The sequence below is a fragment of the Algoriphagus sp. SE2 genome, from assembly GCF_039563885.1.
Lineage (GTDB): Bacteria > Bacteroidota > Bacteroidia > Cytophagales > Cyclobacteriaceae > Algoriphagus.
In genome coordinates, this window is record NZ_JBCLWJ010000020.1 from 1 (window position 1) to 57,671 (window position 57,671).

Sequence of the window (57,671 nt, forward strand, 5' to 3'; positions counted from 1 at the left end):
AAGGTTAAGTTTAAATTGAGTTTTATTTTTTTAAGGTGGTTACCATCTAATTAACTTCTTGATGGATAAACTCCTACAATTGCAATTATATAATTCATCGCAAGAGATGGTTGCATATTGGTATGAGCTTGACTACCACCTGTGTTTCCTATACTTGCTTTCATGTTAACATTGGCTGCTCCATTAGAATACCCGTTGACTGGGATCGCAGCAGAACCTCTTTCAACCACTACATTTTCTTTTGCAATTGTACCGTTGGTAGGGTCATTCGTATTTGCTTCTGAGTTACTGCCCATAAGAGGGTGGGTATGAGAAGGAATCTGACTTTCATTCAAAACCACAGATTCTGAACCAACTTTAGCTCCCAAATTATGATTTTGTAGACCTGGTCCACTTCCGTATCCAATTGCACATCTACCCCTAAGATCAGGTAATGCAAAAGTAGTTCTTCCATCACCTCCATAGGTAGTTCCCAACAAAGAGAATAAAGCTGTATTTGTAGAAATGGCTATTAATTGACCTTCACAAAAGGCCCAACCCCTTGGGGCAAAAGTGCCCCCAAACATTGTAATCTGTCCAAGAAATGGCTCCATAATTTAAATTTTTAGGTGTAAAATAATTTAGTGAAACTAATAAATTGTGTTTAAAGCAAAACACATAAAATACTCTTTGCGGATTAGATTAATTTCTAAAAATCATCTGCTCCAAAATTCAATTTTGTTTCTCTTTAAAAAAGATATCATTTAGAAATTTCTGTTTTTAACAGAAATTCTAAACCAGGAACTCTCTAAAAATGATGGGTAACACTATGTCATTTTTTAGAAAATAAATTCAGAAATTCAATCAATAAATGACCTCAAAATTCTTATTCCAAAATCTTTTTGAAAAATATGCTTTTGTCAAAATTATGATTTGAATATAGGTTAAATTCTAGAAAATATTTAAAAATCCATCAGTTAAAAAACAATTAATAATTATGGTATTCTCAAATAATTAATTAATAAATCATAAAAAATTGCAAAAAAGACAAAATAAAGTGATTAAAATGTAAATAAACGTATTTCAATTCATTTTTTCATAAGCCTTTATTCCAAATGCCGCAAGCTTCTGACCAGTGATAATTGTTCCTTCCAATTGCAAAATATTTATCCTTAAATATTTATTATCTGAGCAAAGGACAAAAATCCCATAATTAGAATCAGCATACACAATAGTTCCTGGAGTGAAGGTTCCTGTTACATTAACTTCAGCTGGACTTACTTCTAATATTCTAATTTGATTCTCCCTAAAATTAGTAATCGCACCTCCATAATGAGGGTTTGAAGCATTTACCAAAAACTCTATTTCATCTGCTGTTTGCTTTTTCCAATCTATTGTTAAATCTTTTTCTTTTGGTCTTGGTAAGGCATGATGGTTTGGTTCTATAAGCCACTCCTCATCCAACTCAAGATTTTCTAATGCATGAATTATTTCATTTGCAGCCAATGTCGAAACCCTAGATGAAAGAAGTCCTATAGGCTCGCCTGGAAAAACTGGAACATCTAATTCTGAAACCATCCTTCCAGCATCCCAATTTTCATTTATCTGGTGATAAGTGATGGTCACAAACTTTTCTCCGTTTTTCACAGTCCAGAAAAGTGGGGAAGGCCCTGCATATTTGGGGAGCTTTCCATAGTGAACATTTAAGACTCCAAACTGGAAATTCTCAAAAATTTCCCTTGGTATTTTATATGAAAAGCCAAAACTTAGCCCCCTGTCTGCTTTTCTTTTTTCAAGCCAATTTAAAATTCCCTCTACTTCTTTTCCATCCCAATGATAAATTTCCATATTTAGATTATTGGAAATATTTAAAAGTACTTCTCGATCTGGAACTTCTTTCTTTGGAATAACAATTCCTTCAACTTGTTTATTTTGGACTAGTTTCTGTAAGGATGGCAGGCTCCATAGACTTTGCGTAAAAATGATAATCCGCATTGATCAGTTTAATTTTATGATTTCAAATTGAAAGTAGTTTTATAAATTAAGCAATCAAAATCAGTCCGACTCCTCAACTGGTTTGAAATATAATCTATATACATGTTAAAAAATCACCTTTTCAACTTCTCTTTAACCAAGTTAATTTTTGTGTTTAATGCCATGATGATTACCTCATTTTCTATCAATGCACAAATTTTCAGGACACCTCAAGAATTCACTCATCAGGACACTTTAAGAGGTAGCAATACTCCTGATCGGGCCTGGTGGGATTTAGAACATTATAATCTTAAGGTGAAAGTTGATCCAGAAACCAAAACCATTTCAGGTTCAAATTTAATGACCTATAAGGTAATAGGTGATTCCAAACGAATTCAGATCGAGTTGCAAGAACCCATGAAGCTTATTAAAGTTATTCAGGGCGAGGAAGAATTATCTATGGAAAAAGATGGTTACAGTTACTTTATTTCACCAGCTATCAATCAAGAAATTGGTCAATCTTACCATATGCTGTTGTTTTTTGAAGGATCTCCCGTGATTGCAGTAAGACCTCCTTGGGATGGAGGATTGACATGGAGTCAGGATAGCAATGGATTGCCTTTTATTGCGAATTCAAACCAAGGTATTGGCGCCAGTATCTGGTGGCCAAATAAAGACTATGCAGCCGATGAGCCAGATAAAGGAATTTTGATCTCGGTGGAAGTTCCCGAAAACTTAATTAATGTTTCAAATGGAAGGTTAATTAAAACAGACCACAATAAGGCCGCAAAAACCAAAACATATCATTGGGAAGTAAAAAACCCGATTAACAATTACGGAGTCAATATCAACATAGGTGACTATGTCCATTTTGGCGAGAAATTCGAAGGGGAAAAAGGTATTTTGGACATGGATTATTATGTCCTCCGCGAAAATCTTGAAAAGGCTGAGAAGCAATTTAAAGATGCTCCAAAAATGATGAAAGCTTTCGAATACTGGTTCGGTCCCTACCCTTTTTATGAAGATAGTTATAAATTAGTAGAGGCGCCTTATTTAGGAATGGAACATCAGAGTTCGGTGACTTATGGTAACAATTATGCCAATGGTTATTTGGGAAGAGATCTTAGTGGAACAGGCTGGGGATTAAAATTTGATTTTATCATCATCCACGAATCAGGTCATGAATGGTTTGCCAATAACATTACCTACAAAGATGTGGCAGATATGTGGATTCATGAAAGTTTTACTGCGTATTCAGAAAACCTGTTCCTTGACTACTACTATGGTAAAGAAGCAAGTAGTGAATATGTGATTGGAACACGCAAAAATATTGCAAATGACTCTCCCATCATCGGAACTTACGGAGTTCATCAAGAAGGTTCAGGCGATATGTATTACAAAGGTGCCAATATGCTACATACCGTTAGACAAATAATCAATGATGATGAAAAATGGCGCCAAATCTTAAGAGGTTTAAATAAAGAGTTTTATCATCAAACGGTGACTAGCAAGCAAGTTGAAACCTATATCAGCACCTTTGCTGACATTAATCTTTCCTCTGTCTTTGACCAATATTTAAGAGATATCAGAATCCCTATTTTAAGCTATTATTTGGAGGGGAATAAATTAAATTTCCGTTGGGAAAATTCAGTTCAGACCTTTTCAATGCCTATAAAAATCAAATTAGATAATGGATTAGAAATGTGGCTCCAGCCAACTACAAGATGGGATAGTTTAGAACTGGAAAAAAGCGTGGAAACATTAATAGTAGATCCTAATTTTTATGTGGGCACGCTTAACCTAACTGGGAAATAATAAATATTATCTGAAATAGTATCAAATGTTGAAGTATTTGATATTTGATTTAGATAAAAGGCTGAAATGATGCTTGACTTTTCTTTTGGAGGTTATCTTGATTCCTAAAGTTTCAAATCGATAAAAGCCTTTAGCTATTAATTTCATATTCACCTAATTGAGCTTATATTTCAAATTGAAACAATAAAGATCAACCCTATTTCCTATGCTTCAGCTCATAGAAAACGCAAAGTCAAACCCTCATAAAATTGCAATCGTTGAAATTGATAATTCCTTCACCTATCAGGAATTACTTGATCGAAGTAAAGAGATCGCTACTTTTTTATTAAAAGACAAAAGCGATTTATCGGAAGCTCCAGTTGCTTTTATGGTAACTCCAGGATTTGATTATGTTGCGACGCAATGGGGGATCTGGAGAGCAGGTGGTATCGCGGTTCCACTTTGTATCACCTATCCTCTGCCCTCTCTTCAATACGTCATCAATGATACCGGTGCAAACATAATTCTGGTTGGTGAAGAATACGAAGAAGTTCTTAAAATCTATAAAAGCGACCCATCTAAAACTTTTGCAACGGTAGCTCAAATTCCTAATTCCAAAGAAGTCGAGTTACCTGAAATTGAGAAATCAAGAGGCGCTATGATACTTTATACTTCAGGCACCACTTCTCTTCCTAAAGGTGTTTTGACAACGCATTCTAACATAGAATCCCAAATTTCCACTTTGGTAAAAGCTTGGGAATGGAGTTCCAATGATTATATCTTGGAAATATTGCCACTTCACCACGTTCATGGTATCATCAACGTTTTATGTTGTGCCTTATGGTCAGGTGCTACTGTCGAATTCTTAAATCAATTCAGTGCCAAGGAAGTCTTTAAAATTTTTCTTCAAGGAAAATTGAATGTCTTTATGGCCGTTCCAACCATTTATTTCAAATTAATCGTGGAATGGGAAAAATTGACTAAAGAGGAGCAAAAAGAACTGCATCAAGCCATGTCAAATTTCAGATTGATGATTTCTGGTTCTGCAGCCCTTCCTGTTTCTGTCATGGAAAAATGGAAAGAGATTTCAGGCCATTATTTACTGGAGCGCTATGGAATGACAGAAATCGGGATGGCCGTTAGTAATCCCTATCATGGAGAAAGAAGGGCTGGACATATCGGTCAACCTTTACCTGGAGTGGAGTTGCGAACCGTAGATGACGATGGTGCAGAAGTTAAGGCTGGAGAACCTGGAGAGATTCAAATAAAAAGTTCATCGGTATTTAAAGAGTATTGGGGGAAACCAAAGGCTACCGCCAAAAGCTTTACACTGGATGGATGGTTTAAGACTGGAGACATTGCCGTTTTGGATAATGGTTATTACCGCATCTTTGGAAGAAATTCTATTGACATTATCAAATCCGGAGGATATAAAATTTCAGCTTTGGAAATCGAAGAGGTACTCAGGAAATATCCAGGAATTAAAGACTGCGGAGTAGTGGGAATCCCAAATGAAGAATGGGGAGAATTGGTGGTAGCAGCTTTAGTTGCGGATAAAGAGTTTGATACTGATCAATTGAATACTTGGATGAGAGAGCGAATGCCTGCCTATAAAACCCCCAGGAAATACATTTTCATTCCGGACCTCCCTAGAAATACCATGGGAAAAGTGACTAAAAATGAGTTGAAAAAGCTATTCTTATAGATCATGATAATTTACGGTTTAGCACTTCTTTCATTTTCATACCTCGTGGGTCAGTGGCTTGGCGAAATTTTAGGAAGACTATTGGGCATCAATTCCAATGTAGGTGGAGTTGGTTTCGCAATGTTGATTCTGATGGTTCTAAAAGAGGTTTTTGAGCGGAAAGGTTGGTGGAATACTGAATTGATATTGGGAATTAACTTTTGGAATAAAATGTACATCCCAGTCGTCATCGCAATGGCTGCCAGTTTGGATGTTCAATCAGCTGTTTCCAGTGGCTTATTGGCAGTTTTAGTTGGTTTAATTCCAGTAGCATTGGCCTTTGCTTTCTTCCCTCTTCTTTTAAAATTCTTCAAAGAGGTTTAGTATGGAAGAATTATTAAAAGTCGTAGACAAAAACGGATTGATTGTCGCTTTCTTCTGCATTGGAATTTTGGCATTCGGATCTGAAATTCTTTCAAAAAAATTCTTTCAGGGGAAAGTTCCAGGTTCCGCAATCGCTATTTTCCTTGGCTTAGTTCTAGGATATTTGGGAGGAATATTTACTGGAGGTTCAAAGGGAATTGCAGACATCCCCATTTTTGAAGGTATTGGAACACTTGGTGGATCCATGTTTCGAGATTTTGCCATTGTAGCGACAGCTATGGGAGCAAGTTATTTTTTGGTGAAAAAATCTGGATTATTAGGATTTGCGTCGCTTTTATTTGGGATTGTAATCTTCTTTTTCTCGGGAGTTGCAGTTGCATTGATGTGGGGAATTACCGACCCAATCAGTTTGTGCACTATTGGAGCAGGTGCATGCACTTACATTGTGGGTCCTGTTACCGGAGCTGCTTTGGGGGCAGATTCTGATATTATTGCTTTAAGTATTGCAATAGGAGTGGTAAAAACGATCGCTGTGACCATTTTCACTCCCGTATTTGCGAAAAACATTGGTCTTAAAAGTGCAGGATCAGCAATGGCTTATGGCGGTATTATGGGAACCTCCAGTGGAGTGGCAGCAGGTTTGGCTGCAACAGACCCAAAATTGGTCCCCTATGGTGCAGTCACAGCTACTTTTTATACTGGTCTGGGATGCCTGATTTGTCCTTCACTTTTCTTTTTGATCCTAGAACTAGTCCTTGCTTAATTATTTCGAATCTTTAAATCAACTTACTTTGATTTGATTCTGGGTTCATTTCAGCATTCATTGCACAATTTGTCAAAGGAGACCCATTTTTCACCATTTTGGTGTAGCTGCCGAATTTCCATTGTTGAATTAAAAAAAAAATTGGACAATTTTCACTTTCTGCAAATAGGGCAGGATGCCAATATATATGCTGATGTATTATTTTTGATTTATGGCAATTCCCAAATTACTCTTAAGGGTCTTATTAATTGGATTAACTTTTATTCCGAAACTACTTTTTGCTCAATCCAGTATTTTTGGGGTCATTCATGATTCTGAGAGTCAAGTTCCTCTTGAGTTTGCAAGTGTCGCAATCTATCTAAGTACTGACAGCACCTTAGTTAATGGAGGGATTACAGATCAAGATGGAGCCTTTAATATTTCCAGACTGGATGAAAGTGAATACTTTTTACAAATCACATTTATCGGCTACACTACCAAGGTTCTTCCTAAATTTTCCCTGGGTAAAAAAGAAAATAAAAATTTGGGAGTATTGACGTTATCACCTGATCAGACCCTCTTACAGGGAGTAGAAGTTCAAAGTCAAAAAATATCAACCAATTTTCAACTTGAAAAACAGAGTTATTCTGCTGAAAACTTTCAGGCAGCTCAAGGAGGAAATGCAGCCGATATTCTTAAAAATCTTCCGGGAGTAGCAATCAATGTGGATGGTCAGATTTCTATCAGAGGCACAAGTGGATTTGTGGTGATGATCAATGGCAAGCCTGTTCAATCTGATCCCATGATGATTCTAAGTCAATTGCCTGCCAACAGTATTGAAAAAATAGATTGGATTTCCTCTCCTTCTGCGCAATACGATTCGGAGGGAAAGGCCGGAATGATCAACGTGATTACAAAATCTGGAACTACTGATGGCTTGTACATGCAGTTCAATACCAAGCTGGGAATGCCTCCAAGCGAAAATTATGGAAATGCAGAACGAGCGAAACGATATGGAGCCGATTTTAACCTGAACTACCTTAAAGGCAAATGGGATATTTCCGTTGGAGCCAGTTTTCAAAGAAATGACATCGCAGGAAGAAGAGTTGGGAATGTGATGACCATGTCTGGTGACACAACCACATTTTTTCCTTCTGAAGGAGAAAGAAGCATCGACGAAAAAAACTACTCCGGAAGATTTACCATTGGATATAATCCATCAGAAAGAAGTGCTTTTAGCCTTGGATTCTATGGAGCTGTCAGAGACAAACTACGAACTGCCGACATTCTCTATTATGACAATCACGCCATAGCAAATGGGCAGGAACTTTATAATTTCCAATATTTCAATGCCAATGACCAAAGCCGAAGAGGTGATGTAGTTTTGGGAAGCTTAGACTATTTGCACGTATTCGAAAACGAATCAAAAATCAGCACCTCTTTTCTCTATGAATACAGTATGCTAGGTGGTCCAACCTCCAACCTTAATTTGGGCTATCCCGATCTTAACAAGGTGTATCAGGAAGAATACAACACAAACGATAATCCATTGAATGGTATCCGATACAACCTGGATTATACATTTCAACCTTTTTCTTTCGGCCAGTTATTAGCAGGGTATCAATTCAGAAAACTCGATCATAAAGGTGACTTCCTTTATGAAAGGAAAAACAATGAAACGGGTGAATTTGAATTAGTTCTGGACTTTTCCAGCAATGTGGAATTGAAAAGAAATATCCATTCGGCTTATATCCAACTGGATAAGAAATTGGAAAAGTTGAGTTATGGAATAGGCGTCCGCATGGAAAGTATGGATCGAAGTTTTGACCTAGAGGACAAAGCCGGAATTGTTGATACTGTTTACCAATACGATTTTATTCGCCCATTCTTCAGTGGGAATTTAGGATATCAGGTAAATGAAGGACTACAATTGAAAGCTAATTTCAGTCAACGTGTAGAGCGTACCACCACTTTCAAAATGAACCCATTTCCTGAGAGAGAGCATTCTGAAACGTTGGAGCAGGGAGACCCAAACTTGCTTCCTGAATTTATTAACCTAGCTGAAGTTGGTATGATCAAAACTTGGAATGCTTCCAGCTTTTATGCTACGGCGTATCATTCTAGAGTGAAAAATCTGGTAAACAGAGTAAATACCGTTTACAATGACACGATTTTGAATAGAATTTATTCCAATGTTGGGACAGGAAAATCCACTGGGGTAGACATGGGGCTGGAAATTTTTCCTACCAGTTGGTGGAAAGTATTTGGGGGATTAAATCTCTACCATTATTCTATAAAAGGCAGTTTTGATGATCGCCCTGTTAATACTGAAAGTTGGGTTCATTCGATAAATATCAATACCACTTTCACATTACAGAAAAACTGGAGCATTCAGGGAACCTTAAATTTCCTATCTGAAAGAGTAACGGCTCAAGGGGAAGATTCCCGGTTTTATACACCGAGCATTGTCATCAAAAAAACCTGGTTGGACAGCAGGCTTTCTGCCAATTTAATTTGGCAAAACACCGATATGGGAATCTTAGATACGAATGAACAGCGGATTACCACGTATCGGGATGGTGAGTTTTACACCACCACAAATTACATACAGGAAGTGGATATGATAATTCTGAACCTTTCTTATACGCTCAATCGTTCCAAGAACAAAGCTAAATTCGTGAAGAGTGAATTTGGTGAAAAAGAGTTTTAACCAATTGAAATGAGCGATTCAAAAGAGATCTTAATAAAAAACATGGTTTGTCCACGCTGCATTGAGGCAGTAAAAAAGACAATGAATGAGTTGGACATCTCCTTTCAATCAGTGGAATTGGGTAAAGTTATCCTTCAGAATTCTTTAAATAAGAAGCAAGAAGAGCTACTTTCTTCCAACTTGGAAAATCAAGGATTTGAACTTTTGAAAGGCGAAAAATCAGCAATCATTTCAAAGATCAAATCGCTTTTAATAGATCAAATTCATTATTCAAACGAACCATTGCTTACCACCTATTCTACTTTTCTAGCAAATAAACTACATCAAGAATACTCACATATATCCAGGCTTTTTTCTTCTGTAGAAGGGATTACCATAGAAAAATTTATCACCAGACAGAAAATCGAAAAGATCAAAGAGCTACTCATCTACAATGAGCTGACTTTATCCGAAATCGCATTCAAAATGGATTATTCCAGTGTTTCCTACCTTTCTACCCAGTTCAAAAAAGAGACTGGGATGACACCTTCCGAGTTTAAAAAAGACAAAAAGGTCCTACGCAAGAGCCTTGACAAATTGTAGATTCCCTCGCCGATTTCATTACATTTAAAGATGGTAAAACTACCGGCCTTCCCTTCTCTAATCACTTATTTCCGTGCTATTCAGCCCATTTCTGAAAAGGCGGCCGAAGCGTTGAATTCCATTGCTTTCGAAATCCAAACTCCCAAAAACAAACATGTTCAAGAAATTGGGCAAACTTGTCGCACCTATTATTTTGTCAGTTCGGGACTCGCAAGAATCTATTATTTGAAAGATGGAATTGATATCACCGAATATTTTGCTTTCGAGCATGACATGATTATCCGTGCTGAAAGTTTGTTCACTGGAAAACCCAGTAAAAAGGGCATTCAAGCGATAGAAGACACGGAACTAATTGGAATTCCAGCTTCCAAATTGGAAATCCTTTTTGATTCCTACCCAGAAATTGAAAGGCTATTTAGAAAAATGATGGAGATGTCCTACGTGTCTTATGTCAATCGGATTGAAAGTTTGCAATTTCATAGTGCGGATGAAAGATACCGTCAATTACTAAGCGGTTTCCCTTCACTTTTGGAAAGAATCCCATTGAAACATATCGCCTCCTACCTAGGCATCACCCAAGTAAGCCTCAGTAGAATCAGGTCGGGCATCCGATGATTATTTAACAAATGTAAAAGGATCAATAACGAAGTATAGCAACCTTTGTGTCAAATTCTAAACTCTTGACAAATCCTGTTTTAGGTCTTAAAGCTAACTGGAAGCAATTCCTCATCTTGGTCATTGTCAACGCTTTGGTTGGATCGATGCTGGGAATGGAACGCTCTATTTTCCCCCAGTATGCCTCCGAAATTTTCGGTCTGAGTTCTAATTTTGCTTTTTTATCTTTCATTACAGCTTTTGGTTTCTCAAAAGCCTTCACTAATTATTTGACTGGAAAATTTGCAAATAATTTTGGTCGAAAAAAGCTACTGATCTTAGGTTGGGTATTGGCCACTCCAGTTCCACTTCTTTTGATTTTCGCAAGCAATTGGAATCAGGTAATTCTAGCTAATGTACTCTTGGGTGTGAGCCAAGGCTTGACTTGGGGAAGTACAGTGATCATGAAAATCGACTTGGTCGGTGAAAAAGACAGAGGTTTTGCGATGGGGATGAATGAGTTTGCAGGCTATTTATCCTTGGGGATCAGTGCGTATTTATCCGCATATCTAGCAGATGAATTCGGGATATCCCCTACTCCATTTTACATCGGAATTGTAGTTTCTATTCTTGGATTACTTCTTTCTATTTTCTTGGTCAGAGACACTCATCACTTTGTGAAAAAAGAATCTGAAACAGCAACTTTAGCAAAAGTAGAAGGTGTTTTCCTTCAAACCTCAATCAAAAACAAGACTTTAAGTAGCATTACCCAAGCTGGATTGATAAATAATCTTAATGATGGAATGGTTTGGGGACTTCTGCCGGTCTTGTTGTTATCGAATGGTTTCAGTCTGAATCAGACAGGTATCATTACAGCGACATATCCTTTAATTTGGGGCTTTGGGCAGCTTGGAACAGGGAAAATGGCGGATCGGTTTTCTAAAAAGAAAATGATTTTTATCGGAATGCTCCTTCAAGGTTTCATTCTCTTGCTTATCCCTAACTTGATGAATTACCATCTTCAGATTTTTTTGATGGTACTTTTAGGAATAGGAACGGCTTTGGTTTACCCTACATTTATGGCTGCAATAGCTGATCATGCCCATCCTGTTCAAAGGGCCGAAAGTATTGGCACATTTAGATTATGGAGAGATTTAGGATATGCGTTTGGAGCAATTTTATCTGGAATTCTTGCTGACCAGTGGGGAATCCCAGTCGCTATAATTTCGATTGGAATACTTACAATACTTTCCTCCATCTTCGTAAAATTTAGGATGAAAGAAACTTTGCCAACCAGCAAAATCTTATAAAAGATGCTCAAAATTCTATAACAAATCTTGATGACATAATTACGAAATTTGTAAAGTCATAAGACTACAACACGTCATGTCAACAATAACAAGTGATATTGAATTAGTAAAAAACACCTATCCAGTAACTGGGATGACTTGTGCGGCCTGTGCAAACAGCGTGGAAACTATCCTATCCTACACAGATGGTGTGAAATCTGCTTCGGTAAATTTCGCTTCCAATTCAGTTTTGGTGGAGTATGATACGAAACAAATTCAACCAAAAGGACTAAATGAAGCCTTAACAGCAATCGGTTATGGTTTAGTCATCACTGATGGGAATGCGGAAGAAGCAGGGGAAAAAGCACAGCAGGAATATTACGAACAAGTCAAAAAACGAACTATCGGTGCGGCAATCCTAACCCTTCCGATTTTTATCTTTGGGATGTTTTTTATGGATTGGGAACCGGGAAAATGGATTTCTATGGTTTTAGCTATTCCTGTTCTCTTCTTTTTTGGTAAAAGCTTCTTTGTAAATGCATGGAAGCAAGCCAAGCATGGCAAAGCAAATATGGATACGCTGGTAGCTTTGAGTACCGGAATAGCATTTGTTTTCAGTGTTCTAAACACGTTGTTTCCGGAGTTCTGGACTGAAAGAGGGATCATGCCTCACGTTTATTTTGAAGCGTCTACTGTCATTATCACTTTTATCAGTTTTGGTAAGCTTCTCGAAGAAAAAGCAAAATCCAACACTACGACGGCTTTGAAAAAACTGATGGGGCTCCAGCCAAAATCTTTAAAAGCGATTATCGATGGAGAGGAAAAAGAAATCCCAATTTCAGAAGTCCAGAAAGGCTATGAAATCATCGTCAGACCGGGCGAAAAAATTCCTGTTGACGGTCAAGTGATCTCAGGTAGCTCTTTTGTCGATGAAAGTATGATATCGGGAGAACCAGTCCCTGTTGAGAAAAAGGAGAATGATTCTGTTTTTGCGGGAACTGTCAATCAAAAAGGAAGCTTTCATTTCAAGGCCGAAAAAGTTGGTAGTGAAACCCTCCTTTCTCAAATAATCAAACGAGTTCAGGAAGCTCAGGGCAGCAAAGCTCCAGTACAGAAGTTGGCGGATAAAATCGCTGGGATCTTTGTCCCTACAGTAATTCTTATTTCTATTATAACCTTCGGAGCGTGGATGTTTTTTGGTGGAGAAGAAGCATTTACCCATGCTCTACTGACTTCCGTGACAGTCTTGGTGATTGCATGTCCTTGTGCTTTGGGCCTTGCCACCCCTACCGCTATCATGGTGGGAGTTGGAAAAGGAGCAGAAAACAATATCCTGATCAAGGATGCCGAAAGCTTGGAATTAGCGCACAATGTTAATGCGATTGTCTTAGATAAAACAGGAACCATCACAGCAGGAAAACCAAGTGTAAGCAATGAAAAATGGCTTTCTGAAGAACTAAGAAAAGATTTAAGCCCAATTCTCTTGGCTATTGAATCCAAGTCAGAGCATCCATTAGCGGAGGCAGTTTCAAAGCATTTGGTAGAAAACCAGTTCAAAAAAAGTAATATCCAGAATTTCCAAAGTATCACTGGCAAAGGAGCCAAAGCAGAGGATGAAACAGGAATGGCCTATTTCGTCGGAAATCAAAGATTATTGGAATCAGAAGGAATCTCGATTTCAAAAGAGTTTGAAACAAAGGCCAATCAATGGAAATCAGAGGCCAAAACCGTGATTTACTTTGCCAATAAAAATGAACTTCTAGCAGTTTTATCCATTTCTGATGAGATCAAGCCTAGTTCAAAAAAGGCAATTGAGGAACTAAAAAACCAAAAGATCGATGTCTATATGCTGACTGGAGATAATGAGCAGACTGCGGCAGAAGTAGCAAAGCAAGTTGGACTGACTGATTTCAGATCAGAGGTTTTACCTTCTGACAAATCAGAATTCATCAAGGACCTTCAAAGCCAGGGAAAAGTCGTCGCGATGGTCGGAGATGGGATAAATGATTCCGAAGCTTTGGCACAGGCAGATGTCAGTATCGCGATGGGTCATGGTTCAGACATTGCGATGGATGTGGCTAAAATGACCATTATATCTTCCGATTTAGAGGCAATTCCAAAGGCCTTAAAACTTTCAAAAATGACTGTCCATGGAATTCATCAAAATCTATTTTGGGCATTTATTTACAATCTGATTGGGATTCCGATTGCAGCAGGGTTGCTTTATCCAATTAACGGCTTCTTGTTGGATCCGATGATTGCTGGCGGAGCAATGGCATTCAGTTCAGTCTCGGTAGTTTTGAACAGTCTTAGGTTAAAAGGAAAGAAAATCTAGCATTTTGTACAAAGTACCATGTCCAAAGTACCAAGTAGCTCACATCAACTTTACAAACATTTCAACACTAGTATTGATTTAAATCACAATTTTCCAATACCATTATGAAAACTCAAAAATTCAAAACCAATATCAATTGCGGCAATTGTCTGGCTAAAGTCACTCCATTGTTAAATGCAGAACCTAAAATCCAATCCTGGAATGTGGACCTGGAGAGTGATGATCGCATTTTAACCGTAGAATCTGAGGATATTACTCCCGAAGAAGTCTTTAAAACGGTGATCAAAGCAGGATTTATTGCCAAACCTGAATAAATTGCAATTGAATAGAAATTTTAGGAATGCGAAAAATCTTATTGTTCTTTCTGCTTTTTACCTTAATTGCCAGTGCGAAAGCACAAACAAATTTGGCATTGCCAGTGGTCAAATCAAGTATTAAAGGGATCAATGTCTACGGAAAACCTATAGACAACCAAACCAGATGTCAACATTGGCATTCTGAATTGGACATCATCGCGATCAAATTTAAATGCTGTGATAAGTACTATCCATGCTATTCTTGCCATGAGGAAACTGCAGATCATGAACCTCAGGTTTGGCCAAAATCTGAATTTGATTCGAAAGCAATTCTTTGCGGAGTTTGCGGCACAGAGTTATCAATAACTGATTATCAAAGCAGTAACAACTCCTGCCCAAATTGTAAAGCAGCGTTCAATCCTGGATGTAGCAACCACTATCATTTGTACTTCGAAACGGATAAGAAAAAAGTAGAATAACCTATTTCCTAAAAAAAACGTACTTTTACAGCATTGAAAAAGACCATTTCCATAGCGCTTTCCTTCATCCTGCTTTTTGCAAGCATTGGGATGGCTAAATCCACACACTTCTGTGGAGGGATGGAGATGTTGAGTGAAATGTCTATTAAAGCGTCTCACATCGATTGCGGGATGGAGCAGAAGACTCCTGACTGTGATTCTGAAGAAGACCATCAAACTCATTTTAAGTCCAGTTGCTGTGACAATGAATTTGAGGTAATGAATATGGATGAGGACTTCAGCTTTGCAAAAGCTGGGATCAATCTTCATTTGGATTTCGCGGTCGCATTTGTATATACTTTTATTTTTAACGGAAACATTCAGGAAACTCCAATTGCTGAATATTCCTATTACTCCCCTCCCATTTTGAAACAGGACCATCAAGTTTTGTTTCAAACTTTCCTTATTTAATACTGTGATGCTCTGAGGTGAAGGCCTCAAAACTGTCCAAATCTTGTAAATCAAGGTTGGTCAAGTCCTTTTCTGGTCATTTTATCAGATACATCACATGTTAAATTCTATCATCAAGTACTTTCTTGAAAACAAACTGGTAACAGTTCTCCTTTTGATCGCCATGATCCTTTGGGGAATTATTACCGCTCCATTTGGCTGGGAAGTAGGTTCATTACCTTCTGACCCAGTTCCAGTGGATGCGATTCCGGATATTGGAGATAACCAGCAAATCGTCTTTACGAATTGGCCAGGAAGATCTCCTCAAGATATTGAGGATCAAATTTCCTATCCTTTGACCACCTATCTATTGGGAATCCCCGGGGTAAAATCCATTCGAAGTTCTTCCATTTTTGGCTTTTCCAGCATTTATATCATCTTCAACGAAGAAACTGAGTTCTATTGGTCGAGATCACGAATTCTTGAAAAACTGAATTCCTTGCCTTCGGGATTATTGCCTGAGGGAGTTCAACCTGCTCTCGGCCCCGATGCCACCGCTTTGGGACAGGTTTACTGGTATACCCTTGAAGGTCGAGATTCCAAGGGAAATCCAACCGGAGGCTGGGACCTGCATGAAATCAGATCGGCACAGGATTTCTACGTCAAATACGCTCTCAATGCGGTAGAGGGTGTATCTGAAGTAGCTTCTATCGGAGGTTATGTTCAGGAGTTTCAAATCGATGTAAATCCTGATGCGCTCAAAGCATTCAATATTCCACTGACGAAAGTCATGGAAGCGGTAAAGAAATCCAACCGTGATGTTGGAGCCAAAACCATCGAAATCAATCAAGCTGAGTATTTAGTAAGGGGCTTGGGTTACATCAAAAATCTAGAAGATATCGAAAAGGCAGTGGTTGCTGTACAGGACAATGTCCCTGTTCGAATCAAGGATATAGCTGTTGTTTCTTTGGGCCCTGCCAATAGAAGAGGTGCTCTGGACAAAGATGGAGCAGAAGTCGTTGGTGGTGTCGTTGTAGCAAGATATGGTGCTAATCCACTTGCTGTCATCCAGGATGTCAAAGGGAAAATCTCAGAAATCAGTTCCGGTTTACCTAAGAAAACATTGGTAAATGGCACCGAAAGTCAACTGACCATTGTGCCATTTTATGACCGATCTAAGTTGATTTCCGAAACTTTAGGAACACTGGAAGAAGCCTTGACTTTGGAGCTTTTGATTACCATTCTGGTAGTTATCGTGATGGTTTATAATCTAAGGGCTTCTCTGTTGATTTCCAGCTTATTACCAATATCCATTTTAATGGTATTCATCGCCATGAAGTATTTTGGTGTGGATGCCAACATCGTAGCCTTATCTGGGATTGCTATTGCTATTGGAACAATGGTCGATCTGGGAATTATTCTTTCAGAAAACATCATCAAACACATCGATGAGGCACCTGAGGAACAAAAACTGATTGACACCATTTTCAATGCTTCCTCAGAGGTGGCCACAGCGATACTGACAGCTGTTTCCACTACGATTGTCTCCTTTATTCCGGTATTTACTCTGGAAGCGGCAGAAGGCAAGTTATTTGGACCTTTGGCTTTCACAAAGACATTTGCCTTGGTAGCAGCATTGATTGTCTCCCTTTTGATTTTACCGAGTTTGGCACATTTCTTTTTCGGGATCAATCTGAAAAAATCAAAATTCCAAAAATTTATTCCCATAGCTCTTTTAGTTTTAGGAGTCATCAGCTTGTTTTTCGGATATACCTGGGCAGGTGTTATGCTTATCTTATTCGGAGCATTGAGTTTTGGAAAGTCCTATCTGAAGACTTCAGGCATTCCATTAAGCAAACGAACAAACAGCATTGTAGAAAATGCTGAACTCTATCTGGTGGTGATCGGGGTAGTTTGGTTATTAGCAAAATACTGGCTTCCACTTGGTCCTGCAGAGAGTCTATTGATCAATTTCATCTTCGTAGCACTATTGGTTGGATTGATTTTGGGGGCTTTTGCCATTCTAGAATACAATTACAAAAGCATCTTGAAATGGTGTCTGGACCATAAAACAGCATTTCTGAGTATTCCTGCAATCCAAATTCTACTTGCAGGAAGCATTTGGTTGGGAGTAAATGGCCTATTTGGATTCATCCCGAAAGGATTTGATGCCATAGGGGTCAATATTCGACCAACCAAAGTTTGGTATTCTTTGACCCATACTTTCCCTGGAATTGGAAAAGAGTTTATGCCATCCTTGGATGAAGGAAGCTTTCTGTTAATGCCAACCTCCATGCCCCATTCAGGGATTGAATTCAACGGTGAGGTAGTTTCAATGCTAGATATGATGCTGACAAATATCCCTGAGGTGGAATTGACAGTTGGTAAGTTGGGAAGGGTCGAATCGGCATTGGACCCTGCTCCTATCTCCATGTATGAAAATGTGATCAATTATAAACCTGAATACATTTTGGATGAAGATGGGTATCGCTTAAGGTTCCAAACCGATGACAAGGACCGATTCATTTTGAAATCCGGAGACACATTATCCAATCAGGATGCCATCGCAAAAGGAATTAAAAAATCACAATTGATTCCAGATGAGGATGGCTTGTACTATCGAAATTGGAGAAGCCATGTGAATTCCCCAGATGACATTTGGAATGAAATCATCAAAGTCACCAAAATTCCTGGAGTCACTTCAGCACCAAAATTACAGCCTATAGAAACGCGCTTGATCATGCTTCAAACTGGTATGAGAGCGCCTATGGGAATCAAGGTATATGGACCTGATTTACAAACGATTGAAAATTTTGGATTAAAGTTAGAAAGTATCCTGAAAGAAGTTCCTTCTGTCAAAGCAGAAGCAGCTTTCGCAGATAGAATTGTCGGCAAACCTTACTTGCTTTTGAATATCAAAAGAGATGAAATTGCCCGCTATGGATTAAACATCGAGGATGTACAGCAAACGATAGAAACTGCGATTGGAGGGATGAATATCACCAATACGGTGGAAGGTAGAGAGCGGTTCCCTGTTAGGGTTAGATATCCAAGAGAGCTAAGAGATGATCCCGAATCATTGGGAAAAATCTTGATTTCTACTCCTACCGGCGCTCAGATTCCTTTAGCACAGATTATCGATTTTGAATACCAAAGAGGTCCTCAAGCGATCAAAAGTGAGAATACCTTTTTGGTAGGTTATGTTTTGTTTGATAAAAGAGATGGTTTTTCTGAAGTCACAGTTGTCAATGATGCACAAAGGATGATTCAGAAAAAAATTGATTCCGGTGAATTGGAAGTTCCTGCAGGAATTAACTTTAAGTTTTCTGGAAGTTATGAAAACCAGGTTCGTGCAGAGAAACGTCTCTCGATCATCGTTCCTATAGTTCTGGGACTGGTATTTCTGATTCTTTATTTCCAATTCAAATCCGTGACGACCTCCTTGATGGTATTTACCGGAATTGCGATGGCATTTAGTGGTGGATTTATGATGCTCTGGTTTTACGGACAAGATTGGTTCGCAAATTTCAGTCTCTTCGACACCAATATCAGGGAATTATTCCAGATGAAAACAATCAACTTGAGCGTGGCTGTTTGGGTAGGTTTTATTGCCCTATTTGGGATTGCAACAGATGACGGAGTATTGATGGCGACTTATTTGGATCAAAGTTTTGAACGCAACAAAACAGATAACCTGAAGGGAATTAGAGAAGCAATCATTGAAGCTGGACAAAGACGGATCAAACCCGCAGTTATGACTTCTGCGACCACTATCATTGCCTTATTACCGATTCTCACCTCAACAGGACGGGGTTCGGATATCATGATCCCAATGGCTATCCCTGCATTTGGAGGGATGATCGTTGCGGCCATTACCTATTTCATTGTTCCGGTTCTATACAGTATCAGGGAAGAGTATAAACTCAAAAAAATCAGCAAATGAAAAATCATATAAATAAATGGTTCTTCTCCTTCCTCCTGGTGATTTTCACTAGCATTTCTGCCTATAGCCAATCACTGAATGACTATCTGAAAATTGCGGCGGAGAACAATCCCGGTTTGAAAGGAAGTTATAAGGAATTTGAAGCTGCTTTAGAAAAGGCAGCACAGGTCAGAAGCCTTTCCGACCCTACGATTTCTTTTGGATACTTTATTTCTCCAGTAGAAACACGCGTGGGGCCTCAGCGGGCAAGACTTTCCCTAAACCAGATGTTCCCATGGTTTGGAACTTTGAAATATTATGGAAAAGGTTCTGAAGCTTTGGCGGAAGCCAAATTCCAATCTTTTATCGATGCCAAGAATAAACTTTTTTTCAACGTCAGTTCTGCCTATTATCCACTTTATGAATTAGAACAATTCATCGAAATCGAAAAAGCGAATATAGAGATCCTTCAAAACTATAAAGCATTAGCTACGAATCAGTTTTCGAATGGCAAAGGATCGATGGTTGATGTTTTGAGAGTGGATATTATGCTAAAGGATGCTGAAACGAATCTTAGCATCTTGGAAAAACAAAGAAAACCATTGCTCTCAACTTTCAACAAACTGCTAAATCGAGATGAAAATGAAGTCGTAGAAATTGAAGACTTCCAACATGAAGAAAATATTCCTAATGAGTACAGAAGAGATTCTCTGCTGGAATCCAATCCAATTCTACAGGAATTTGATTTTAAAATTGCCGCAGCAGAATCGAATGAGCGCACAGCTGCCAGCCAATCTATGCCAAAAATCGGAGTGGGTTTGGATTATGTTTTTGTGGGCAAAAGAGAGGATATGATGGTGGATAACAATGGGGAAAATGCCTTTATGCCAATGGTTTCCATGAGCTTGCCAATTTTCTCAGGAAAATATCAAGCTGCAAAAAAAGAAGCTCAGTTGATGCAAGAGGCCTATCGATATCAAAAAGAGGATTTTGAAAACCAATTGATAACCTCCTATGAGAAGTTGGATTTTGGGATTACCAAACAGCAGGAATTGATTGAATTGTATGAAGAACAAATGGAGCAAACTAAGCAATCATTGGAATTGCTGTATACTGCTTATTCCAATTCCGAAAGTTCAATCGAGGATGTGTTGCAAATGCAGCAACAGTTATTGAAATATCAAAAATTAAAAGTGACTGCCGAAACAGCACTAAAAATAAACATTGCGGAAATAGATTATCTCACTGCAAAATCATTTGACCAATGAAAAAGCTACAAAAACATGTTCTGATCATATCTATCGGGATGCTATTCACAGGGCTATTGGTAGGTTATCTTATTTTTGGAAGTTCTACTTCTCAAGATGAACATAATCACGACCTGACCGAAGTTAATGGCGTCTGGACCTGCTCCATGCATCCTCAGATCAAACAAAATGAACCCGGAAGCTGTCCCATTTGTGGAATGGACTTAATCCCTTTAGAAAGTGATGATGAATCTATAGATCCACTTGCCATCAGCATGTCTCCTACCGCCATGCAATTGGCAAATGTTCAGACAGCAATCGTCGGAAATTCCCGTGCCAATAAATCTGTCAAGCTAAGTGGGAAAGTTCAAGCTGATGAACGCCTCAATTACACTCAAACGTCACATATTCCCGGGCGAATCGAGGAATTAAAAGTGAATTTCACTGGTGAGTTTATCAGGAAAGGTCAGGTGATCGCAAGTATCTATTCTCCAGAGTTGACAACAGCTCAAAATGAATTATTGCAGGCAGCAAAAATACAAGGGTCACAACCTGAACTATTCCAAGCTGCCAAAAACAAATTGAAAAACTGGAAAGTCTCGGATGCCCAGATCTCAGAAATCATTAGCAACAATACGGTTTTAAGAAACTTCCCAATCAGAGCCAATGTCTCCGGGTACGTGACTGAGAAATTAGCCAACCTCGGAGATCACCTCATGCAGGGACAAGCGATATATGAAGTGGCAGACCTTTCTCGGGTTTGGGTGTTATTTGATATTTATGAGACTGATCTTTCTTGGATCGAAGTGGGAGATGAAATTGAATATAGTATCCAATCTCTGCCAGGGGAAACATTTACAGGCAAAATCAGCTACATCGACCCTTTGATTGACCCAGCTTCAAGAGTTGCTAAAGCAAGAATTGAAGTTTCAAACCCTAAAGGCAAATTTAAGCCGGAAATGTTTGCTTCGGGCACTTTCAAGGCAGCTTTAAACTCCAATACTGCAACGCTTTCAGTACCCAAATCTGCTGTATTATGGACCGGAAAAAGATCTGTTGTCTATGTAAAAAATACTTCAGAAAATAGCATCAGCTTTAAACTTCGAGAAGTAACCCTTGGTCCATCACTTGGAGATACCTATGTAATTGAAGAGGGTTTACAAGGTGGAGAAGAAATTGCAATTAATGGAACATTTAGTATAGATGCTGCTGCACAATTAGCGGGGAAACCAAGCATGATGAGTCCTAATGGAAATGAAGTTATGAGTGCAAGTCAAAACTCATCGGTTTCTTCAATTTCTATTTCAAAAGAAGCTAAAAATGATCTAAAACCAGTTTATGAGAACTATCTAAAATTAAAAGATGCATTGACCAAAGATGAACTGAATGACTCCAAAGAAGCTGCAAAATCAATGGAGGAGTCCATAAACAAGGTTAGTATGGCTCTTTTTACTGGAGATGCTCATACTCTATGGATGACATTCGAAGGCAATCTCAAAAAGAGTTTGACAGCTGCGAAAACTGCTAAAAATATAGATGAGCTAAGAAAATATTTTCAGAATATATCGAACGAAATGGTCCGGATGACTGAGCAATTTCATGCTTATTCAGGAACTTTGTATGTACAACATTGCCCTATGGCCGATAGCAATAAAGGCGCAGATTGGCTGAGCTTGGATCAGAATATTGTCAATCCTTATTTCGGAAAAGCTATGCTCACTTGTGGAGAAGTCACTAAAACCTTGAATTAACCCCAACCAAATAAACCATTCTTATGCGTAAAAACAATCAATATTATACCCGGAGGATTCATCGTTTCCTTGGCGTGTTTATTGGGATCCAATTCTTCTTTTGGACCCTGAGTGGTTTGTATTTCAGCTGGACCGATATAGATGAAATCCATGGAGATCACTTTCACTCAGAACACATGATGCATCAATCGGTGAATGATTTGATTGAGCCGAGCAAAATGGATTCTACGTTACAGATCTCTACCATGGAGCTCAGATTTGTCAACTATCAGCCTTATTATTGGATTAACTCCGAGCAACTATATAACGCCCAAACTGGTGAGCTCAAACCTGAAATTACTGAGGAAGAAGCCAAGGAAATTGCTAAAATCTATATCAAGGGGGATTTAGGAATCAAATCAGTGGAATATCTGACTGAAACAGGTTCACACCATGAATTCCGAGGTAGCCCTTTACCTGCTTATGCAATCCATTTTGACCAAGCTGAAAATCTTGTTGCATATATCGATGCTAAAAGCGGTGCCTTTCAAAAGGTAAGACATAGAAGCTGGAGATGGTTTGATTTCCTCTGGATGTTCCATACCATGGATTATGCCGGTCGGGATAATTTCAACAATCTGCTTTTGAGAGCATTTTCATTATTCGGTCTGGCAACAATCGCATCAGGCTTTACACTCTTCTTTATGACTATGAAAAAGAAAAGAAAATACTATAAATAAGAAATCAGTTAAACATGAAAATTCTAACGAAAACCCTATTCATTACACTATCTATCAGCTTGGCAATTGCCTGTAAGCAAAACACCCAAAATGAAGAAACAGAGGTAAATCTGGAACACAATGAACAAATGGATCATAGCTCCAAACCTACTGCTGGAGTTTCTTTTGAAAATGAAAATGTCTCTGCTATCGTGAACTCTTATTTAGCTTTAAAAGATGCTTTGGTAGAAACAGATGGAGAAAAAGCAAAAAGTGCAACAAGTGAGTTGGTTTCAATTCTTGCAACTTCCAACCTAGAAGGAATTTCGGAAATGGAAGTTGAAGTGAAGAAAATTACAGAAACAGCAGACCCAGAAGTTCAGAGAACATCATTCGATGTAATTTCTAATCAAATGGTTCAATTGGTTAAAAACTCTGTATTGACTGAAGGCAAACTTTATAAACAATATTGCCCGATGGCAAAAAATAATGAAGGGGCCTTTTGGATTAGTGCATCCAATGAAATCAGAAATCCATACTTTGGAGATAAAATGCTGAAATGTGGATCTGTAGAAGAGGAAATTTAGAAAAAAGCCCGATTAATTTAACGCGATGAGCCTCGAATGTCTTCGAGGCTTTTTTCTTTCAGGTTTCAATTTAAATTAAACCTGACCCCCAGAAACCCTCTGATTCCTTGATTCGGAGCGAAAACATAGGTGGGGTCAAATGTCAATGCATTTGGATTTTCAGGAGTAGGCATCACAGATCCATCCGGATTAAATACCACATTTTTATCAAAAGGATCAAATGATCTTGCAATACTATTAGCAGGAGGCGTGAAATTAAGCAGGTTTTTCACCCCACCATAAATTTGCCAATTTTCCCCAATACTTTTGGTCAACTGAATATTCTGAATACTCCACCAGGGAGAATATTCTGATCTTTCATCCAAATCACCCAATAGCGGTAACCTCATTGGGCTATAAACATTTCCTGTATAATCAACTGACAATCCTAAATTGGTAATTTCATATCCTACAGACCAAACTCCTGAAAATCTTTCAGTTAATAATTGTCGGCTTGTGATTCCTTCTTCTTCAATGGAAACATCCATCAGGGTAGCTCCTGATGTAATCGTCAAACCATTCGCCCAGGCCATGTCCACGTTTAGAGAAACACCCTTAGAAACAGCCGAACCGTAAAGGTTTGCGTAAATAATCTGGTTGGGATTCGTTTCATAATCAGGGATTATTCGGTTAGTAAAGTGGGTATAAAATGCCGTAGCATCAAAACCTATAAAGTTTCCTTTGTCAGAAAAAATTTTCTTGACCAGGTTAATATTGGTATTCCAGCTTTGCTCCGGTTTTAATTCTTCTGCAAATACAACTTCCCTTGCCCCAGTAAGTGCTGCATGATCTTCAGTAAATACATTTGCAACTCGAAACCCATTTCCTACTGATACTCTTAATGTCGTGGTTTTGTCAAAGGAAGATAACTTGTAGTTAAACCTCGGAGAAAAAATGGTACCGTGAACTGAATTATAATCATACCTGGCTCCTAACAGGATGCTTTGGGTATCATGAATTTTTATTTCATCCTGAACAAAAATTCCGGGTAAATGAATAACAGAAGGTTGATTCTTAATTCCTTCTTCAGAACTAGTAACTGGAGTATCATCGTCATAAAATGTATATCGATAGGCCAATCCTGTTAAAATGTTATGTTTTTGAACTTCTCTAGTCCAAGTTAATTGCCCAAAACCTATGATCTGATCTGCATTGAAAACCGTGGTTCCATAAACTGAATTCTGACGATGTCCGTTGGCAGAAAACATAAAATTAATCTGCTCTCTGGTGGGTAATTCATAGGTACCAAACGTTTCCCAACGACTAGTAAAAATACTTTCGCCATAAATTTCATCTCCTCCCCTAAAACTCTTGTTCCAGTCCATTTCTCCTCCCCAGCGATCTTCATAGACGTAGCGACCAGCTAGATTAAAAATCCTATTTTCCTTCCTTTTCAAATTGAATTTTTGGAAAATGGAAATTCGCTTGGAAAGCGTAAGATCTGTAAATCCATCTCCATTATTATCAATTGGATTATCATAATAAAAGGAACTAATTCCAGTTAAGGACTGGACTTTGTCTCCAAATTGACTTCGAAATCCAAGATCAGCATTGACTTCTCCCCATCCAGTAGCAAATCCATCAAAAGAAAATAAAGGAGCAGAATCAGGGTTTTTAGTGATAACATTTATTAATCCGCCTACCGCTTCAGATCCATACAGCGTAGATGCAGGCCCTTTGACCACTTCCATTCTGTTGATCAGGGACTGAGGTATTCCTGTCAATCCGTAAACTGTGGCCAAGCCGGAAACAATCGGCATTCCATCAATTAAAACCATGGTATAAGGTCCTTCCAATCCATTTATATGAATATCTCCCGTATTGCAGACATTACAGTTGATCTGAGGACGGACTCCATTGACATTTTGAAGAGATTCGAATACTGAAGGAGTAGGATTCGCTCTAAAGAAATTTGCAGAATATACCTCCACTGGAACAGGTGAATCCAATTTAGAAACTTCCTGCATCGTACCACTTACCACAACCTCTTCTAATCCAGCATCCATATATTCCATCTCAAATATTAATTCTTTGACATCTTTCATAGGAATTTTAAAAATTTTACTTGAAGTCATGAACCCAATACTAGAAACCTGAATCGTGTAAGTTCCCTCTTCTTTAACCAAAATCTTGAATCGACCATTTTGATCGGTAACAGCTCCATTACTTGTTCCTTTTAATAAGACATTGGCAAATTCCAAGGGCTCATTATTGCTCAGAACCTTCCCTTCCACCCAATATTCTTGAGCCAGTCCATTCACAGAAATGGCAGTGAAAATTAGAATAAAAAGAAACCTATAAACCATATATTCAGTACTTTGGAAAGTATTAGACATTACAAAAGTAATTTGTTAGATTATTCTAACAAAATTGTTTTCGAAATATTTTTATAATATTTGACGACTAAATCATTTGACATGGCTTCCCAAACTGAAGAAAACTACCTAAAGTCATTATTTAATCTCGCTAATGAAGCTGGTGAGGTCAACATCTCTGAACTTGCTCAACAAATGCAGGTAAGCATGCCTACGGTAAATAGCATGGTTAAAAACTTGCAAAAAAGCGGTTGGTTGATCTATGAAAAATATAAACCAGTAACTTTGACGCCTGAAGGTCAAAAAGAAGCGGCTCTGATTATTCGAAAGCACCGGCTCACCGAGATGTTTTTAGTGAATAAAATGGGCTTTGGATGGGAGGAGGTCCATGAGATAGCAGAACAGATAGAGCATATTCATGCTCCCAAGTTTTTTGATAGAATGGATGAAATGATGGGGCATCCTTTATTGGATCCACATGGCTCCCCAATTCCAGATAAATTCGGAAGAATCCAAGAAGTAAATTATACGACTCTTTCTAAATGTAAAACTGGACAAATTGTAAATTTGGCTGCGTTAACGAATTCATCAACAGAATTCTTAGAGTTCTTAAATAGTCGTGAATTAAGTCTTGGCAAAGAGCTTAAGATCATTTCTAAAGAATCGTATGACCAGAGTATGGTTGTAAACTATGAGGGTCATCCTTCAGAGACTTTAAGCGAAAAAGTAAGTGATAGGCTGCTTGTAAGAGTCATTGGCTAAGTATTATTTCAAGTAACATATTCAGTATTATAAATACACTCCTACTATTCCTTTTAGGGTTTGTTCTTGGAGTTTTCCTCCTGAAAAAAGTTTTCATCAAAAAGTAATTATCCCACGTCTATTAGTATTTCCATCCCCTATTTGCTTTCTTCTCTGCTTGGAATTTTTTGGATTTAAGCCGTTTTTCAATTGCTCCTTTTCCAGGTTTCGTAGCTTTTCTGACTTTTTTCTTTTCAAGTCCTTTCTTGATTAGCTTATAAAATTTCCGAATTGCAATTTCTTTATTCTGAAGCTGAGAACGTTTCTCCTGCGCTTGAACTTTCAAAATTCCATCCTCTGTAAGTTTACTTTTCAACTTTTTTAATAGTGTCTCCTTCTCTTCTTCTGTTAATAGCTTTGATGCTTTCAAATCAAATGATAATTGAACTTTAGATTCAACCTTATTTACATTTTGACCACCAGGCCCACTGCTTCTGGAAGTTTGGAATAACAATTCCGACAAAAAGTCTCCGGTCTCTATCCTTTTACTTACTGACTGCATCGAAATAAAGTTTGTCTTTAATACTCAAAGTATCAATTTTCAACAAGTTACTACCTTTCGCTCAAATGAAATCATCACCTACCATCACTGGATAAAAATGCCCAGTTTAATTTTCCCATAAAAAATTAAGAAAAATGCTAATTTGAAATCAGTTTCAATTCTCACCCTATTAACAAACCCAAAATTTTATGAAAAACAGAAGAGAATTTTTAATCAAATCCGCACTTGGTGCTGCAGGATTAGTAGCCGCCCCTGCATGGCTTCAGGGAGCACCTTCCATTCTCAAATCATATAACAAACCAAATTCCTTGATTAACGGAGTTCAAATTGGTTGCATTACTTATTCGTTTCGTTCTATGCCGGATCAAAGTGCAGAGGCAACACTTAAATATGTGACCGATTCAGGTTTAAATGCGATTGAATTGATGGGTGGCCCTGCAGAAAGTTTTGCCGGAATGCCAAATTCCCCAGTTAACCGTATGCGGATGTTTCAGTTAATGGGAAAACAAAGACAGGGTACAGAACTCACCAGTGATGAAAAGTCGGAGTTAGCTGAAATGAGAGCTGCTGGCGAAGCTTATAACAAAGAAGTAGCAGAATGGAGAGCTAAAGTAGATATGAAAAAATTTGAAGATCTACGAAAAATGTACAAAGCAGCAGGTGTCAGCATTTATGCATTTAAGCCAAGTGCTTTCGGTAAAAATAATACAGATGCAGAAATCGATTACGGCATGAAAGCTGCAAAAGCTCTAGGAGCCTCACATGTCACGTTAGAACATCCTTCAGATGATGCCCATACCTTAAAGTTGGGTAAAATGGCAGAAAAACATAAAATCTCTGTCGGCTACCACGGACATGAACAAGAGACCTTCACATTTTGGGACACCGCTATTGCACAAAGCCCAAGAAATGGTTTAAATCTAGACGCTGGACATTATATAGCTGCAGGTAATACAGATCTTATTCCACTGATTGAAAAGCAACATAAGCATATTCTAAGTATGCATACTAAGGATAGACAAACTCCAGCAAATGGTAAAGGCAATTTGGCATGGGGAAATGGAGATACCCCTATTCCTGAATTGCTTACATTGATGAAAACCAATAAATATAAATTCCCTGCAACCATTGAACTGGAATATGAAATTCCGGCAGGTTCAGATGCAGTCAAAGAAGTCCAAAAATGTGTCGGATTCTGTGAAAAAGCACTTTCCTGAATATTAGTTTCATAAAAAAAAGACCACAGCTTTCGCTGCGGTCTTTTAATTTGGTGATGTTTGGTATTTTATTATTTCGCAAACATAGTAAACATCCACATTCTTTTCTCAATATCTGCTACAAAAGCTGTTAACATATCTTCTGTAGCGATGTCTCCTGCCTCACCTGCCTCTTTAGCAACTTTTCTGTGAGACTGCGCTAGGATGCCTAATCCATCAATTACATGTTTTACACATTCGTCGCCGTTACTAACATCTGTGATCTCTTTATGAATACTATTTTTCAAATAATCAGAATAAGCATGTAATGGTCTAAATCCTATTGTTACTACTCTTTCTGCTAAATCATCAATGTTCTGATAGAGTTTAGTATACAATTCTTCAAACTGAACGTGTAAATCAAAGAAATTCTCACCTTTAACATTCCAATGAAATCCTCTCACATTTTGATAGAATACATGATAATCTGAAAGCAGATCGTTCATGTTTGCAGCCAAGCTCTTCATGGCCTTATCATCTAACTTTAAATGGTTTGCAAGTGTTGCTTTATTAGTAGTCATTATATTAGTATTTGTTAAGTTATTCATGCTTATATAAGTGCAAGGTCTTAGCCAAAGAAAGGCATTCAAAAGAATCCTTTACTTTCAATCTAAAGGCCCTTAGATTCTATTGAAATGCTCTTATTAAGCAACACAAACTATTTTTTGCTTTTGAATTCAATTTTTCCCATCCTATTCATGGTAGAAAAAGATTCCCCAATCTGTTGAAATTTTAAGACAAAAAAATAGCCTTCAGGAAGAAGGCTCAAAAATCATAGGCTGTCAGGGTTTTATAAATCATATTGTTTCATTTTATTAAAAAGTGTTTTACGATCAATTCCTAATTTTTTCGCAGCCTTCGTTCTGTTGTATTTTACTTCTTCAAGAACTTTTCTTAAAACTTCTACTTCAGCCTCAGCCGCAGCATCTTTCAAACTAACAGGGCTCTTTTTAGAAGAAGAGTTACCAGTAACATTCGAATCATCAGAATTTGAATCTGTGAAATTAAATTTTCTTGCATAAACTACTTCGGGAGGCAAAGCTGAAACTGTCATTTTATCTCCATCTGTCAAAAGAGTTGCTCTCCTTATTACGTTAAGCATTTCTCGAAGATTTCCCGGCCATACATATTCTTTAAAAACTTGCATGACCTCTTCATCAAAACCCTGAACTGATTTATTCAACTCTTCATTTGAAAGTTCTAAAAAATGCAAAGCAAAGGCTTCAATATCATCGACCCGTTCCCTTAATGGTGGAACCGTTATACTAAATTCATTAAACCTAAAGTACAGGTCCTCCCTGAATTTATTTTCCTGAACAGCCTTTCTTAAATCTTCATTAGAAGCCACTATAATTCTAACATCAATGGATTTATCTTTGGTCCCTCCTATCCTTCTAAGCTTTCTTTCCTGTACTAATCTCAAAAGGCCAACTTGTACTTCATATGATAAATTTGAAATCTCATCTAGAAAAATAGTTCCTCCATCAGCCAATTCAAATTGCCCGGGCTTTTCGGCATGAGCTCCAGTAAAAGAACCTTTTTCATGTCCCCAAAGCTCACTTCCTGCAAGTTCTTTTGTCAAAGCACCACAATCAACTGCTATAAAAGGTTTACCTGCGCGTTCACTTTGATCATGAATCAATCTCGCAATGTTTTCTTTACCTGCGCCACTTTCCCCATAAATCACCACACTCAAATTTGTAGGGGCTACAAGTTTAACCTCTTTATAGAGTTTTTTAGATTCTTTACCTGTTCCTTTTAGAAAATTGGAATTAGCTTCAGTTTTCTCTTTTTTTCCTTTAGGCTTCGAATCAGCTTTGTTAATAGTAACAGAGTTTACTTTTGATTCTTTTTGAGCAGCTAATGCTCTTTCAATCAAACTTAAAATTTCATCTGGAAATAATGGTTTTGTCACATAATCAAAAGCCCCTTTTTTTATTACCTCCACTGCAATTTTTACATCAGCATAGCCAGTGATTATAGCTACTTGTGTTCCAGGAGATATGATACGGACTTTAGCCAAAACATCTCGACCTTCCATATCACGCAATTTAAAATCGCAAAAAATGAGATCATAATAGGTGTTTTTCACCATTTCAAGTCCGTCTTTTCCTGAAATGGTAGTTTCGACATCATAGCCTTTTTTTGTTAAAAAGCGCTCCAGTAATTGGCAAATGTCAATATTATCATCGATTACAAGAATCTTTGCCATAGGTTGAATTTAATTTTTTGAAATATCTTTTTTGATAATATGCTCTAACCTAGCCAAATTAAAAGGTTTGCTAAGAAAATGAATTGCTCCAGAACTCAATGCTTCATCCCGAGCCTCTTGGTGATCAAATGCACTCATCATAATTACTTTTAATGAATCAAAATCATGAGACCACTTTTTTAATTCTTTCAAGCCATTTCCATCTGGTAAATTAACATCCAGAAATATGAAATTAGGACTTCTTTCACCTACCAATCTTCTTCCTTCAGATAGAGTTCCTGCCGAAAAAACCTCAAACCCCTTCCTTGCAAGAAATCTAGCTAACAGTGTTCTGATTTCTAATTCATCATCTACCACAAGGATCACATTATTCTTCATCACATTTCGACATTTGGAATAGTTCATTGAGTTAAATACTCAGATTATCTTTTTGGGTTGTCATAAAAATAATTAAATGAAAAGGTACAATCATAAACTGTACCTTTTCAAATTCTCAAAACCTTACTTCACTTTTTCTTTAGAAACTTCTTTTGCTTTATCTTTTGCTGTCTGCAAAGCAGTTTTTGTAGCATTTAAACCTTCCTGACTTGCAGATAATAGTTTAGATTTTAAATCACCAGCGATACTTGTCAGATCCGTCAATAAACCATTTAGCTTTTCTTTCTGAGGTTCATACTGATCCTTATTCTTGTATAAATAGGCTCCCACCATTGCTCCAGTGATTAATCCGCCTATCCACATTGTTGTATTCATTACTTGCTTATTCATATTGATTCTTTTTGATTTAAATTAAATAATTGATTTCTATAACAGAAAAGACCATTAAGTCTCTAGTTAAAATTGAGTTGTATTAATATTGAAAGGGTAACAAATCCATTTAAATACCTTTGCCACTTATCAATCTAAATAGAACTGCTATCACGGCTAGTACAAGCAAAACATGTATTAATCCAGTTGCGCTGTATGCAAATACACCGATCAACCACCCTATTAAGAGAATAACTGCGATGAAATATAAAAGAGAGCTCATGCTTATATAGTTTTGGTTTAATTTTTATTTATTAAAGTAAAACCAATGTGCATGCCTAGATAATGGTTTTTTGAAAAAAGGGCTCTGAGCCAGAAAAAAACGTGTTTTTTGTAATTATTCTTGTTATTAAAATTTAGAAGCCTAACAGATATGAGAAATAAATTCCCCAAATCTGGTAATTCCCAGATTATTGAAGAGAGCAATCCATCATTAAACAGGATTAAGCTTTATGCAATCATCTCTTTATTTCTGATTATCATTGGAAGTGGTATTTCCTATTGGACTTCTGAAAGAATCGGTTTTTATACGTCTGCGTTAATAGAAACCCAGGATATTTTGCAAAGAACAAGTGAGCTATACGCTAGTATTTTGGAAAGAGAAACAAACCTCAGAGGTTTTGTAATTACTGGTAATGAAAACTTCCTGACAAACTATAGACAATCCTTAATAGATGCTCAAAAGTTATTGGATAAGCTTAAGGATTTAACCTTAAAAAATCCAGTCCAACAAAAAAACCTAAGCGACCTAGAAAAATTGATCAATGAAAGAGTTATGGTTTTTGAACAGACTATCAATTATTATAGGAAAAACGGAAGTTTAGATGGCTTTGTCAGCCAATTGAGAGTAGGAAATGCATTAAGTGGATACAGGGATATCAAGGAAATTGTAAGAACCATCAATGATGAAGAAAACAGATTATTTGTAGAAAGAAATAAATCTTTACTCAATAATATTAATGCCCTACCCTTTATTGTTGGCTTAATTTCTTTATTTTCTATTTCTGTAGGAGTCATTACTTTATTTTCGATTTTTCACTACAATAAAGTTCAGAAACTCGCTGCGAAAAGAATAAAAAACTATCAGGAGCAACTACAAGAACAATTATACCTTTTAGATGATTCTAACAAAGAATTAGAGCAATTCGCCTATGTTGCCTCCCACGATTTACAGGAACCTCTACGGAAAATCACAGCCTTCTCGGACTTATTAGTTGATCAATACTCAGAAAAATTAGATGAAGAAGGAGATCTATATCTAAATAGAATTACTGCAGCAGCCAATCGAATGAGACGATTGATTACTGATTTACTCGAATATAGCCGGGCAGGTAGAATCTCTGAGGAAGAAACAGGGGAAATAGATCTTCAACAAGTTATAGATACTGTTTTAGAAGATCTTGAAATTGCGATTCTTGAAAAGAAAGCAATTATTGAAGTGGAAGAATTTCCCAAGGTAATAGGAAAAGAAACAGAGTATAGAATGGTATTTCAAAACTTGATTTCTAATGCATTAAAATTTTCTAAACCTGGTGAAACTCCCGAAATTAAAATAAAATGTAGTTTAGCTGATAAAAAAGAAATTGATGAGCATACTCAGCTAGATGGTAATTCCAAATATTATAAAATCACAGTTGAGGATAATGGTGTTGGCTTTGAAAAAGACTATTCTGAAAAGATTTTTGCAATTTTTCAGAGATTGCATGGAAGGGATGCTTTTGAGGGTACAGGTATTGGATTATCTATTTCAAAAAAAATCATCGAAAAATTTAATGGCGTTATTTATGCTTCTAGTCAACCGGGAAAAGGATCTGTTTTCACTATCTTAATACCTATCATAAAAAAAAATACTACTAAAGTGTAAGTATTAAAATTTGATTTTAATTAGATAGTGGTTTATTCAAAAAAATCAAATTGATTTCTTTACTCATATATTTCCATGCTTGTGAAAAGACCAATTAACATACTTATTGCTGAAGATGATGATGATGATAAATTATTAATCATTAAGGCATTCCAAAGAACTCTTCCAAAAGAAAGTGTCACCTGTGTTGCAGATGGTGAGGCTTTATTGCAATATCTAAATAAAGCATCTCCATTTGATAAAATGGATAATTATTCAATCCCGGATATCATTCTGTTGGATTTAAACATGCCTAAAAAAGATGGGCGAGCTGCTCTTGCAGAAATAAAAAGTCATGACGAATTTAAGAAAATCCCAGTCATCATTTTTACAACTTCTAATCTGAAAGATGACATAGAAATCACCTATAAAATGGGAAGTAATAGCTATATCACTAAACCTGGATCTTTTGAAGGTCTGGTAAAAGTTGCAAAAGAAATAGAAAATTATTGGTCTAAAACGGTGATGTTACCAGTCTAAAAACAATTTTTATGAGTTCAGAAAAAATCCGCATTCTTTATGTTGATGATGATCCAGATGACTTAATACTTTTTTCAAATATTCTGAAAAGAATAAAAGAACCTGAATATCAAATTTTTTCTGCCACATCATATAATGAGGCACTTACCAAGGCTAAAGAGCATTATGATGTCTATTTAGTGGATTATAAGTTGGGGAAAGAGACAGGTCTCGATTTGATCCAAAAAATCAAATCATTACAAAAACATGCGCCGGTAATCATGCTAACCGGTATGAATACAGGAAGTATTGATAAAGAAGCTATGGAGCTCGGAGCTTCTGATTATTTGATAAAAGGTGAGTTTGATGCCCGTACACTTGACCGTACACTACGGTATGCGATCCGGGATTCCCAACTAATGGAATCTTTGGATAATGCGGCAATGAAATTCAGGATGATTTTTGAACGGGCAGGAGATCCATTTTTGCTGATGGATGGATCAAGTAAAATATTAGAAGCAAACCCGACATTTATTAATAAATTCGGAATTGAACCCCATTCTGATGATTCTGGAGAGGGTTATTTTTTTTGTGATTACTTTGTCGACAAAATAAGCCGACTCATTTTTATGGATGTATTAGGTAAAAAATCTGAACTCTATGATCTTGAGACAGAACTTAAAATAAATGAAAACCTCACCATTAATTCACTAATCAGCATTGTAAAGCAAGATTCAAATCTCTTTCATGTCATGATCAAAGATCTTTCAGCCATGAAAGCTAAAGAGGAGGAAGAACTAAACTTAAAAAAATTCTCCTCCACTGGAAGGATTGCAAGATTATTAGCACATGAAGTTAAAAACCCGCTAACTACCATTGTCCTTTCAGCAGATCAATTACAAATGGAACTTCCTGAAGAAGTGCTAAATGAAAGCGGTGATCTGATCGAAGTTATTCAAAGAAACTGTAACCGAATAAATCAACTGGTAACTCAATTATTAGAAAGTACACGGTTTTCAGAACTTGATATTGGCAATCATTCTATCAATGAATTGCTAGATGAGGCCCTAGAACAAGTTAAAGACCGAATTCAAATCAAAGGTTTTGAAATAAAAAAAGAATATCAAAATGATGTGTGCAATATTGATGTTGACGCTGAAAAAGTAAAAATCGCACTTATTAATTTACTGGTAAATGCTGTAGAAGCATTGCCTAAAAATGGAGGGAAGCTCTATTTAAAAACCTATATAAAAGATGAGCTTTGTCGCCTTGAGATACAGGATAATGGGATAGGAATTCCAAAAGAAAATCTTGAAAGGTTATTTGAACCCTTTTACACCAGCAAAGAAGGCGGGTCAGGTTTAGGTCTTACAAACACACAAAATATCATTTTAAGTCATGGCGGTTCGATTCGTGTGAAAAGTGAAGAAGGAACCGGTACAACTTTTATCATTAGTTTCAACCTAAGTTCTTAAGTCATTCTTTTTTAATTTTTTAGATCATGGAATTCAAGGGGAAATTGGAAAGTTTTGAATTCAATCACTGGAGTTTTCATGTGCCTGTTCCCGATGACATTTCTAAAAAAATAATAGATGATTTTAACCGAAGAGTATTAGTTAAAGTCAATGGTGAAGGTCCTTGGCATATGGCTTTGATGAAGTCAAAAGATTATTGGTATATTTTAATAAATCAAGAAATCCGAAAAGCCCAAAGATTAGAAACTGGAGATTTAATTTCAATTTCCTTAGAGAAAGACAACAGTGAATATGGACATGAGTTACCTGAAGAATTTCAAGTATTGCTTGATCAGGATGAAGAAGGGGCCGACTTTTTCAAATCTTTAACTCCTGGTAAACAACGAAGCTTGGTATATATCGTCACCAAAGTAAAAAGTCCTGAAAGCAGAATGAAAAAATCTCTAGCTATCATGCACCACCTCAGATTGTCGAAGGGCAAGTTAGATTTCAAGCAATTAAATGAGATGATCAAATATTACAATAATATGTGAAGATCTGCTTGCCAGAAATAGGTTTAAGCCAGTTAATTAACCTCAATTCAAGATTGAAAAGAAACTAGAGCAAAAATAGTATATTAAAAAAGGGACTTTAGAGTCCCTTTTCAGTTTCATGATGTTTTCACTTCAAATTTTTTCTTTCTTGCTTCCTTATTGGCAGCCTTTTTTGGCCTACTTGCTCCGAAAGTTCCTCGATTTGTCTTTCCTTTTTTTGTTTTAATATCTCCTTTTCCCATAATTTATTTGGTTTAATTTGATGTGACCAAATTTAAAAAACAGCTAAAAAAATATCAAGAATGATCTCAACAGAGGTTTACTGAAAGTTTATCTTAAAATTCTCTTGTCTCTGTTAAGTGGAATTTTCATATTTCAAAAACTATGGAAAAATTACCTGAAATAAATTGTGATCTAGGGGAAGGAATTCCTTCAGAAAGTCAGATATTCCCTTGGATTGATGCTGCCAGCGTTGCTTGTGGGGGACATTTTGGTGATCAGTTTAGCATTGAGAAAACCCTTCTGTTAGCCAAGAAATTCGAGAAAAAAGTAGGTGCGCATCCCTCCTATCCAGACAAGAAAAATTTTGGGAGACAATCCTTAGAAATTTCAAATAATGAATTGATGATAAGTATTCAAATGCAGATCAATCTATTTGAAGAAGTTTTAAAAAAAGTCGGATTAGAATTCGATCATATCAAATTTCATGGAGCCTTATACAATAATGCTGCAGCAAACCAAGAACTTGCTGATTTCCTTACGGATTTCCTAAAATCAAATTATCCACAAATACCAGTTTTCACTCCTCCAAAATCCCAAATGGAGTTTTTTTCAAAACAAAAAGGATTATTGACAAGAAGTGAGGTTTTTGCTGATAGGGCCTACAATCCTGATTTAACTTTGGTTTCAAGAAAAACCCCAGATTCCTTATTGAGCGACGAAAAAAGTATTTTAAGACATTTAAGTCAAATTTTTGAAAATGAGGAAATTAAATCAATAGATGGTTCCAAAATACCTGTAAAAGTTGATACCTTTTGCTTCCATGGTGACAATCCTGGATTGGAACAATTTCTTCCAAAAATTAGAAAAACATGGTGGGATTGAATTTAGAATATTACATAATCACTCCTAAATTGTCTGAGGTAAAATGGAATGAGGAGATTTCAGACTATTTGCTTCAAAAACAAGTTGCTTTGAAAAAGCATCTATTAATCCAATTCAAAGAGGAAATTCAGGAAATTAGAATTGGTTTTAAAACATTGGGAATTTGCTGGAATTCAAATGTTCCTTCTCAAAATGTTAATAGCTGTATTGAATCAATTGAACACCTTCCTCAGTATCCGGCTTTGTCAGAAAAGGTATGGCAAATTCCGGTTTGTTATGAAAGAGCCTATTCCAGAGATTTAATCTCTTTGGCTACTAGTAAAAATCTTACAGCGGAAGAATTAATAGAAATTCATTCTTCAAATCCTTACAGGTTACATTTTTTTGGTTTTTTACCAGGCTTTATGTATCTCCAAGGTTTGCATCAAGCCCTACATTCCCCAAGAAAATCTATTCCTGACAAGGAAGTACCTGCCGGCTCTGTAGCTATTGGAGGATCCCAAACAGGTATTTACCCTTCGAATAGCCCGGGGGGTTGGCACATTATTGGACAAACTCCATTCACTCTTTTTGAACCGAATACAATCCCACCTGTTTGGGCAGAGCCAGGGGATAAAGTTCGGTTTATTCCGATTAATGAAGAAGAGTTTTTGAGATTAAAGAAAAATCCTGAAACACCATCTTGGATATGAAAACCGAAACTTCATATTTCACAATTCTAAAAACTGGCCCTGGCACAAGTATTCAGGATTTAGGAAGGACCGGATTTGGCCAATATGGAGTTCCTATATCCGGAGTTATGGATACCGTGTCCATGAAATGGATAAATCATCTTTTAAAAAATGCTGAAAACGAGGCAGTCATTGAAATCTCTCAACCTGGTTTTAAAATTAAATTTGAAGCTCCAGTGATTATTTGTATTGCAGGAGCAAAGTCGGCCACCTCAATAAATGGCTTGAACGTAACGTCTGAAGGTCTTCTGTCCATTGAAAATGGAAATATTCTAGAAATTGGATCAATAACCGTTGGGGCTCGAGTTTATTTGGGAATTAAAAACGGAATTAATATTCCAAAAGCTTTAAATAGTAAAAGTTGCTACCCAGGAATTACTGAGCTAGGTATGCTTAAAAAGGGAAATCAAATTCCATATTTTTCCACTAAAAGTGATTTAGAGAATTCGAGAGCAAAAGTAAAATTCCCTAGGGATTGGATGGAATCATCAGTGATAGAAGTATATCCAGGACCAGAATGGAAAGCACTTAATAGAAAAACTCAATCCCGGATATTGAATACTAGATTTACGCTTTCTAATCAACAAAACAGGATGGCTTTTCAATTGGAAGAGCTTATCACAAACCAGCTTGAAGAATTAGCTACCTCACCCGTTTTTCCGGGCACGGTACAGTTAACTTCAGGAGGAAAAATGATTGTTTTAATGAAAGACGCTCAAGCAACTGGTGGCTATCCCAGAATCTTGCAACTTTCAGAGGATTCCATTTCACAGCTGGCACAAAAGAAGCCTAAAGACAAAATAACTTTCATTTTAAAGAAGCTTTTTTTTGAAAATTGAAGGTATTCGTAATTTTTCAAAAAAAATCTTTAAAAAACAGCCTACAAATTTGAGCATAGCTAATATGCCTATTATCTTAACATATCACTATTTCAACCCAAAAACCATGGATGCTGGCTTAAAATCAAAGATTTTGTCGCAGGGCATGAACCCTGAAGTTGTAGAACAACAAATTGGCCATTTCAAAAATGGCTTTCCTTTTTTAAAAATCGTGGCTCCTGCTACTCCTGGAAATGGAATCAAAGTATTGAGCGAAAAGGAATTGGATCATTTCAAAAAAACCTATCCTGAAAAAGCTGCTCAAATAGAAGTTGTCAAGTTTGTACCAGCAAGCGGTGCTGCTTCCAGAATGTTTAAAGATCTTTTTGCCTTTCTTGAAGGGGATGGAGATTTAAGTAAATCTCCGTTTGTGCAGAAGTTTATGAATAACATAGAAAAATTTGCATTCTATGATGACTTGGATGAATACCTTAAATCCCAAGGCAGCAGCATTAACCAAAAACTGGATAGTAAAGATTATAAAGGAATTTTATCAGCTTTGTTAGATAATAATGGACTTGGCTATGGGAGTTTACCAAAAGGACTTCTCAGATTTCACACCTATCCTGAAGAAAGAAGAACTCCAACTCATGAGCACATGATTGAAGGAGTTCAATATGCCACGGGTGCCGGAAATACCGTAAAAATCCATTTTACCGTTTCCCCCGAGCATGAAAGTAAATTCAAAGAGGAGGTAGCTTCCATTCTGCCTAAACTGGAAAAACAATACGGGATCCTTTTTGATATCAGTTATTCCCAACAAAAAAAATCCACCGACACGATTGCTGTGAATATGGATAATTCACCATTTATTGAGGACGATGGAAGCATTCTTTTCAGACCAGCAGGTCATGGAGCACTTTTGGAAAACTTAAATGATATTACTGCTGATCTCATCTTCATCAAAAATATTGATAATGTAGTTCCAGATCGATTAAAAGGTGAAACCAAAGACTACAAAATGGCAATTGGTGGATTACTTTTAGAAATTCAGGAACGCGTTTTTGAAGCGTTGTTGAGATTAAAAAACAAAGTAGAAGAAAGTTCAGTAAGTCATGCAGAACATGTATTTAAATATCATTTGGGAGGAAAACTTCCAGATGGATTTGAGAAAAAATCTTTGAATGAAAAGGCATCAATCCTAGAAACCAAATTAAACAGACCCATCAGAGTTTGTGGAATGGTGAAAAATACGGGAGAACCAGGAGGTGGGCCATTTTGGGTTCAAGAGTCAGATGGTTCACTTTCCCTACAGATAGCAGAAACTGCTCAGATTGATTTAAATAATCCTGAAACTAAAAAGCTTTTCCAAGCCTCTACCCACTTTAATCCAGTTGATTTGGTTTGTGGAACAAAAGATTTTGAAGGGAATGATTTTGATCTCTTAGAATATAGAGATATGATGACTGGATTCATTACTGAGAAATCTAAAAGTGGAAAAGATTTGAAAGCTTTAGAATTACCTGGACTTTGGAATGGCGCGATGGCAGGTTGGAATACTCTTTTTGTAGAAGTTCCATTAATCACTTTCAATCCAGTAAAAACAGTAAATGATTTATTGAGAGATGAACATCAATAACAATTGAAATTGAGAAGTCAGAGGGTCATAAACCTCTGACTTTTTTTAAGTTTCTTTTTTCCCCTCGTATAATTCGTATTTCAAGAGGCGGCAATCGATCGTGCCATTCCAGAATTCAATTCTTCTATTAGCTTTCAAACCAACTTTTTTAGCGAGTTCCATATTTCCGGTAAAAATGTAACCTCTATATCCGGCACATTTTTGCTTCATATAATCTCCCATTCTTTTATAGGTTTCTTCTAATTCTAAGGACTCTCCTAGCCTTTGCCCATATTCGGGATTAAAAATCACGACTCCTCTAGGTTTTTCAGGAATCACAGTCTCTTCAAAATCACAAACCTGAAAATCAATCATGTGATCCACTCCTGCTACAATAGCATTTTCCTTTGCAAACGCTATTGCTTGCAAAGAAATATCTGATGCAATGATTTTAACCTCCGGGACTTCCATGATTTTATTCTCCAGCTTCTTCTTTTTAGCTTTAAAAGCCTCTTCTTGATAACCTAGAATATATTGAAAGGAATAGTTATCTCTAAAAAGTCCAGGATATCTTTTGGTAGCTAATAAGGCTGCTTCGATCGCAAGAGTTCCTGCCCCACACATAGGGTTGACAAATGGTACCCGGGTATTCCACTCTGTTGCAAAAATAGTTGCTGAAGCTAAAGCCTCTAGCATTGGAGCTTTTCCTGGGATTTTCCGATAGCCATGTTTAGCAATCGTTTCACCAGAGGTATTTATGTACATTGAGGCTTGGGTACCTTTCCAATAAAGTTGGAAAACTAATCCTTGAAAATCAGAACCTGAATCGGGTCTTCTTCCTGTTTTATCCCTAAATCTATCAACAATTGCATCTTTTACCCTCACATTTACAAACATGGGGTTATTAATACTTTCATTGTCTACAACAGAATTTACAGAGAAATACCCATCTACGTCCAGGAATTCTTCCCATTCAATCGCTTTTATCTTTCTGTAGATATCATCAGCATTTTGTAAATAGAAGGATTTGATTTCAAAAAGCACCTGAGAAGCTGTACGCAAATGAAGATTTAAATCCATACATTCCTCAAGACTGGCTTTAAGCTCTATCCCAGTTCTACTGACAGATTCTGGAACAAAACCCAGTTCCCTAACTTCCTTTTCAAGGTATGATGCAAAACGATCTTTGCATGTTATAAATACTTTTCCTCTTTGGTCAAAATCAAGCATACGCAAAAGTAAGAAAGTTCATCTGATTCTTTCTCCGTTCAAAAATCAGATCCCTCATTCGGTAAAATTTAACCCTGTAACTCGAAAACGATTGCGTAAATTAGAAGTCATGCTAGTTGTTCGATAGGGTTGAAATCAGGAATTTTAACCTATCCCAAAAAAATTAAAATTTATGAAAAAAGTCCAAAATCTATTCTATTTAATGCTTACAGGAGTCTTTCTTTTAAGTTGTGCAGCAGACCCTAAAGCCGAAGATGAATGGAAGGATCTTTTCAATGGAAAAGATCTAACAGGCTGGAAACCGGTAGCTGGAACAGCCACTTTTGAAGTTGTTGATGGAGTAATTGAAGGTTCAGCAGTGGCCGGATCTCCGAATACATTTTTAATAACAGAAGAAACATTCGGTGATTTTATTTTAGAACTTGACTTAAAAGTAGAAGACCTAACAAGTAACTCCGGAGTCATGGCTAGAGGTCAATTTGATCCTGCTGCCCGAGACGGAAAAGGGCTTGTATTCGGATATCAAATCGAAGCTGATCCGAGCGAACGCGCTTGGTCTGGTGGAGTTTATGATGAAGCTAGAAGAGGCTGGTTATACCCATTAGACTTAAATCCTGCAGCAAAAACAGCATTCAAAATGGGAGAATTCAATCACTATAGAATTGAAGTGATAGGAGATGAAATCAAAACTTGGCTAAATGGACAAGAAGTTGCATATGTGGTTGACGATATGGATAAAAGTGGATTTATAGGATTACAAGTTCATAGTATCAGAAACCCTGAGGATGAGGGAAACAAGACCTATTTTAAAAATGTCAAAATCAAAACAACAAACCTTGATCCTAAACCTTTTAACAAATCCATTTTTGTAGTCAATAACCGATTAAATGAATTGACTGACTATGAAAAGAATACTGGTTGGAAGTTATTGTTTAACGGACAGAATTCGGAAGGGTGGAAAGGTGCCTACAAGGAAACTTTTCCTGATTTCGGTTGGTCTGTAAATGATGGAATCCTTACCATTGCGGCCTCTGATGGAGGAGAATCTACCAATGCTGGTGATATCGTGACAACTGAAGAATTTTCCGCTTTTGATTTAGGATTTGAATTCAGGCTAACCGAAGGAGCGAATAGTGGTCTAAAGTATTTTGTAACTTTATCAGAAGGAAATTCAGGATCAGCTATTGGACTGGAATATCAAATACTTGACGACGAAAATCATCCAGATGCAAAAATGGGGATCGCTGGAAACAGAACTCTTTCAAGTCTTTATGACTTGATCACTGCTGATAAGCAACCAAGATTTATTAAGCCTATAGGAGAATGGAATAAGGGTCGAGTGGTTGTAGAGCCAAACAATCATGTTTCTCACTACCTTAATGGTGTCAAGATTTTAGAATACGACCGGGGTTCAGAGGAATATAGAGCATTAGTAGCGAACAGCAAATATGCTAAATGGACAAATTTCGGAGAAGCTGATCAAGGCTATATATTATTACAAGATCATGGAAATGAAGTCAGCTTTAAAAACATAAAAATAAAGACTCTTAAATAAGCCCAAGAAAAAATGAAAAACAATAGAAGACAGTTTATAAAGAAATCTGCGGCAGCTACAGTTGGAATATCCGCATTAGGAAGTCTAGGTTTTTCGGCTAAAAGTTATGGTAAAATCCTTGGTTCCAACGAAAGAATCAATGTAGCCATTGCAGGACTGGGGAGAAGATTAGGCGCATATTATGAGCCAATTAAATTACCCAAAACCAATGTAAACCTGATGTATCTCTGCGATGTTATGCAATCTCAGATGACAAAAGCAGCTCAAAATTTTTCAAAGCATATTGACTACCAACCAAAACTGGAAGGGGATATCATGAAAGTTTTGGAAGATAAAGAAGTAGACGCATTAATCAATGCTACTCCGGATCATTGGCATGCTCCAGGCACATGGTTAGCTTCAGAGCGAGGCAAGCATGTTTATGTAGAAAAGCCATGTAGTCATAATCCTAGAGAAGGAGAAATATTAATCGCAATCCAAAAAAAATATGGAAATGTAATCCAGATGGGTAATCAGCAACGCTCTGCCCCTGAAAGTATTGAAATCATCAAAGCTATTCATGCAGGAGCAATTGGAAAGGTTTCTCAGGCAAAAGCATTTTATAGCAATAACAGAGGAGCTGTTGTAAACCCGACCCTGACTTCTCCTCCCGAGGGATTGGATTGGGAGCTGTTTCAAGGGCCTGCTCCTAGAAAAGCTTATACGCATAACACCTGGGATTATAATTGGCATTGGTACGGTTGGGATTATGGCACTGCAGAAACAGGAAACAATGCAACGCATGAATTAGACGTGGCGAGATGGGCTCTTCAAGTGGATTACCCAACAAAAGTATCCACGATAGGCGGTAAATATCACTTTGAGGATGATGGGTGGACCATGTATGACACCTTGGAATCCACTTATCAATTCGAAAACGGCACAGTAATTCAATGGGATGGTAAAAGCCGAAATGGATATAGTACTTATGGAAGTGATAGAGGTACTATTATATATGGCTCTGAGGGATCAGTTTATGTAGATCGAGGAGGATATAAACATTTCGACAGATCAGGAAAATTGATTAAAGAAAACCTTTCTGCCAATAATGAAGGAGGAACTCAGCTTGGTGGTGGCGGAGATATGAGTACAATACATGTTGCTAATTTCTTCGAAGCAATTCGAGGGAATGAAAAACAGAATTCCACTATAGAAGAAGGTGCAGTTAGTACATTACTATGCCACCTTGCAAATATCTCTTACAGAACAGGAGAATCATTAATTTGTAACCCTTCCAATGGACATATATTAAATTCTGAGAAAGCAAAAACTCTTTGGACAAGAGAATATGAAAAAGGTTGGGAACCGCCTAAAGTTTAATTCTTATTTATAGAAAAAAACACCCATCACTATTGAAGTGATGGGTGTTTTTTTTTAAAATTTAAATGAACTTAACTAATTTATTCAACAAAGTTAAACTAATATAAGTAAACGATAATTAATTAGTTGAAACTTTAGGTTTATTATAATTTTTTAGCCGTTTTACTATCAAATAATCAATGGGATTTTAAATCTAAAATAATTCTTTTTTTAAGCGCAATCGATTGCGTAAAAACTTTTAGTTCTTTTTCTATTTACCACCTATTTTGAATCAGTTATCACTAATAATAGACGTCTATACATAATATTTAACCATTCGTGTAAGCTGCTATTCTGTGATGAAAGACAATTATTTTAACATAAACCCCTAAATTATGAAGCCTAAATTTTACACTTACCTTATGGTAGTGCTTTTTCTGCTCCTTGGTGTTACAAGCTCCTTTGCACAGGAAGCCCAAGTAAGTGGAACAGTTTTGGATGAAACTGGCTCACCTTTACCAGGAGTAACAATTCTGGTGAAAGGTACAACCAGTGGAACCACAACTGACCTTGACGGAAAGTACAGTATTAATGCACAAGGAAATGCGACCTTGGTTTTCTCTTTTATAGGATATACTCCATTAGAAGTTGCTGTAGGAAATCAAAGTGTTATAGATGTCACGTTGGAGCCAGATCTCTCTGATTTGGAAGAAGTAATAGTAGTTGGTTATGGAACAGCTAAGAAAAGTCAATTGACAGGTGCTATTTCATCTGTGGGATCCAAAGAGATTCAGGAATTACCGATTACAGATGCAAGACAAGCTTTGCAAGGTAGAGCTGCTGGTGTGGATGTAACTCAACCTGGATCAAAGCCAGGATCGGCTCCCCAAGTACGAATTAGAGGAAGAAGATCATTCAACGCTTCAAATGAACCATTGTATGTAATCGATGGAATTCCAGTAGTAGGTGGTTTGAATGATATCAACCCTCAGGATATTACTTCTATGGAGGTATTAAAAGATGCATCAGCAACTGCTATTTACGGTTCTAGAGGATCTAATGGAGTCGTTTTAATCACCACTAAGAGAGGTACTAAAGGAAAAACCATAGTTTCCGTTGACTCCTATTATGGATTGAACCGAGAGCTTGGTAGAATAGATGTTTTCAATGGACCTGAATTCGCAGAATATAAAAGAGAATCAAGGAGAACCAGTGGTGAATATCCTGATGGACCTGCCACCCCTCAAGCCGATGAATCTTTATTTGAACCAGTTGAATTGGAAGGGATTGCTTTAGGTAGGAGTACAGATTATGTAGGAGGATTATTGAGAAATGGCGCCATCCAAAGCCATCAAGTAGGCGTGAGCGGAGGTTCTGATAAAACCACTTTCTTCGTTTCCGCTAACTATTTCAATGATAAGGGTGTTATCAAAAATCAGGATTATACACGTTACACTTTTAGAGCAAATATTGATCATTCCATCAATAAAAAGATCAAGTTTGGAACTTCAACTTTGGTTTCATTTAGTGAAAGAAACGGTGAGAACTTCAATCCTTTAGGTGGAGCTTTAGCAGAGAACCCATTGGGCAAGCCTTTTGATGAAGATGGGAACATCATTTTTCTACCAACTTCGGATGGTTTACGGACAAACCCTTTCGCTGAGATTGTACCAGGCGCTCAAGAAGACTTAACAAAGAATTACAGAATTTTCAACAGTATTTTTGCCAATTACGAGATTATCCCAGGGTTAAATTATCGTTTGGTATTTGGGCCAGACATCACTATTAGTAGAAACGGTAGATTTACAGGATCGCAAACTAATGCCAGACGTGGGGGTGATGCTACAGGTAGTGTAAATGATGAATTTACTTTCAACTATACTTTGGAAAACATCTTAACGTATAACAAAATTTTTAACGAAGTACATAACTTAAACATTACGGCTCTTCAATCCATTCAGAAGGATCGATACGAACAAACAACCGTAAGTGTACAAGGCGTTCCTGCTGAATCGCAGTTTTACCATAGGTTAGGAGATGCTTCTCAAATTAATGGTGCAAATACCAATTTGAGAGAATGGGCTTTGCTTTCATTCATGGGCAGGATTAATTACGATTTCAAAAACAAGTTCTTACTTACTGCTACATTGCGGGCAGATGGAAGTTCTAGATTCGGTGAAAACAACCGCTTTGGTTATTTCCCATCTGTAGCTTTAGGCTGGAATATACATTCTGAAAGCTTTATGCAAAATTCTACAACGGTGGATCAATTGAAGTTTAGAGTTTCTTACGGTTCAATTGGAAATCAGGCAATAAACCCGTATCAAACACAAGCTCTCTTGGGAAGAACAAGTTATGCTTTTGATAATTCTGCAGCATTTGGATATAGACCAAATACAATTGGTAATCCGGATTTAAGATGGGAAACTTCTACTACTTTTAACGTAGGTTTGGATTTTGCAATTTGGAATAGTAGAGTATTTGGTGCTTTAGAATACTATATAACCAATACTTCAGATCTATTGGCACCTCAACCCCTGCCCAATTCAACTGGATTTGGAGGTTTTACTACTAATATTGGAGAGACTCAAAATAGAGGGATTGAATTAACTATTTCCACTTTGAATATTGAGAAAGGTGACTTCACCTGGACAACTGATTTAATTTTCACAAGAAATCGAGAGGAAATTATTTCTCTTCCAAATGGAGATGACATATCTGCAGGAAGATTTATTGGACAGCCTTTGACTATCTTCTATGATCTGAAGAAAATAGGAATTTGGCAAACTAGTGAATTAGATGAAGCAAATTCATTCGGAAGTGTTCCAGGGGAAATTAAGGTGGAAGACTTTAATGGTGATGGAAGAATTAATGCGGACGACAGACAATTTTTAGGTTCTGCTGTTGCTGATTTTTCTTTAGGTATGACGAATAGGTTTTCATATAAAGGCTTTGACTTTTCCTTCTTTCTGTTTGGAAGATTTGGATCTATGATCCGTTCTCAATTCCATACAGGAAACAACACCTTAGCAGGTCGTTACAACAATCTAGATGTGGATTATTGGACTCCAAACAATCCTACTAATTCTTATCCAAGACCAAATGTAAATCAGGAACGGGCTAAGTATGCAAGTTCTATGGAATATTTTGATGGAACATTCATCAAAGTAAGAAACATCAATTTGGGGTATAATTTCACTCCGGAAGCTGTACAGAAAATCGGATTTCAAAGTCTTAGAATTTACACCAGTATTCAACAGCCTTTCATATTTGCAAATTACAGATCAGAGCACAAAGGTATAGATCCGGAAGTCTTTATAGACGGGGAGCAAGGAGTAGGCGGTGGAACGGTGAATTCGAATGTTTCTCCTGCCGTTACTTCTTTCACATTTGGTATTAATGCAAAATTCTAATCAGCAATGAAAAATCTAGCAATAAAAATAAACTTTTGGGCTAAGTCTACAGCCTTGATACTAGGAATTTCAGCAATGTCCGCATGTAGTGGATTTCTTGAAGAAGATGTAGTGTCACAAATTGGTAATGACTACCTCAGTACTGCAAAAGGTCTTAATGATGGAGTCAATGCCGCTTATAGTACCATGAGAGCTTGGTACGGAACAGAGCGCGGAAATAATTTCACAATTTTTGGAACTGACTCCTATACAAATGGAGCTGATGGTTCCTGGAAATTCATGAATTTTTATACGAATCAATTTGATTCACAAAATGGTCATGTCCGTGAAATTTGGGATGAATTTTATAGAGGTATCAATACCTGTAATGCTGTGATTGATAGGTCAGCCAATGCTACAGGTATTTCTGAGGAGATCTTACTTCAGCGGATTTCAGAAGCAAAATTTATCCGTGCACATCATTATTTCATAATGGTCCAATTATTTGGAGGGATTGATCTACAACTTTCTGAAACTTCTGTACCCACAAAAGAAGTAACAAGAGCATCTGTAGCCTCTGTTTATGCTGCTATTATTCAGGATTTAGAGGAAGCAATTCCAAATTTGGAAGCCAAGGCAAAATCTAGCGATTATGGAAGAGCGACTCGTCCTGCAGCCGAGCATCTTTTAGGAAGAGTGTATCTAACGAAAGCTACTTCAGAAGCTGGAGAAGCTGCTGATTATGGAAAGGCAGAAGTGCTATTACAAAGCGTGATCGACAACTACGGGTTCAGTTTACTGCCTAATTTTGGGGATGTTCATGCTTTTGGGAATGAAATCAATGATGAAGTAATCTGGTCTACACAGTATACATATGATCCACTTACCACAGGGGGAGGCAACAATTCCCACGTGTTTTTCTTAATGGAATATGATGTTCAGCCTGGAATGATAAGAGATGTTTTTAATGGTCGTCCATTTAAAAGATTTAGACCTACAGATTATACGTTAAATGTAATTTTCGCTGACCGGGAAAATGATTCTCGATATAAAAATTCATTCGTTGATGTCTTCCTTTCTAATAGACCGGGAACGTACAATACCACATTTGACAAGTCTAAAGAGACAGTAACTTTTGCTGCTGGTGATACTACGATGTGGTTACCAGGTTATAATATGCCTGAGTCAGAAAGAGCTAAATATCCTTATCAGGTTTTAACTCCAGAACTGTATACAGAAAGATTATTTCCAGGTCTTAAAAAACATAAGGATCCAGGAAGAGCGGACAGAACTCAATTTGCGGGAGGTAGAGATTACATTGCCTTTAGATTGGCTGACACTTATTTAATGCTAGCAGAAGCTCAATTCCGTCAAGGAAAAACAGCAGCGGCCACAGAAAACATCAATGTAGTAAGAAGAAGAGCAGCTTTTCCAGGAAAAGAATCCGAAATGGAAATTTCCGAATCAGACTTAACTTTTGAGTTTATTACTGAAGAAAGAGAAAGAGAATTGATCGGTGAGCAAAGTAGATGGCTTGATCTGAAGCGTTGGGGAATATTGGTGGAAAGAGTAAGACTTTATAATCCTCAAGGAGCTCCTAATATTCAAGACTTCCATGTTTTGAGACCTATTCCACAAAATCAAATAGATAGAGCGGAAGGAAATGCAAGTGCATTCCCTCAAAACCCAGGATATTAATTATAGATAGGGTTGTAACACAAAAAGCTGTTCTGAATTCAGAACAGCTTTTTTTATTTTTTTCAGTCAATTCAAATTTACTCCGCCATGGTAGAAGCTCTGATTGTAATTTTTGATGGTAAAACCACTACTTCATTTGGCAAATCAGGTTGATTAGGTTTAGTTAGTTTTTTAATAAGGATTTTAGCACACTCCTCTCCTATCGAGCAAGCTGGCTGAGAAATGGTTGTCAAAGAAGGATTAAGTAAGCCCGCTATTCCCATATTTGAAAAGCTTATTATTTTTAAATCCTGGGGGATTTTTATGTTTTCTTTCTTTGCAGCTTGATAACTCGCAAGCGCTAATTTTTCCACAGAAGCTAAAATTCCATCAGGTTTAATTGAACCAGTAAGTAAGTCTCTTAGAATCTCAATATTAGTTGATTCATTTTGACAACAAACTTTACTTAACATCGGATTATGTTCAATTCCAGCTTCTTTCAATGCGGCCAAAAAGCCCCTATGTCTTTCCTTAGTAATTGAAATATCCTCAGATAGCATCAAAAATGCAGGTGCTTTACATCCTTGATGAATTAAATGCCTAGTAGCTTCTAAAGTTATTTGATAATCATTTGTAATAAATTTAGTTGTCGGGATCTCACTACAGATTCTATCAAAAAATAGAATTGGTAATCCACGATCATGTAATTTCTTTAGATGGCAAATATCACTCGTTTGACTTGATACAGACATTACTATTGCATCTGCTCTCCCATTTAATAATAAGGAAACAATCTTTTTTTCTTTATCTACATCTTCATGGGTGCAATAAACCAATAAATGGTATCCATGTTCCTGAGTTATTTTTTCAATCCCATCAATGACTTGAGCGAAAAATGTATTGATCCGTTCAGGTATAATGACTGCAATAGTTTTACTTTTATTTTCTCTAAGGCTCCTAGCAAAAGGGTTAGGATGGTAATTTAATTTTTCAGCCATGCTGAGAACCCTTTTTTTCGTTTCTGCACTAATTTCGTAGCTATCATTTAAAGCACGTGAAACAGTAGAAGGTGCTAGATTAAGTTCAGCAGCCAATTCTTTTAGACTTATACCAGAAACCATTTTAAAATTTATTTTGGGATTATTAGAAATAGTGTTCAAAATACAAAGCTTATACCTTATTCCACCTATTCCATTTATATAAAATCGAAAACGTTTGCGTATTTTCTTACATTTTTGGAATCATTTCAAGGTAAATTGGATTTTTAAAACCCACAATTACCTGCAATCAAGCTTATGCGAAATCTGGAAACTCAACAAGTATTCTTGTCAGAAGATTTTCTTTTGCAAAATCAATATGCTCGTAAGCTCTATCATGAGTATGCGAAAGATCAACCAATTATTGATTACCACAATCATCTACCTCCTTCTGAAATTAATTCGAATAAAACGTTTGAAAATATTTCTAAAATCTGGCTTGCAGGAGATCACTATAAATGGAGAGCAATGCGAACCTTGGGTATACCTGAAGTTTACATTACAGGCGATGCAAGTGATAGAGAAAAATTTCAAAAGTGGGCTGAAACAGTTCCATATACCTTAAGAAATCCATTATATCACTGGACGCACCTGGAATTAAAGAGATACTTTGGAATTGAAGAACTATTGACAAAAGAAAATGCAGGTAGAATCTTTGATCAGACCTCCGAAATGCTTCAGGGACAGGAATTCAGTACCTGTTCTTTATTGGAAAAGATGAATGTTGAAGTCGTTTGTACCACGGATGACCCTACGGACTCTTTGAATGAGCATATTGAGTTTAGCAAAAAAGGCAGAGACCTTGAAATGTATGCTGCATTTAGACCTGATAAATCCTATGCTGTAGAAACTCCCGAAACGTATAATAATTATCTTACAAAGCTTGGAGAAGTTGCTTTTGGTGAGGAAATAAAAAGTTATGAGGAATTACTTCAAGCACTTCAAAACCGAATTGATTATTTTCATGCTAGAGGATGTAGAATCTCCGATCACGGTTTAGAGCAATTATATTTTTTTGAAAATGATCATTCCTACGATATGGATGGATTAATTCAAATGCTTAGAAAAGGAAATTCGCTTTTACCTGAGCAAACAAAATTCTTCAAATTCAGGGTATTAAAAGAATTATCTAAGATGTATCATGAAAAAGGATGGATTCAGCAATTTCATTTAGGTGCATTGAGAAACACTAATGTCAGAATGCTTCAAGTATTAGGTCCTGATACAGGTTTTGACTCCATTGGTGACTTTGACCAGGCTAAGGCATTGGCTCAATATCTCAATGCTCTTGATTCTACGGACCAGCTTTGCAAAACTATTCTTTATAATCTTAACCCCAGAGATAATGAAGTGATGGCAACCATGATCGGAAACTTCAATGATGGCTCAATAAAAGGAAAAATTCAATTTGGTTCGGGCTGGTGGTATATGGATCAGAAAGATGGTATGGAAAAGCAAATAAATACGCTCTCTAATATGGGAATGGTTAGTTGTTTTATAGGAATGTTAACTGATTCCAGAAGTTTTCTTTCCTTTCCGAGACATGAATATTTCAGAAGGATTCTTTGCAATCTTTTCGGAAATGACGTGGAAAATGGGGAATTGCCTTGGGATGAAGGCTGGTTGGGAAAAATCATTCAAGACATTTGTTACCATAACGCAAAGAACTATTTTGACTTCCAATCGAAAAATATAAGCTTATAATATGAGTAATTTATTATTTTCTCTTGAAGGGAAAAAAATTGCCTTTTCTGGCGCAACTGGTGTTCTTGGAAAAACAATGAGTATGCATCTTGCCAAAGAAGGAGCAGATCTTTTGGTAATAGGAAGAACGAAGTCCAAAGTAAATGAACTTGTTTCTGAAATAAAGAAATCAGGAGGCAATGCTTGGGGCTATTTCGCAGATGTCACAGATGAAGAGGCCTTGAATGAGATTTTATCCAAAATCGAATCCGACCATGGATATATCGATGTTTTAATTAATGCTGCAGGTGGAAATATGCCAGGAGCGGTGATCACTCCAGGTCAAAGCTTTCTGGATTTAGACACGGATTCACTCAAAAAGGTAATAGATTTAAATTATTTGGGAACTGTACTCCCAACCAAAATTCTACTTCCTTTAATGCTTAAAAAAAATAAAGGAAACATCCTGAATATCAGTTCTATGGCAGCAAGCCGGCCCATGACCCGTGTCTTAGGTTATGCATCAGCAAAGGCTGCAATTGATAATTTCACAAAATTTCTATCAGTCGAGTTATGTTCCAAACATGGAGCTGGTTTTAGAGTAAATGCTATCGCTCCCGGATTCTTTTTGACTGAACAAAATAGAACCTTACTTACCGAATCTGATGGCAGTTTGACTCAGCGAGGTAACCAAATAAAGACTCACACACCAATGGATCGATTTGGAAAGCCCGAAGATCTTTTAGGGGCTTTACAATGGCTTTGCAGCGATGCATCGGAATTTGTAACGGGTACAATAGTCCCAGTTGACGGAGGGTTTAGTGCTTACTCGGGTGTCTGAATATTCTGCTAAATATAAAATGAATCAAGTAAATCTATTGATTAACAACTTGCCTCAGATTTAATTTTAAAAACAAAAAAACCTAAAATATGGCCTATAAAATGGAGCAAACCATGCGTTGGTACGGTCCAAATGACCCTGTAAGTCTCCAAGATATTCTACAAGCAGGTGCAACCGGCATTGTTACAGCTTTGCATCACATTCCTAATGGAGAAGTCTGGAATGTGGAAGAAATCCAAGCCAGGAAAGATATGATAGAAAAAGCTGGTTTGATTTGGTCTGTGGTGGAATCTGTGCCAGTTCATGAACTAATCAAAACTAGAACTGGGAATTTCAAAGAGTTAATAGAAAACTATAAAGAGAGTATCCGAAACCTTGCAAAGTCTGGTATTCACACGGTTTGCTATAATTTCATGCCGATTCTGGACTGGACAAGGACAGATCTTTTTCATCCCCTTTCCAATGGAGCAAAAGCGCTACTTTTCGAAAAAAAAGCTGTACAAGCATTTGATCTATTTATTCTAAAAAGAAAAGACGCAGAATCTGAGTATTCTCCTGAAGAACTAAAGGAGATTAAGGCATATTATGACAATCTGACTCCAGAAAAACATCAGCTAATAATAGATAATATTCTGAAAGGCCTTCCTGGATCAGAAATTGGATATACCTTAGATGAATTTAAGGCCATGTTGGAAACATATTCCGTCATCGATGCTCCTAAGCTTGCTGAACACCTCAAATTATTTTTAGATGAAATAGTTCCAGTGGCTGAGGAGAATAAAGTTTATCTGGCAATTCATCCTGATGACCCTCCGTTTCCTCAATTCGGTTTGCCTAGAGTTGTCTCGGTTGCAGCGGACGCTCGAAGAATAATCAAAGATCAACCAAGCCCTTACAATGGATTGACTTTTTGTACTGGGTCTTACGGAGTAAGAGCAGATAATGATTTACCAAGGATGGTTTCTGAGTTTGGAGACCATATCCATTTTATTCATTTAAGAAGTACAAGGAGAAAAGAAAATGGTGATTTCTTTGAAGATAACCATCTAGATGGAGATGTTCCTATGGTAGAAGTAATAGATGAAATTCTCAAAGTTCAAGAAAAGAGAAAGAAATCTCTCCCAATGAGGCCTGACCATGGACATCAGATGTTAGATGATTTGAGCAAGAAAACGAATCCAGGCTATTCTGCAATAGGAAGATTAAAAGGATTAGCAGAAATTAGAGGTGTTGAAACAGCCTTGCTATATTCTAAATCAAAATGACCGAAAAGGAAAAAATGCTTCGGGGTGAATGGTATTTAGCAGCTGATCCTCAGTTAGCTGCTGAAAGAATGCATGCTCGTAAACTTCTAAAAAAACTAAATGATTCCGACCCGGAAGACATCGAATTAAAGAATAATTTAATCAAACAAATATTAGGTAAGTCAGGTGAGAATGTCTGGATAGAACCGCCTTTCTTTTGTGATTATGGATATAATATTGAAGTTGGAGATGATTGCTTCTTCAACTTCAATTGTGTTGTTTTAGATGTCACACCTGTAAAGTTAGGAGATCGGGTTTTGGTAGCTCCAAATGTTCAATTTTATGCCGCCACACATCCAACGGAAAGTAAAGCCAGAGGTGAACTTTGGGAATATGGAAAACCCATTACTATTGGTTCAGATGTTTGGATTGGTGGAAGCTCAGTTATTTGTCCAGGAGTATCAATAGGAGACCGGTCAATAATTGCCGCTGGTTCGGTAGTGACAAAAGATGTACCTTCAGGAGTGATTGTCGGAGGGAATCCTGCAAAAATCATAAAAGAAGTACCTTCATCCAGTTAGTCATTCCAAGATAAAAATTGAATGCTCGGTAAATTCCCAGCTAAATATAAACGAGGCTTTAATTTGAAAAACATTTCATTATTTTTGGCCTTTATCTTTTGATACAAATAAATGAAACGAGTTTTAGTAAGCGGCGGAGGAGGATTCCTTGGAAGCCATCTTTGTGACCGTCTTTTGGCAGAAGGAAATGAGGTATTGTGTGTGGACAATTTTTTCACCGGAAACCGAAGAAATATCCACCACCTTTTAGACAACAAAAATTTCGAATTACTTCGACATGATATTACTCACCCACTTTTTGTCGAAGTAGATGAAATCTATAATTTAGCTTGTCCAGCCTCTCCTATTCATTATCAGTTTGATCCTGTTCAAACAACCAAAACTTCCGTGATTGGCGCAATGAATATGTTAGGCCTTGCTAAACGACTGAAAATAAAAATTTTACAAGCCAGTACTTCTGAGATTTATGGAGATCCTGAAGTTCATCCACAACCTGAATCCTACAAAGGAAGTGTAAATACGCTAGGGATAAGAGCTTGTTATGATGAAGGCAAAAGGTGCGCAGAAACCTTGTTTTTTGATTATCATAGGCAACACAAAGTTGCAATCAAAGTCATGAGGATTTTCAATACCTATGGGCCCAGAATGCATCCAAATGATGGACGAGTAGTAAGTAATTTTATCGTACAGGCACTCAAAGGCCAAGACATCACAATCTATGGTGATGGAAAACAAACCCGCTCTTTCTGTTATGTAGATGACAATATTGAGGGAATGCATCGATTAATGAATAGTAGAGATGGATTTACAGGTCCAGTCAATATTGGAAACCCTGGCGAATTCACTATGCTTGAACTCGCTAACTTGGTAATTGAACTTACTAATAGTAAAAGTAAATTAATATTTCTACCCCTTCCTCAAGATGATCCTATGCAGCGGAGACCAGTTATTGAATTAGCAAAAAAAGAGTTGGACTGGGAACCAAAAGTCGCATTAAGAGAGGGACTTACAAAGACGATTGAATATTTTGAGGGAGTTATTTGACCTTCATTTCGAACAAAAAAGCCATCCTGTTAGAATGGCTTTTTTGTTTTTTTAGACTATCTTTTTTCAAATATATAGCCTGGCCCATCGCAAGGAGTAGCAGAAAAGTTATTCAATTGGTTGTTAAACCGTAAAGTCAATTGCTCCTCATCGGGCTGTCCACAATTATTATAAATATCATCTCCATCCTTGAAATTAAGGTTTATATACAGTTTTGTATCGGAGGAAATATAAGCAGGAACATCTTCTATAGTAAAGGTGCCTGTAGCTTCTTTTAAGCCTTCCAATTCATAGATTCTGGTTTTCTTGAATGTACCATTGGACATAAACTCATAGGTTTGAAAAAACCGATCAATTTCTGAATCACTCGATTCTCCTATCCAAGGATTATAAATTCCCACCAATTCCCACGTGCCAAAAATAGATGCATTTGGTTCTTCATTTTGATCACAGGAAACAAATAAGAATAGAAAGCAGAAATAAATGATAATATTTTTCATATCACTAATTGTTTACAAAAAGCAAACGACGCAAAAAGTAAAAACGCAACAAAGTCTCTCATTGCAGATCAAATATTTCCGGCTATTTCAGTTAAACATTTTCAATTAAAAAATGCCTATTCATTTGAATAAGCATTTTTTACAGAATTAACTAGTTTCTTCTCTAAGATAAATCAAGGGTTTTTAATTCTCAATAGTAAATAATTACGTTCCTACTTTTTCAACATGAGCTTCTTTAATTTTTCTCCGTAGGATTTTCCCAACATTAGATTTGGGTAATTCATCGATAAAGTATACTTCTTTGGGACACTTATATTTAGTTAAGAATTCATGACAGTGAGAAATAACAGACTCAGTAGTAAGTGACTTATCTTTTGGAACCACATATGCTACTACTTTTTCCGTTGACTTAGGGTCTGGCATACCTATCACCCCCACTTCTAATACTCCAGGACAAGAAGCGATTACATCTTCAATTTCATTTGGATAAACATTAAAACCAGAAACCAGGATCATCTCTTTCTTTCTATCGACAATTCGGAAGAACCCATCCTCATCCATAACCCCTATATCCCCTGTCTTAAACCATTCACCACGCATTACCTCTTCCGTTTCCTTTGGTCTTTTCCAATAACCTTTCATTACCTGAGGCCCTTTTATACAAATTTCTCCGCGATCACCTATAGCCATTACTTTTCCCTCATCATCCATGACGGTCATTTCAGTATTTGGTAGCGGAATACCTATTGTTCCATTTCTTTCAGTTCCATCTATTGGATTACAAGATGCAACAGGTGAAGTTTCTGTCAATCCATATCCTTCAGCAAGTGGAGTACCAGTTACCTCTTTCCAACGTTCAGCTGTAGCTTTCTGCACCGCCATCCCTCCTCCTACAGCTATTTTTAGATGACTAAAATTTAAATTTCTAAACGATTCCTGATTCAATAGGCCATTAAAAAGTGTATTTACTCCTGTAAATACCGAAAATTTATGCTTAGAAAGTTCTTTGCAAAAAGCCTGCATATCTCTTGGATTTGTAATCAGTACGTTGTGAGCTCCAATCTTGAGCATGGCGAGACAATTTACCGTCAAAGCAAAAATATGATATAGTGGCAATGCAGTAATTACCACTTCTTCTCTTTCCTTTAATTTTGGCTTCATCCAGGCAGAGATTTGCTGCATATTGGCGATTATATTGCCATGGGTTAGTTCTGCGCCCTTCGAAACTCCAGTAGTACCCCCAGTGTACTGTAAAAACGCAGTATCTTTTAAAGAAATTTTCGATGGTCTAAATTCATATTCAGAGCCTTGTTCCAAGGCAGATTTAAATGTATCTGAACCAGGCAAATTATAGCTTGGAACCATCTTCTTTATATGTTTTACAACCAGATTAACGATAGTTCCCTTGATTAAGCCAAGCATATCCCCTAATTCGGTTATAACAATTTTTTTAGCATGAATTTCGGACCTGATTTTTTCAAGATTGTAGGCAAAGTTTGC

50 protein-coding genes (1 of these 50 running past the window's edge) are annotated in these 57,671 nt (G+C 37.0%); 36 read left to right on the forward strand and 14 right to left on the reverse strand.

Annotation, left to right across the window (positions count from 1 at the left end; all coding sequences use genetic code 11):
* Window positions 1-50 precede the first annotated feature (50 nt).
* Together AAGF08_RS18110 and AAGF08_RS18115 are read right to left on the reverse strand one after the other, a co-directional pair.
* Window positions 51-593, reverse strand: a complete 543-nt coding sequence (locus AAGF08_RS18110; protein WP_343512784.1) for a tail fiber protein — start codon at window positions 591-593, stop codon at window positions 51-53.
* Window positions 594-1,062: 469 nt separating this feature from the next.
* A complete protein-coding gene (locus AAGF08_RS18115; protein ID WP_343512785.1) occupies window positions 1,063-1,974 on the reverse strand; it encodes a formyltransferase family protein in 912 nt (303 codons plus the stop codon).
* 162 nt (window positions 1,975-2,136) lie between these two features.
* On the opposite strand from AAGF08_RS18115, the gene AAGF08_RS18120 reads away from it, so the two are divergent.
* The 17 genes from AAGF08_RS18120 to AAGF08_RS18200 all read left to right on the forward strand — a co-directional run bounded on the left by AAGF08_RS18120 (window position 2,137) and on the right by AAGF08_RS18200 (window position 23,476).
* Entirely contained in the window at window positions 2,137-3,768 is a 1,632-nt protein-coding gene (locus AAGF08_RS18120) for a M1 family metallopeptidase (RefSeq protein ID WP_343512838.1), read from the forward strand.
* Between the two features lie 205 nt (window positions 3,769-3,973).
* The gene (locus tag AAGF08_RS18125; protein ID WP_343512786.1) at window positions 3,974-5,452 is read left to right on the forward strand and encodes an acyl-CoA synthetase; all 1,479 of its coding nucleotides are present in this window, start codon (window positions 3,974-3,976) and stop codon (window positions 5,450-5,452) included.
* A gap of 3 nt (window positions 5,453-5,455) precedes the next feature.
* Entirely contained in the window at window positions 5,456-5,815 is a 360-nt protein-coding gene (locus tag AAGF08_RS18130; RefSeq protein ID WP_343512787.1) for a malonate transporter subunit MadL, read from the forward strand.
* A 1-nt stretch (window position 5,816) separates the two neighbouring features.
* The gene (gene madM, locus AAGF08_RS18135; protein WP_343512788.1) at window positions 5,817-6,578 is read left to right on the forward strand and encodes a malonate transporter subunit MadM; all 762 of its coding nucleotides are present in this window, start codon (window positions 5,817-5,819) and stop codon (window positions 6,576-6,578) included.
* Window positions 6,579-6,789: 211 nt separating this feature from the next.
* Window positions 6,790-9,267: a TonB-dependent receptor gene (locus AAGF08_RS18140; RefSeq protein ID WP_343512789.1), complete on the forward strand. Its 2,478-nt coding sequence runs from the start codon at window positions 6,790-6,792 to the stop codon at window positions 9,265-9,267.
* Between the two features lie 9 nt (window positions 9,268-9,276).
* A complete protein-coding gene (locus AAGF08_RS18145) occupies window positions 9,277-9,849 on the forward strand; it encodes a helix-turn-helix domain-containing protein (protein WP_343512790.1) in 573 nt (190 codons plus the stop codon).
* A 30-nt stretch (window positions 9,850-9,879) separates the two neighbouring features.
* The gene (locus AAGF08_RS18150) at window positions 9,880-10,464 is read left to right on the forward strand and encodes a Crp/Fnr family transcriptional regulator (protein WP_343512791.1); all 585 of its coding nucleotides are present in this window, start codon (window positions 9,880-9,882) and stop codon (window positions 10,462-10,464) included.
* Window positions 10,465-10,511: 47 nt separating this feature from the next.
* On the forward strand, window positions 10,512-11,753 hold the full coding sequence (locus tag AAGF08_RS18155; protein ID WP_343512792.1) for an MFS transporter: 1,242 nt from the start codon (window positions 10,512-10,514) through the stop codon (window positions 11,751-11,753).
* Window positions 11,754-11,829: 76 nt separating this feature from the next.
* Entirely contained in the window at window positions 11,830-14,067 is a 2,238-nt protein-coding gene (locus AAGF08_RS18160; protein ID WP_343512793.1) for a heavy metal translocating P-type ATPase, read from the forward strand.
* Between the two features lie 104 nt (window positions 14,068-14,171).
* Window positions 14,172-14,381, forward strand: coding sequence for a heavy-metal-associated domain-containing protein (locus AAGF08_RS18165; protein ID WP_343512795.1), 210 nt, complete (start codon window positions 14,172-14,174; stop codon window positions 14,379-14,381).
* Window positions 14,382-14,407: 26 nt separating this feature from the next.
* A complete protein-coding gene (locus AAGF08_RS18170) occupies window positions 14,408-14,842 on the forward strand; it encodes a CHY zinc finger protein (RefSeq protein WP_343512796.1) in 435 nt (144 codons plus the stop codon).
* Between the two features lie 33 nt (window positions 14,843-14,875).
* A complete protein-coding gene (locus tag AAGF08_RS18175; protein WP_343512797.1) occupies window positions 14,876-15,292 on the forward strand; it encodes a hypothetical protein in 417 nt (138 codons plus the stop codon).
* Between the two features lie 97 nt (window positions 15,293-15,389).
* Window positions 15,390-19,214 (forward strand): efflux RND transporter permease subunit, encoded by a 3,825-nt coding sequence (locus AAGF08_RS18180; RefSeq protein WP_343512798.1) that lies wholly within the window; start codon window positions 15,390-15,392, stop codon window positions 19,212-19,214.
* Window positions 19,211-20,461: a TolC family protein gene (locus tag AAGF08_RS18185; protein WP_343512799.1), complete on the forward strand. Its 1,251-nt coding sequence runs from the start codon at window positions 19,211-19,213 to the stop codon at window positions 20,459-20,461. The genes AAGF08_RS18180 and AAGF08_RS18185 overlap by 4 nt, the downstream gene beginning before the upstream one ends.
* Window positions 20,458-22,191: an efflux RND transporter periplasmic adaptor subunit gene (locus AAGF08_RS18190; RefSeq protein ID WP_343512800.1), complete on the forward strand. Its 1,734-nt coding sequence runs from the start codon at window positions 20,458-20,460 to the stop codon at window positions 22,189-22,191. Before AAGF08_RS18185 ends, AAGF08_RS18190 begins: the two co-directional genes overlap by 4 nt.
* A 23-nt stretch (window positions 22,192-22,214) precedes the next feature.
* Window positions 22,215-22,910: a PepSY domain-containing protein gene (locus tag AAGF08_RS18195; RefSeq protein WP_343512801.1), complete on the forward strand. Its 696-nt coding sequence runs from the start codon at window positions 22,215-22,217 to the stop codon at window positions 22,908-22,910.
* 14 nt (window positions 22,911-22,924) lie between these two features.
* Window positions 22,925-23,476 (forward strand): DUF3347 domain-containing protein, encoded by a 552-nt coding sequence (locus AAGF08_RS18200; RefSeq protein ID WP_343512802.1) that lies wholly within the window; start codon window positions 22,925-22,927, stop codon window positions 23,474-23,476.
* 65 nt (window positions 23,477-23,541) lie between these two features.
* On the opposite strand, the gene AAGF08_RS18205 is transcribed toward AAGF08_RS18200, so the two are convergent.
* Window positions 23,542-25,851 (reverse strand): TonB-dependent receptor, encoded by a 2,310-nt coding sequence (locus AAGF08_RS18205; RefSeq protein WP_343512803.1) that lies wholly within the window; start codon window positions 25,849-25,851, stop codon window positions 23,542-23,544.
* Window positions 25,852-25,932: 81 nt separating this feature from the next.
* Here AAGF08_RS18205 and AAGF08_RS18210 point away from each other — a divergent pair, with 81 nt between their 5' ends.
* Window positions 25,933-26,592 carry a metal-dependent transcriptional regulator gene (locus AAGF08_RS18210; protein WP_343512804.1) on the forward strand — a complete coding sequence of 220 codons (660 nt, stop codon included), beginning with the start codon at window positions 25,933-25,935 and terminating at the stop codon, window positions 26,590-26,592.
* A 121-nt stretch (window positions 26,593-26,713) separates the two neighbouring features.
* On the opposite strand, the gene arfB is transcribed toward AAGF08_RS18210, so the two are convergent.
* Entirely contained in the window at window positions 26,714-27,133 is a 420-nt protein-coding gene (gene arfB, locus AAGF08_RS18215) for an alternative ribosome rescue aminoacyl-tRNA hydrolase ArfB (RefSeq protein ID WP_343512805.1), read from the reverse strand.
* 188 nt (window positions 27,134-27,321) lie between these two features.
* Between arfB and AAGF08_RS18220 the strand changes: the two genes are divergently transcribed.
* Window positions 27,322-28,350 (forward strand): sugar phosphate isomerase/epimerase, encoded by a 1,029-nt coding sequence (locus tag AAGF08_RS18220; protein ID WP_343512806.1) that lies wholly within the window; start codon window positions 27,322-27,324, stop codon window positions 28,348-28,350.
* Between the two features lie 71 nt (window positions 28,351-28,421).
* Here AAGF08_RS18220 and AAGF08_RS18225 read toward each other — a convergent pair whose 3' ends face one another.
* The 5 genes from AAGF08_RS18225 to AAGF08_RS18245 all read right to left on the reverse strand — a co-directional run bounded on the left by AAGF08_RS18225 (window position 28,422) and on the right by AAGF08_RS18245 (window position 31,631).
* A complete protein-coding gene (locus tag AAGF08_RS18225; RefSeq protein WP_343512807.1) occupies window positions 28,422-28,835 on the reverse strand; it encodes a DNA starvation/stationary phase protection protein in 414 nt (137 codons plus the stop codon).
* 344 nt (window positions 28,836-29,179) lie between these two features.
* Entirely contained in the window at window positions 29,180-30,601 is a 1,422-nt protein-coding gene (locus AAGF08_RS18230; protein ID WP_343512808.1) for a sigma-54 dependent transcriptional regulator, read from the reverse strand.
* A 9-nt stretch (window positions 30,602-30,610) separates the two neighbouring features.
* The gene (locus tag AAGF08_RS18235) at window positions 30,611-31,006 is read right to left on the reverse strand and encodes a response regulator (protein WP_343512809.1); all 396 of its coding nucleotides are present in this window, start codon (window positions 31,004-31,006) and stop codon (window positions 30,611-30,613) included.
* Window positions 31,007-31,102: 96 nt separating this feature from the next.
* Complete coding sequence (locus tag AAGF08_RS18240) at window positions 31,103-31,369, reverse strand: hypothetical protein (protein ID WP_343512810.1); 267 nt, start codon at window positions 31,367-31,369, stop codon at window positions 31,103-31,105.
* A gap of 109 nt (window positions 31,370-31,478) precedes the next feature.
* On the reverse strand, window positions 31,479-31,631 hold the full coding sequence (locus AAGF08_RS18245) for a lmo0937 family membrane protein (RefSeq protein ID WP_343512811.1): 153 nt from the start codon (window positions 31,629-31,631) through the stop codon (window positions 31,479-31,481).
* Between the two features lie 150 nt (window positions 31,632-31,781).
* Here AAGF08_RS18245 and AAGF08_RS18250 point away from each other — a divergent pair, with 150 nt between their 5' ends.
* The 4 genes from AAGF08_RS18250 (at window position 31,782) to AAGF08_RS18265 (ending at window position 35,778) form a co-directional block, all read left to right on the forward strand.
* Entirely contained in the window at window positions 31,782-33,272 is a 1,491-nt protein-coding gene (locus AAGF08_RS18250; RefSeq protein ID WP_343512812.1) for a CHASE3 domain-containing protein, read from the forward strand.
* 75 nt (window positions 33,273-33,347) lie between these two features.
* Entirely contained in the window at window positions 33,348-33,791 is a 444-nt protein-coding gene (locus AAGF08_RS18255) for a response regulator (protein WP_343512813.1), read from the forward strand.
* An 11-nt stretch (window positions 33,792-33,802) separates the two neighbouring features.
* Entirely contained in the window at window positions 33,803-35,245 is a 1,443-nt protein-coding gene (locus AAGF08_RS18260; RefSeq protein ID WP_343512814.1) for an ATP-binding protein, read from the forward strand.
* A 26-nt stretch (window positions 35,246-35,271) separates the two neighbouring features.
* The gene (locus AAGF08_RS18265) at window positions 35,272-35,778 is read left to right on the forward strand and encodes a YdeI/OmpD-associated family protein (RefSeq protein ID WP_343512815.1); all 507 of its coding nucleotides are present in this window, start codon (window positions 35,272-35,274) and stop codon (window positions 35,776-35,778) included.
* A gap of 116 nt (window positions 35,779-35,894) precedes the next feature.
* Here AAGF08_RS18265 and AAGF08_RS18270 read toward each other — a convergent pair whose 3' ends face one another.
* Window positions 35,895-36,020, reverse strand: a complete 126-nt coding sequence (locus AAGF08_RS18270) for a 30S ribosomal protein THX (protein ID WP_343512816.1) — start codon at window positions 36,018-36,020, stop codon at window positions 35,895-35,897.
* 142 nt (window positions 36,021-36,162) lie between these two features.
* Between AAGF08_RS18270 and AAGF08_RS18275 the strand changes: the two genes are divergently transcribed.
* The 4 genes from AAGF08_RS18275 to AAGF08_RS18290 all read left to right on the forward strand — a co-directional run bounded on the left by AAGF08_RS18275 (window position 36,163) and on the right by AAGF08_RS18290 (window position 40,070).
* Entirely contained in the window at window positions 36,163-36,882 is a 720-nt protein-coding gene (locus tag AAGF08_RS18275; protein ID WP_343512817.1) for a LamB/YcsF family protein, read from the forward strand.
* Entirely contained in the window at window positions 36,870-37,574 is a 705-nt protein-coding gene (pxpB, locus tag AAGF08_RS18280; RefSeq protein ID WP_343512818.1) for a 5-oxoprolinase subunit PxpB, read from the forward strand. Before AAGF08_RS18275 ends, pxpB begins: the two co-directional genes overlap by 13 nt.
* Window positions 37,571-38,452: a biotin-dependent carboxyltransferase family protein gene (locus AAGF08_RS18285; protein WP_343512819.1), complete on the forward strand. Its 882-nt coding sequence runs from the start codon at window positions 37,571-37,573 to the stop codon at window positions 38,450-38,452. The genes pxpB and AAGF08_RS18285 overlap by 4 nt, the downstream gene beginning before the upstream one ends.
* Before the next feature lie 106 nt (window positions 38,453-38,558).
* Window positions 38,559-40,070, forward strand: coding sequence for a DUF4301 family protein (locus tag AAGF08_RS18290; protein ID WP_343512839.1), 1,512 nt, complete (start codon window positions 38,559-38,561; stop codon window positions 40,068-40,070).
* Window positions 40,071-40,115: 45 nt separating this feature from the next.
* Here AAGF08_RS18290 and AAGF08_RS18295 read toward each other — a convergent pair whose 3' ends face one another.
* Window positions 40,116-41,279: a class I SAM-dependent RNA methyltransferase gene (locus tag AAGF08_RS18295; RefSeq protein WP_343512820.1), complete on the reverse strand. Its 1,164-nt coding sequence runs from the start codon at window positions 41,277-41,279 to the stop codon at window positions 40,116-40,118.
* 172 nt (window positions 41,280-41,451) lie between these two features.
* On the opposite strand from AAGF08_RS18295, the gene AAGF08_RS18300 reads away from it, so the two are divergent.
* The 4 genes from AAGF08_RS18300 (at window position 41,452) to AAGF08_RS18315 (ending at window position 49,262) form a co-directional block, all read left to right on the forward strand.
* Complete coding sequence (locus AAGF08_RS18300) at window positions 41,452-42,834, forward strand: DUF1080 domain-containing protein (RefSeq protein WP_343512821.1); 1,383 nt, start codon at window positions 41,452-41,454, stop codon at window positions 42,832-42,834.
* 12 nt (window positions 42,835-42,846) lie between these two features.
* Entirely contained in the window at window positions 42,847-44,193 is a 1,347-nt protein-coding gene (locus AAGF08_RS18305) for a Gfo/Idh/MocA family oxidoreductase (protein WP_343512822.1), read from the forward strand.
* 374 nt (window positions 44,194-44,567) lie between these two features.
* On the forward strand, window positions 44,568-47,585 hold the full coding sequence (locus AAGF08_RS18310; protein ID WP_343512823.1) for a TonB-dependent receptor: 3,018 nt from the start codon (window positions 44,568-44,570) through the stop codon (window positions 47,583-47,585).
* Window positions 47,586-47,591: 6 nt separating this feature from the next.
* The gene (locus tag AAGF08_RS18315; RefSeq protein ID WP_343512824.1) at window positions 47,592-49,262 is read left to right on the forward strand and encodes a RagB/SusD family nutrient uptake outer membrane protein; all 1,671 of its coding nucleotides are present in this window, start codon (window positions 47,592-47,594) and stop codon (window positions 49,260-49,262) included.
* Window positions 49,263-49,339: 77 nt separating this feature from the next.
* On the opposite strand, the gene AAGF08_RS18320 is transcribed toward AAGF08_RS18315, so the two are convergent.
* Window positions 49,340-50,335 (reverse strand): LacI family DNA-binding transcriptional regulator, encoded by a 996-nt coding sequence (locus tag AAGF08_RS18320; protein WP_343512825.1) that lies wholly within the window; start codon window positions 50,333-50,335, stop codon window positions 49,340-49,342.
* 201 nt (window positions 50,336-50,536) lie between these two features.
* Here AAGF08_RS18320 and uxaC point away from each other — a divergent pair, with 201 nt between their 5' ends.
* The 5 genes from uxaC (at window position 50,537) to AAGF08_RS18345 (ending at window position 55,671) form a co-directional block, all read left to right on the forward strand.
* Window positions 50,537-51,982, forward strand: a complete 1,446-nt coding sequence (gene uxaC, locus AAGF08_RS18325; RefSeq protein ID WP_343512826.1) for a glucuronate isomerase — start codon at window positions 50,537-50,539, stop codon at window positions 51,980-51,982.
* Between the two features lies 1 nt (window position 51,983).
* Window positions 51,984-52,802 carry an SDR family oxidoreductase gene (locus AAGF08_RS18330; RefSeq protein ID WP_343512827.1) on the forward strand — a complete coding sequence of 273 codons (819 nt, stop codon included), beginning with the start codon at window positions 51,984-51,986 and terminating at the stop codon, window positions 52,800-52,802.
* Window positions 52,803-52,891: 89 nt separating this feature from the next.
* The gene (gene uxuA, locus AAGF08_RS18335; protein WP_343512828.1) at window positions 52,892-54,067 is read left to right on the forward strand and encodes a mannonate dehydratase; all 1,176 of its coding nucleotides are present in this window, start codon (window positions 52,892-52,894) and stop codon (window positions 54,065-54,067) included.
* Window positions 54,064-54,627: a sugar O-acetyltransferase gene (locus AAGF08_RS18340; RefSeq protein ID WP_343512829.1), complete on the forward strand. Its 564-nt coding sequence runs from the start codon at window positions 54,064-54,066 to the stop codon at window positions 54,625-54,627. The genes uxuA and AAGF08_RS18340 overlap by 4 nt, the downstream gene beginning before the upstream one ends.
* Window positions 54,628-54,738: 111 nt before the next feature.
* Window positions 54,739-55,671 (forward strand): UDP-glucuronic acid decarboxylase family protein, encoded by a 933-nt coding sequence (locus AAGF08_RS18345; RefSeq protein WP_343512830.1) that lies wholly within the window; start codon window positions 54,739-54,741, stop codon window positions 55,669-55,671.
* A gap of 56 nt (window positions 55,672-55,727) precedes the next feature.
* Here the strand turns inward: AAGF08_RS18345 and AAGF08_RS18350 are convergent, their stop codons facing one another.
* Both AAGF08_RS18350 and AAGF08_RS18355 read right to left on the reverse strand, forming a co-directional pair.
* Window positions 55,728-56,171: a hypothetical protein gene (locus AAGF08_RS18350; protein WP_343512831.1), complete on the reverse strand. Its 444-nt coding sequence runs from the start codon at window positions 56,169-56,171 to the stop codon at window positions 55,728-55,730.
* Window positions 56,172-56,375: 204 nt separating this feature from the next.
* Window positions 56,376-57,671, reverse strand: partial view of an AMP-binding protein gene (locus AAGF08_RS18355; protein WP_343512832.1) — the 3' portion only. 387 nt of this gene lie beyond the right edge of the window; only the last 1,296 of its 1,683 coding nucleotides appear in the window; its start codon lies off the right edge, out of view — the gene reads right to left on this strand; the stop codon is at window positions 56,376-56,378.

What these genes read in the sequence shown, in the direction of transcription:
- AAGF08_RS18110 (WP_343512784.1), bottom strand. Translation starts at nt 593, where the DNA reads ATGGAGCCATTTCTTGGACAGATTACAATGTTTGGGGGCACTTTTGCC.
- AAGF08_RS18115 (WP_343512785.1), bottom strand. Translation starts at nt 1,974, where the DNA reads ATGCGGATTATCATTTTTACGCAAAGTCTATGGAGCCTGCCATCCTTA.
- AAGF08_RS18120 (WP_343512838.1), top strand. Translation starts at nt 2,137, where the DNA reads ATGATGATTACCTCATTTTCTATCAATGCACAAATTTTCAGGACACCT.
- AAGF08_RS18125 (WP_343512786.1), top strand. Translation starts at nt 3,974, where the DNA reads ATGCTTCAGCTCATAGAAAACGCAAAGTCAAACCCTCATAAAATTGCA.
- AAGF08_RS18130 (WP_343512787.1), top strand. Translation starts at nt 5,456, where the DNA reads ATGATAATTTACGGTTTAGCACTTCTTTCATTTTCATACCTCGTGGGT.
- madM (WP_343512788.1), top strand. Translation starts at nt 5,817, where the DNA reads ATGGAAGAATTATTAAAAGTCGTAGACAAAAACGGATTGATTGTCGCT.
- AAGF08_RS18140 (WP_343512789.1), top strand. Translation starts at nt 6,790, where the DNA reads ATGGCAATTCCCAAATTACTCTTAAGGGTCTTATTAATTGGATTAACT.
- AAGF08_RS18145 (WP_343512790.1), top strand. Translation starts at nt 9,277, where the DNA reads ATGAGCGATTCAAAAGAGATCTTAATAAAAAACATGGTTTGTCCACGC.
- AAGF08_RS18150 (WP_343512791.1), top strand. Translation starts at nt 9,880, where the DNA reads ATGGTAAAACTACCGGCCTTCCCTTCTCTAATCACTTATTTCCGTGCT.
- AAGF08_RS18160 (WP_343512793.1), top strand. Translation starts at nt 11,830, where the DNA reads ATGTCAACAATAACAAGTGATATTGAATTAGTAAAAAACACCTATCCA.
- AAGF08_RS18165 (WP_343512795.1), top strand. Translation starts at nt 14,172, where the DNA reads ATGAAAACTCAAAAATTCAAAACCAATATCAATTGCGGCAATTGTCTG.
- AAGF08_RS18170 (WP_343512796.1), top strand. Translation starts at nt 14,408, where the DNA reads ATGCGAAAAATCTTATTGTTCTTTCTGCTTTTTACCTTAATTGCCAGT.
- AAGF08_RS18180 (WP_343512798.1), top strand. Translation starts at nt 15,390, where the DNA reads ATGTTAAATTCTATCATCAAGTACTTTCTTGAAAACAAACTGGTAACA.
- AAGF08_RS18185 (WP_343512799.1), top strand. Translation starts at nt 19,211, where the DNA reads ATGAAAAATCATATAAATAAATGGTTCTTCTCCTTCCTCCTGGTGATT.
- AAGF08_RS18190 (WP_343512800.1), top strand. Translation starts at nt 20,458, where the DNA reads ATGAAAAAGCTACAAAAACATGTTCTGATCATATCTATCGGGATGCTA.
- AAGF08_RS18195 (WP_343512801.1), top strand. Translation starts at nt 22,215, where the DNA reads ATGCGTAAAAACAATCAATATTATACCCGGAGGATTCATCGTTTCCTT.
- AAGF08_RS18200 (WP_343512802.1), top strand. Translation starts at nt 22,925, where the DNA reads ATGAAAATTCTAACGAAAACCCTATTCATTACACTATCTATCAGCTTG.
- AAGF08_RS18205 (WP_343512803.1), bottom strand. Translation starts at nt 25,851, where the DNA reads ATGTCTAATACTTTCCAAAGTACTGAATATATGGTTTATAGGTTTCTT.
- AAGF08_RS18210 (WP_343512804.1), top strand. Translation starts at nt 25,933, where the DNA reads ATGGCTTCCCAAACTGAAGAAAACTACCTAAAGTCATTATTTAATCTC.
- arfB (WP_343512805.1), bottom strand. Translation starts at nt 27,133, where the DNA reads ATGCAGTCAGTAAGTAAAAGGATAGAGACCGGAGACTTTTTGTCGGAA.
- AAGF08_RS18220 (WP_343512806.1), top strand. Translation starts at nt 27,322, where the DNA reads ATGAAAAACAGAAGAGAATTTTTAATCAAATCCGCACTTGGTGCTGCA.
- AAGF08_RS18225 (WP_343512807.1), bottom strand. Translation starts at nt 28,835, where the DNA reads ATGAACGATCTGCTTTCAGATTATCATGTATTCTATCAAAATGTGAGA.
- AAGF08_RS18230 (WP_343512808.1), bottom strand. Translation starts at nt 30,601, where the DNA reads ATGGCAAAGATTCTTGTAATCGATGATAATATTGACATTTGCCAATTA.
- AAGF08_RS18235 (WP_343512809.1), bottom strand. Translation starts at nt 31,006, where the DNA reads ATGAACTATTCCAAATGTCGAAATGTGATGAAGAATAATGTGATCCTT.
- AAGF08_RS18240 (WP_343512810.1), bottom strand. Translation starts at nt 31,369, where the DNA reads ATGAATAAGCAAGTAATGAATACAACAATGTGGATAGGCGGATTAATC.
- AAGF08_RS18245 (WP_343512811.1), bottom strand. Translation starts at nt 31,631, where the DNA reads ATGAGCTCTCTTTTATATTTCATCGCAGTTATTCTCTTAATAGGGTGG.
- AAGF08_RS18250 (WP_343512812.1), top strand. Translation starts at nt 31,782, where the DNA reads ATGAGAAATAAATTCCCCAAATCTGGTAATTCCCAGATTATTGAAGAG.
- AAGF08_RS18255 (WP_343512813.1), top strand. Translation starts at nt 33,348, where the DNA reads ATGCTTGTGAAAAGACCAATTAACATACTTATTGCTGAAGATGATGAT.
- AAGF08_RS18260 (WP_343512814.1), top strand. Translation starts at nt 33,803, where the DNA reads ATGAGTTCAGAAAAAATCCGCATTCTTTATGTTGATGATGATCCAGAT.
- AAGF08_RS18265 (WP_343512815.1), top strand. Translation starts at nt 35,272, where the DNA reads ATGGAATTCAAGGGGAAATTGGAAAGTTTTGAATTCAATCACTGGAGT.
- AAGF08_RS18270 (WP_343512816.1), bottom strand. Translation starts at nt 36,020, where the DNA reads ATGGGAAAAGGAGATATTAAAACAAAAAAAGGAAAGACAAATCGAGGA.
- AAGF08_RS18275 (WP_343512817.1), top strand. Translation starts at nt 36,163, where the DNA reads ATGGAAAAATTACCTGAAATAAATTGTGATCTAGGGGAAGGAATTCCT.
- pxpB (WP_343512818.1), top strand. Translation starts at nt 36,870, where the DNA reads ATGGTGGGATTGAATTTAGAATATTACATAATCACTCCTAAATTGTCT.
- AAGF08_RS18285 (WP_343512819.1), top strand. Translation starts at nt 37,571, where the DNA reads ATGAAAACCGAAACTTCATATTTCACAATTCTAAAAACTGGCCCTGGC.
- AAGF08_RS18290 (WP_343512839.1), top strand. Translation starts at nt 38,559, where the DNA reads ATGGATGCTGGCTTAAAATCAAAGATTTTGTCGCAGGGCATGAACCCT.
- AAGF08_RS18295 (WP_343512820.1), bottom strand. Translation starts at nt 41,279, where the DNA reads ATGCTTGATTTTGACCAAAGAGGAAAAGTATTTATAACATGCAAAGAT.
- AAGF08_RS18300 (WP_343512821.1), top strand. Translation starts at nt 41,452, where the DNA reads ATGAAAAAAGTCCAAAATCTATTCTATTTAATGCTTACAGGAGTCTTT.
- AAGF08_RS18305 (WP_343512822.1), top strand. Translation starts at nt 42,847, where the DNA reads ATGAAAAACAATAGAAGACAGTTTATAAAGAAATCTGCGGCAGCTACA.
- AAGF08_RS18310 (WP_343512823.1), top strand. Translation starts at nt 44,568, where the DNA reads ATGAAGCCTAAATTTTACACTTACCTTATGGTAGTGCTTTTTCTGCTC.
- AAGF08_RS18315 (WP_343512824.1), top strand. Translation starts at nt 47,592, where the DNA reads ATGAAAAATCTAGCAATAAAAATAAACTTTTGGGCTAAGTCTACAGCC.
- uxaC (WP_343512826.1), top strand. Translation starts at nt 50,537, where the DNA reads ATGCGAAATCTGGAAACTCAACAAGTATTCTTGTCAGAAGATTTTCTT.
- AAGF08_RS18330 (WP_343512827.1), top strand. Translation starts at nt 51,984, where the DNA reads ATGAGTAATTTATTATTTTCTCTTGAAGGGAAAAAAATTGCCTTTTCT.
- uxuA (WP_343512828.1), top strand. Translation starts at nt 52,892, where the DNA reads ATGGCCTATAAAATGGAGCAAACCATGCGTTGGTACGGTCCAAATGAC.
- AAGF08_RS18340 (WP_343512829.1), top strand. Translation starts at nt 54,064, where the DNA reads ATGACCGAAAAGGAAAAAATGCTTCGGGGTGAATGGTATTTAGCAGCT.
- AAGF08_RS18345 (WP_343512830.1), top strand. Translation starts at nt 54,739, where the DNA reads ATGAAACGAGTTTTAGTAAGCGGCGGAGGAGGATTCCTTGGAAGCCAT.
- AAGF08_RS18350 (WP_343512831.1), bottom strand. Translation starts at nt 56,171, where the DNA reads ATGAAAAATATTATCATTTATTTCTGCTTTCTATTCTTATTTGTTTCC.